Below are 55,801 nucleotides of genomic sequence, written 5' to 3'. Positions count from 1 at the left end.
TCCAGATCAGCAGCGCGACCGGGTGGCCGATGAACATGGGCACTTGGCCTTCCGGCAGGAAGGGGTCCGGGCTGTGGCCTTCGGGGAAGGCGATGCCGTCGCGCGCCAGATCGGCGGCGGTCACCACGCGATCCGGTTTCAGCTCTTCGCCCAGCATCGACAGGTCGAAACCTTGATAGAGGTGATCGGCACGGGTGGCCTTGAGCAGCAGCGCGTGGCCTTGCTGCTGCGGCCAGCCCGGCATGTCCTTGGCGCGGATATCACGGGCGAACACCTTGCCGCCGCAGACCTTGCTGACACCGTCAATTCGCCCACGGGCCTGGCCACCCGCGGTGTACCAGGGCTCGGGCGTGCGGGTGACCTGTTCTTCGAACAGAGCGGCGAAGGCCTTGCTGCCCAAGGGTGCAAGGGTGATGCCGATGCCGGCGACGACGCTGCCTTGCAGGAAGGCGCGACGGGATAACTCAGGAGTGGACATGCCCGTTCCTCATCGACCGGCGTTGGCCGGCGCTTTTCTTTGTGCAAACACGGTTGTCGGCCCTTTCGGGGAGAAGGGTCGTAGATATGAGAGTAGTCGGAGGGATTAACCTGACTTGAAAGTCAAATTCTAACGAAATCACTGACAGAGACAAAGGGTAAATCTGTCTCTTTGGTCAGAAATTTCCGAAGAGCAGGCGCTGATCGAACGCTCTGTTCGGCAAATGCAACCGCATGTTTCCGCCGCCGTGCTAGGCTGCGCCATCGATAGCAGCCTAAGCTTTTTCCGGATATGTCTCAGGCCCTCCTCCTACGCCACCATCGTCCTTTCCTGGCTTTCTGGTTCGCCCGCGTCTGCACGGCAAGCGGTTTCCAGATGATCACAGTCGCCATCGGCTGGCATATCTACGAACTCACCGGCAACGTGCTCGACCTGGGCCTGGTGGGTCTGGTGGAGTTCCTGCCGCGCGTGCTGTTCATGCTGCACACCGGGCATGTGGCCGACCGCTTCGACCGTCGCCGCGTCGCCGCGATCTGCCAGGTTCTCCAGGCCCTGGTGGCAGGCGTGCTGGTATTCGCCAGCGCCACCGACAGCGCCAGCCGCGAACTGATCTTCCTGATGGCCTTCGTCCTCGGCGCCGCCCGGGCGTTCGAGATGCCGGCTACCCAGGCGTTGCTGCCGAACGTAGTGCCCAAGGAACTCTTCCCCCGCGCGGTGGCGGCCTCGGCTTCGGCCATGCAGGCGGCCACCATCGTCGCGCCGGCCCTTGGTGGCCTGCTCTACGCCTTCGGCAGCCTGTGGGTCTACGGTCCCACGGCGGTCCTCTATATAGCCGCCTGCGTCCTGATGCTGGGCCTCTCCAGCAGGCAGCAGCCGGCCAACAAGGCTCCGGCCAACCTGGAAAACCTGCTGGCGGGCATCCGTTTCATCCGCAGCCGCCCGGACATCCTCGGCGCCATTTCCCTGGACCTCTTCGCCGTGCTGCTGGGTGGTGCCACCGCCCTGCTCCCGGTGTTCGCCAAGGACATCCTGCTCACCGGCCCCTGGGGCCTGGGCCTGCTGCGTTCGGCACCGGCGGTCGGTGCATTGCTGATGTCCTTCTGGCTGGCGCGATTCCCCATCGAACGCAACGTGGGCCGGATCATGTTCACCTCGGTCGGGATCTTCGGCGTAGCGACCATCGCCTTCGGGCTATCCACCTCCTTCTGGTTCTCCCTGGCGGTGCTGGCGGTGCTCGGCGCGGCGGACATGATCAGCATGGTGATTCGCGGCGCCTTCGTGCAGCTGCATACCCCGGACGAGATGCGCGGCCGCGTCAGTGCGGTGAACGGGCTGTTCATCGGCGCTTCCAACCAGTTGGGTGAGTTCGAGTCCGGCGTTACCGCCGCCTGGTTCGGCACCGTTCCGGCGGTGGTCATGGGCGGCGTTGGCACACTGATCGTGACCGGGCTGTGGATGAAGCTGTTCCCCGGCCTGGCCAAGCGGGACAAGCTGCACTGACACCCCGAGTTCCGTAAACGGGCTGGGCGGTGCTCCGTCCCAGCTCACCAACGCATGCATGGATTAACGTCTGGAGAAGGTGAGTTTTCCGCCTTCCGGCTCCAGCAATCGCTTTAGTTGACACCGCAACGCACTCCCACGCTTCCGACACGACGACGCTTGTTTTCCAGCAATCATTCCGAACCGGTCTGATAGCGGGGGGGCCGGTGTGAGCGGCAACCTTCGGCGTTTGTTTCTGACGACGGAAGGTTCAACCGCATGCTCGCTGCAATCCGCCCCTTCTTCGATCACAGCCGCCACCAGCTCAAGGCCCGCAACCTCGACGCCACGCTCGACGTGCTCGCCTTCCAGGGCGAGGAAGCGCTCAGCGAGCCGTTCCGCTACCGCATCGAGTTCACCTCCAGCCAGCGCGATCTGCCGGTTGACCAGCTCCTGGGGCAGGACGCCGCGTTCAGCCTCTACCCGTCGCCCATGCCGCTCCCCATCATCGGCCTCAGCCCGCCGGTGAACCGGCCGCTGCGCACCTTGCATGGCGTCCTCACCGGCTTTCGGCGCCTGTCCGGCTCCAACGACGAAGCCCGCTACGAAGTGACGCTGCAGCCGCGCCTGGCGTTGCTCGGCCTGGGCCGGCAATACCGCATCTACCAGCACCAGAGCGTGCCGGAAATCGTCGAGGGCATCCTGCGCGGCCGGCATCTGCTTGAAGGGCAGGACTTCTTCTTCGACCTCAAGCGCGACTACCCCAAGCGCGAGCAAGTGCTGCAATACGCCGAGAGCGACCTGGCCTTCGTCGAGCGCCTGCTCGCCGACGTCGGCATCTGGTACCGCTTCACCACCGACGAGCGCCTGCACATCGACGTGGTGGAATTCCACGACGACCCGCGCAACTACCAGTTCGACGTCCGCCTGCCGTACCGGCCGCCCTCCGGTACCAGCAGCGGCGAGGGCGCCGTGTGGCAGCTGCAGGCCAGCCATGGCCTGGTCGAGCAGCAGGTCAACATCCGTGCCTACGACCCGCGCGATGCCGGCGCCTAGGCGTGCAGGTGCGCCTCCTGGGGTGGGAAATGGCGTTCAACGCAACTGGGGCCCTCGGTGAAGCCAACCTGCCCGGCAAAGGCGGTATCGCCGACCGGGCCGGACAGACCTCCAGCGATGAACAGTACGCCTATGACCGCCAGTGGTTTGCCGAGTACGCGGTTGCCGCCAGTAAAGCCGGTAGCCTGGCGAACGCCGGTATCCCGCTGTTCGTCAGTCGTGGTTTCAGCCTCTCCGAACGCGCGGAAATCGCTCACCAGTTGAAACTGAAACGCCTTGACCCGGATCTTGCCAAACGCGCCATCGGCGCTATGGCGGGCTCGGTCACGCACCACCAGAAGTCCGTGCTTGTCGACTTCGAATTGCCGGAGCGGGCCATCGGTTTCGTCATGGGCCACAACATGCTCGACGAGTACTGGGACACCGACCACCACTCGGCCCTCTGGCGGCCGGATCCCAAACGGCCCGACGCGAAGACCCACGCCCCCAATCGCGGCCCTCGCGGCGCCTTGCCGCGCCAGGACATTTCCTGCCAGATCACCGGCCGGATCCTCAGGGACCTGCACCACAACTTCGCCACCGCCTGGGCCAAGGAAACCGGTGAGGACCTGCTGCATGCGCGCAATGCCAATGAACTGGCCAAGCAGTTACAACCGCGCCCGGAGCACGGCAACACGCTGATGGCCCAGCTCCTGCGCACCCAGGCGCAAGAAACGGAGGCCGTGCGCGACATCCAGGCCGGCTACCTGAAGGCCATCAACAACGCCACCCAGTTCATCTACATCGAGAACCAGTACTTCCGCTGGCCGCCACTGGCCGAGGCGATCAAACAGGCGGCCCAGGACCAGACCCGCGCCGGGCGGGACCCGGGCAAACACGGCGCCCTGCACCTGTTCGTGATCACCAATGTCACGAAGGAGGGCAGCCGCCTCTGCCCCCCATGTAGGCTGCGCCATATGAGCAGCCGGTGACTCCGAGCTACGAGCGCCCAACCTGGGCCTGAATCCTTGTAGGGGCGATTTCAATCGCCAAGCAGGCCGAAGGTCTGCTCTTCGAGGTCACGGGCAGAAGACCATCGTTGGGCTTCGCTGCGCTCTGCACCAACCTACGGGGCAGCTGCGCTGCCCTTGGCGAATGAATTCGCCCCTACAGATCCGCCACTCGGAGGCCTACATGGCGACGATGGTGGATGGAAGAGCGCCACCCACCCTACAAGGCGATCGGCCCTCGTAGGACGGGTTGAGCGAAGCGATACCCATCGGTCCGCCATCGCGAATGAATTCGCTCCCACAGGAAAAGTGCCAACTAGCCCGCCGTCAGGACACCAGCATCGCCTTGGCAATTTCATTGCGCTTGGCCTTGCCGCATAGCTGCTCCACCAACGTCAGGGCGAAGGCCAGGGCGCTACCGGGGCCTTGTGCGGTGATGCAATTGCCGTCCACCACCACCGGCTGGTCGACGAAGGTGCAGCCGGAAAGGCGGTCGCTGAAGCTCGGGTAACAGGTCATGCGCCGCTGGCGCAGGACGCCGAAGGTCTGCAGGGCCATCGCAGGAGAAGCACAGATGGCGGCGAAGAAGCGGCCGGCCTTCGCCTGCTCGCGGACCTTCTCGCCCAATGGTTCGTGTTCGCCAAGACGCTGCGCGCCCGGCATACCACCGGGCAGCACGATCAGGTCGTAATCCTGAGCCAGTACGTCGAGGAGCATGGTATCGGCGGTCAGACGCGTGCCACGGGCCAGCGTGATCATGCGGCGGGTTTCGATGCTGGCCACCACCGTCTTGATTTCGGCGCGCCGCAGCACGTCGATGAGAGTCACGGTCTCCAGGTCTTCTACGCCTTCGGCGACGGCGATCAGGGCCTGGAGTTGGGGTTGGGTATGCATGGCAATCTCCTGTTCCTGGAAACCGAAGCTGTCCGTCCGGTCATAAATTCACCGCTCACGGGTGAGCTGGTATGATGCGCGCCTTTTTTCAGACTGGCAGAGAAAAGTCCATGGCGCCCGCGTGTGCCGTGCATTTGTGCTTTGCTTTTCGCCAGCTGAATGACAACGACGCAGTGCGTCACGGGGAGCCCACACATGCTGGAAAAGCTGTTCCAACTCAAGGCGCACGACACCAACGTGCGCACCGAGATCCTGGCCGGTCTGACGACCTTCCTGACGATGGCCTACATCCTCTTCGTCAACCCGGCCATCCTCGGCGAGACCGGCATGGACAAGGGCGCGGTGTTCGTCGCCACTTGCCTGGCAGCAGCCATCGGCTCGACGGTCATGGGACTGATCGCCAACTATCCGATTGCCCTGGCTCCCGGCATGGGGCTGAACGCTTTCTTCACCTACACCGTGGTCCTGCACATGGGCCACACCTGGCAGGTAGCCCTGGGCGCGGTGTTCATTTCGGCGTGCATGTTCTTCCTGCTGTCGATCTTCCGAATCCGTGAATGGATCATCAACAGCATTCCGCTGGAACTGCGCTCGGCCATCGCTGCGGGGATCGGCCTGTTCCTGGCGCTGATCGCCCTGCAAAAGGCCGGCATCGTCGCGGCCCATCCGGTGACCATGCTGACCCTGGGTGACCTGACCAAGCCCGAGCCGATCCTCGCCGTGCTCGGCTTCTTCCTGATCGTTGCCCTGGAAGCCCGCAAGGTGACCGGCGCCGTGCTGATCGGCATCCTCGTGGTGACCATCGCCGGTATCGCCCTTGGCGTGTCCCAGTTCGGTGGCATCTTCTCCATGCCGCCGTCGCTGGCGCCTACCTTCCTCCAGCTGGACATCAAGGGCGCGCTGGAAATCGGTCTGGTGAGCGTGATCTTCGCCTTCCTCTTCGTCGATCTGTTCGACAACTCCGGTACCCTCATCGCCGTGGCCAAGAAAGCCGGCCTGATGCGGGCCGATGGCTACATGCCGAAGATGGGCCGCGCGCTGATCGCCGACTCCACCGCAGCCATGGGCGGTTCCCTGCTGGGTACCTCCACCACCACCAGCTACATCGAATCCGCTGCAGGCGTCAGTGCCGGCGGTCGTACCGGTCTCACCGCCCTGACGGTGGCGGTACTCTTCCTGCTGGCACTGTTCCTCTCGCCGTTGGCGGGCAGCGTGCCGGCCTTCGCCACCGCCCCGGCTCTGTTCTTCGTTGCCGTGCTGATGGCCTCGGGCCTGGCTGAAATCGACTGGGACGACCTGACCACCGCCGCGCCGGTACTGATCACCACCCTGGCGATGCCGTTCACCTATTCCATTGCCGACGGCATCGCCTTCGGCTTCATTGCCTGGGCCGCGATCAAGACCCTGGCCGGCCGCTACAAGGAACTCAGCCCAGCGCTGGTGATCCTCGCCGTGCTCTTCGTTATCAAGATGGGTTTCTTCCACTGATGAGTCGTCCCCAGTTCGATCCGGCGGCCTACGCCGCCCAACTCACCGAGAAGACACAGCGCCTGAAGGCGCTGCTGGCGCCCTTCGACGCGCCGGAGCCGGAAGTCTTCGAATCCCCCCGCGAACACTACCGCCTGCGCGCCGAGTTCCGCCTTTGGCGCGAAACCGGCAACGAAACCCGCCATTACGCGATGTTCGAGGCCGGCGACAAGTTCACCCCGATACTGATCGAGGACTTCCCTATCGCCAGCCGCCGCATCAATGAGCTGATGCCGCGCCTCAAGGCGGGCTGGCAGGCGAGCCAGGTGCTGTCGTTCAAGCTGTTCCAGGTTGAGTTCCTCACCACCCTGGCCGGCGATGCGCTGATTACCCTCTGCTACCACCGTCCGCTGGACGAGGCCTGGCAAGCCGAGGCCGAGAAGTTCGCGGCCGATTTGGGCGTAAGCCTGGTGGGCCGCTCCAAGGGCAAGCGCATCGTCATCGGCCGCGACTATGTCGAGGAAGAACTGACCGTCGCCGGCCGGGCATTCCGCTATCGCCAACCGGAGGGTGCCTTCACCCAGCCGAACGGCGAGGTGAACCAGAAGATGCTCGGCTGGGCTTTCGATGTGCTGGGCGAGCGCCAGGACGACCTGCTGGAGCTGTACTGCGGCAACGGCAACTTCACGCTCCCGCTGGCCACTCGCGTGCGCAAGGTTCTGGCCACCGAGATCAGCAAGACCTCGGTGAACGCAGCCCTGGCCAATCTGGCCGATAACGCTGTGGATAACGTCACCCTGGTACGCCTGTCCGCCGAGGAATTGACCGAAGCATTGAACGAGGTCCGTCCATTCCGCCGTCTGGCCGGCATCGACCTCAAGGGCTATGAGTTCGGCAACGTCTTCGTCGATCCGCCCCGTGCCGGCATGGACCCGGACACTTGCGAACTGACCCGCCGCTTCGACCGCATCCTCTACATTTCCTGCAATCCGGAAACCCTGGCCGCGAACATCCAGCAGCTCAGCGACACCCACAAGGTGGTGCGTTGCGCGCTGTTCGACCAGTTCCCCTACACCCACCACATGGAATCGGGCGTGTTGCTGGAGCGGCGCTGAGTTTCCTGCCCACCCTCACCCCCTTACCCCCGCCCCTCTCCCAGAGGGAGAGGGGCGGGGGTAAGGGCAGCAGAGCGCAACTTGGTGTTCCCGGAATCGTTGGGCTTCGCGGCGCTCTACACCAACCAACAAGAGTGCTTACCTACGAGAAGGCACGCGCCAGATCGATCACCAGCGCCCGGTAGCCCACACTGCCCGGCTGGCGGCTGCTGACCTTGAGTTCCACCTGAACATCCTGGGTGCCGTACTTCACTTCGTTGAGCACGGTGGTGGTGAGTTTCTCCGGGGTCAGGAAGCCGACCGAGGCCGAGTAGATAAACTGGGTGTCCTTGTCAGCGCGGTATTCGACTACCGAGGTCACCGGGCTGTACCACTCGTCCCCGCGTTCCTTGCCGTACTCCCAGAGCTGCTCGACAGTGCCCTTCGCCTCGTCGATGCGGTACTCCACCGCGCGACTGTAGTTGCCGGCAAGCTTCGTTGGCGAAAAGTTGCGCCCCCAGCCGTTGTCGAACACGCTCAGCGTGCCTTTGCCGGTGAGCCAGGCCGTGTGCTGGGTCCAGGACCAGTCGAAGCCTTCGGCGTAGAGCCCGCCCTCCTCTGCGAGCGCTTCACCCTTGGCGTTCACCGGGGTCAGCACCTTGGCCTTGAGGCGCTCCGGCCAGCCCTGGGGCGAGGCGAGAATCCATTTCACCTCCTTGTTGCGACCGATCTTCACCACGCCCTGATGGCGGGCGGAAATGATGATGCTGTCATCGCTGGCGTCGTAGTCGATGGCGTTGACGTGAGCCCAGTTGCGGCCAGTGCCGACACCGGGGGTATCGCCAAAAGGCAGGTCGCCTTCTAGCAGTTCGTTCGCGGCAGTACTCTCCTGCTTCTGAACGCCTTCGGGGAGCTGGATCGCGGCCTTGCCCAGGGTTTCCAGCAGCTCGCCACGATAGGGATCGAGGATCTGGTTAAGGTCCCAGAAGTCCAGCACGTCGCCGGCTTCGTTGACTTCGATGATGTGGTCGCGGATGGAGCGCACGCGCTTGTTGTCCGGACGGCGGTAGTCGCTGGTGCCGACGCGCAGCAGGTAGGTGCCGTTGGGGGTCTCACGGATTTCGTGGGAGAAGTCGGCGAACTTGTCCGGTAGAGCGCGTTGCCACACGCGACGCCCAAGCAGGTCGTACTTGGAATAGGTCTGGCCCTGCCCCCAGATCAGTTTGCCGTCGCGGGTCTGCTGGAAGCCCATGGTGCCGCCCAGACCTTCCCTGCGACCGGAATCGTGGATCTGCTCGATGTCCAGGTACCAGCGCACGTCGCCGTTACTGTCGGCGATCCAGTTGTTGCCCACCTGGTCCCACTCGGCGGCACCGCCCAGGGCATTCCACTTGAAGGCACGTCCGCCGGGAATCTCCCCCAGCAGGTGGTTGAACAGGTACAGGCGGTGTTCGAAGCCGGGCGCCACCTTGATCGGTTCCACCAGCGGCAGTGCGGCGGTCTGGTTGGCCACCACCGGTAGGCGCACGGCCGGCGCGTATACCTGATAGCGCTCGCGGATGCGTTCGCCATCCAGCTTGTAGGTCACTTCCACCTGGTTGACGTGGTCCGGGTAGAGGCCAAAGACCGGGATTCCGCCATAGGTCCACAGCGAGCGCTCGGAGACCTCATAGGCGATGTCTACGCCACGCTCGCCATGACCCAGCACGCGCACATGGGCCGCGCTGATGGCCTGGCCACCGTCGCGGATGATGGCGGTCAGCGGCGCCAGCTTGTAGGGGTTGACCACCACGTCGCCGAGAAGCGCGGTGCCACGCTCGGGGACCTTGGCGGTGATGCAGGCGCCTTCGGGGATGGCAGGGGTTTCGGTTTTGGCGTTCATCTTGTGTGTCCTTCAATGAGATCCTGCGGGGCGATTCGCGAATGAATTCGCTCCCACAGGAAGCAATGGCAATCAGGGGTTGGTAGATACGCGGAACTGGTCGATGGCGGGCGGCGTGACGGCCTGCTCGGAACGTGGCGTGCCCTCGGGTACCCAGTCGTAGGGCACCGGTAGCGCGCGGTAGATCCAGTTACTGCGCGCGTTGCCCACAGGGGCCTTGCCGAAGTACGGGCTGACGTACTCCCAGACGATCTCGCCTGCGGGGGTGACCTGGAACACCCGGCCGAACTTGCCTTCGTCGATCAGGGTGTTGCCGTTGGGCAGGCGCCGGGCGCTGCTGATGAAGGCGCTGAAGAAGGCCCAGCCCGGCTGGCCGCTGTCCGCGGCGCTGTACTGCCAGACGATCCGGCCCTTCACCGGGTCGATCTCCAGAACCCGCGAACCGCCTAGCAGGCTCAACGGTACGCGCGGGTAGCCGGCCTCGCCCTGGTTGTCGAACACCAGCAGGTTGCCGGCACCGGGCAGGCCTTCGGGAATGATGTGGGCGTCGTGCTGGCCGGAGAACTGGTCCACCGGGCGCGGCACCGTGGCCGGTGCGTAGGCATTGAGCTTCGGCAGGTTCGGGCCGAGGTGCCAGGCGACCTTGCCGGTGGCCTTGTCGATGATGGCGATGAAGTTGCCTTCGCGCGAATCGATCAGCAGGTTGTCCGGGTGGAAGCGCTTGTCGCCGGCGTCGAACCACTTGTTCGGCCCGACCACGCTGAGGTTGTTGATGTGCAGCACGTCAGGATTCTTGCTGGCGCGTACCAGCTTGAGCTGCTCAGCGGAGAAGCCGAACTCATCCAGGTGCCGCGAGGCCATCCAGCTCCAGGCCACCTTGCCGGCCGGCGTGACCTCGTAGATCACGTCGTCGATCACCTGCGGCACGGTAAAGCCCTTCACCGCATGCAGCTGGTTGGCCAGCACCAGGGTGTTGCCGTTGGCCAACCGGCGCTGGTCATGGTGTTGATGGGCCGCCCCACCCGGCGCCTTGTCACCCCACTGCCAGACCACCTCGCCACTCCAGTCCAGCTCACCCACCGTCTTGTTGCGCAGGCCATTGCCGGCGGAAGCCAACTTGCTCGGTTCCTTCACCTCTTCGAGCTGCACGAAGAGGTGGCCGCGCTTGCCGCCATTGTTCTTCGGGTCGATCAGCGCGGCGGGAAAGCCGGCGTTGTTCCAGTGCCGCACCTCGTTGCCATTCATGTCGATCAGGCGAGTCTGCTTATCCGGCGAGCTGAAGATCACATAGCCGTTCCAGGCCTTGGCCGGGTCATAAAGGGTCACGCCGGTGGGGTAGACGCTGGGGGCGCCGACAGCTTGGCCGGCGACCAGGGTGGCCGCGAGGCCGAGGGTCTTGAGTTTCATTGCAGTTTCCTTGTGCTCAGAAGTCGTAGCGGGCGGTGGCGCCCACGGTCCTAGGCGTACCCAATACGCCGGCGTAGCCACCGTTGGCGGAGTTCCACAGGCTGGTGAAGTAGGTCTTGTCACCGGCGTTCTTCACCCAGAGGGACAGGTCGAGGACGCCATCGCCCTGGTCCAGGCGCACGCCGCCGGAGAGGTTGACCACGGCGTAGCTGGGGATCTGGCCGAAGTCGGAGTCGTCGATGGTGCCCACGGCCTTGGAGCGGAAGGCGTAGCTCGCGGTGACATAAGGCTCGACGCGATCGGCCAGTTGCCACTTGTATTCGCCGTTCAGGTTGGCGATGTACTTGGAGGCTCCCACCACCTGGTGCCCGGTCAGGTCGCAAGTGGCGACAGGGTTGGCCAGACTCACTTCCGGCGGGCACGGCGCGTCCTTGTAGTCGGTGTAGCGAACGTCGTTCCAGGAGCCGTTGAAGTTCAGGGTCAGGCCACGGACCGGCAGCGCGGTGGCCTCGAACTCCAGGCCACGGGAGCGTACGGAGCCGGCGTTGGCGAGGAATTGCACGCGGTTGACCTGGTCGTAGACATTGGCCTGGTAGCCATGTACCTCAGCCCAGAACAGGTTGGCGTTGAGCAGCAGGCGGTGGTCAAGCAGGGTGCTCTTGATGCCGAGTTCGGCGTTATTGACCCGCTCGGTGCCCACCAGCAGCGAGTCGGTGCCCAGGCGCGGTGCGGCTCCCACCGCCAGGTTGATGCCGCCGGACTTCTCACCGTGGGACAGCGAGGCGTAGCCCAGCACGTCGGGATTGAACTGATAGCTCAGGGACAGCAGGCCCGACGGACTGAAGCTGTACTGGTTGAGGTCACCGGAATCGAAGGCGCCGACGCGGCCCTGGCGCGCGGCTGCGGCGGCACCGGTAACGGCGGCGCCACCGTCTGGCGCGTCGCGATCGACCCAGGCGCTCTTTTCTTCGTAGGTACCGCGGATACCGGCGGTGAAGTCCAGTCGCTCGGTCAGGTGCCAGGTGCCTTGGGCGAAGAGCGCGTAGCTGTCGGTGTCGATGTGGCCATCGCCCTCGCTGGTGACATTGGCCAGGGCGCCGGCGGGCGTGGAGTTCCAGATGTCCGCCTGGGGGCCGTAGAAGTTGAAGGAGTGGTTATCCAGATCCTGCTTGAAGTAGTAGGCGCCCAGTACATAGTCGAAGGCACCGCCGGTGGGCGAGGCCAGGCGGAATTCCTGGGAGTACTGCTTGTCACGCACCGAGACGCCGGCGTTGATCGACGCGGAGACGTTGAGACCGTCGTCATTGCGCGGGGTGAAATCCCACCAGCGGTAGGCAGTGATCGAAGTCAGGGTGAAGTCGTTCGGCAGGGTCCAGTTGACCTCCACCGAAGTGCCACCCTGGAACACCGTCACCTGCTGGTCGGAGTCGAAGTTGACCTTGCGGTCCTTGCCGGACACCAGTGTGGCGCCGGCCTGCGCGGCAAGGCGTTCGTAACGGTTGACCCCGTTGACGGTCGGGCCGGTGCTGTAGAGGGTAAGGATGCCGTTGTTGGAATCCTCCTCGTTGTACTCGCCAATCCAGCGCAAGTTGAAGGTTTCGCTCGGTTCGAACAGCAGCTGGCTGCGGAAGCCCTGGCGCTTGCCGCCGTTGAGGTCTTCACCGTTGAAGACGTTCTTCACATAGCCATCGTCTTCGGTGTGATAGGCGGTCAGACGGCCGGCCAGGGTTTCGGTCAAACCACCGGAAACACTGCCCAGGGTCTGCCAGTAACCGTCCTCGCCCACCGAGGCCTGGAGGCTGCGCTCGGTGGTGAAAGTGGGCTTGCGGGTGCTGATGTTGATTACCCCGGCGGTGGTGTTCTTGCCGAACAGGGTGCCTTGGGGGCCGCGCAGGACCTCGAGCTGCTCCACATCGAGCAAGTCGAATACCGCCATGCCGGGGCGGCCGAGATAGACGTTGTCCAGATAGACACCGACGCTGCCCTCCAGACCATCGCTGGCCGGGTTGTTGCCCAGGCCTCGGATAGAAATGCTCGACTGGCGGGCATGCACGTAGGAGACGTTGGTGCTGGGCACCAGTTGCTGCAGGTCCTGCACACGGTAGACACGCTGGTGCTCCAGGGTCTCGCCACCGAGCACGCTGATGGGCGTGGGCACGCTCTGGGCGGTTTCCTCGCGGCGGCGGGCATTGACGGTGACGGTGCCGAGCTGGGTGTCCTGCTCGGCTTTCGCCCGGGTGCTGGTGGTTTCTTCGGCCTGGGCAGTCAGGGCCAGGCCGCCGCCGGCGAGCAATACCGCCAGGGCGAGGGGTTTCAGGGGGTGCGTCGACGTTCGCGTCGGACTCTGGATAAGTCGGGACATGCAGTGCTCCTAAGGTCGATGGCCTTGGCGAGCACTTCCGTTGTCGGAACCGAATCGCGATCGGGCGGCAAATCACATATATCTTTTAAGAATATAAATAGTTTTATTTATTAGTTTTAGAAATAAGTAATTGCCTTTATAAGGATCGGGACCCCAAGCAGCAATTGCATTTCACCGAATCTTTCCATGTAGAAAATGCATATCGACCTTCGCCAACTCCGCCACTTCATCGCGCTAGCCGAGCACCGCAGCTTCATCGCTGCCGCGGCTGCGGTGAACCTGTCGCAATCTGCCTTCAGCCGCAGCATCCAGACGCTGGAACACAACGTCGGTTGCCGCCTGGTGGACCGCGCCAGCAAGGACCTGGACCCGACCCGGCAGGGTCTGCTGGTACTGGAACACGCTCGCCGCCTGGTGCATGGCGCGCACAATCTGGTCAACGAGATCAGCCAGTTCAATGGCCTTGCCGCAGGGCTGGTGCGCTTCGGCTGCGGCCCGGCACCGGCCGCCCAATTGATCCCTCGCGCCGTAGGGCGTTTCGTCAACGACTACCCCGGCGTTCGGGTGAAGTTCCAGGTGGATAGCTGGCAGGAGCTGAACCGCCGGCTGATCAGCGAAGAAATCGAATTTTTCGTTGCCGATACCCGCCATTTCGAGGCAGATCCTGATTACCGGGTACACAAGCTCAAACCCCAGCGCTGGCACTTCTGCTGCCGCGCCGGCCACCCCCTGACCGAGCACGAGGAGGTTCGCGTCGCGGATGTATTTCAGTACCCGCTGGCCACGACCTTCCGCCCGCCGAACATCCGCAAGGTGCTGGTGGACTACAGCGGCCGCCAGGATTTCACGCCCAATGTGGAATGCGAGCATGGCTACGCCCTGCTCAACGTAGTGCTGAACTCCAATGCCATCGGCATCGCCGGCCAGGGCAACCTGGCCCCGTACCTGGACGCCGCGGCACTGGTGCGACTGGACGTGGTCGACCTGCCCGAGGACCTGGAGGAATGCCACACGCGCTATGGCATCGTCAGCCGTGTGGGCTACGACCTGTCCGCCCATGCGCGGGCACTGGTAGAGCGGGTGATCGAATGCGACGAAATCCCAGGCGCAACACAGGGGCTTGTGTAGGAGCGAGCTTGCTCGCGAAAGATCGGGTTAAGGAGGTTCGCGAGCAAGCTCGCAACGCCAGGTCCCTAAGCGCCATCCAGCTTGCGCAGGGCGGCGAAGGCGAGCCCCGCGGACACCACCTCGAATAGCAGCGCGTACAGGTTGAAGGTCTGCCCGAGGCTACCGTCGAGCCAGAGTCCGCTGACCCGCCCCAACGCCAGGGCGACGTAGACCAGCACCAGCAGGTCCAGCGCGGCCCGCGCCAGTTGCAGGCGCAACTGCGCCAGCAGGAGGAACGCGGCAATGCCCAGCGGCAGGCAACCGTACCAGGCACGCACGTCGGTGACCGCCGACGGGTCCATCAGCAGCATGCCACTGAGGCTGGCCATTTCCTCCGGACGAATGAAGTAGGCCAGGCCGAAGACGGCAAGGATCAGGGCCTGCAGGCCCAACAGGATGCGGGTGAAGAGCATCGACGGGTCTCGCAACGCGGTCAGGAAAAAGCATAGGCGCTTGGGAATAGTCTGATACAGAGCTGTGCTTGGGAGCGGGAAGTCGCGGCGCTATCCTGCCTTTCTTTGTCTCCGGCCTGCCTGGCCGCAAGGAGTCCACATGCGTTCCCTTCTCCTGCTCACCACCCTGTTCGCTGGTATCGCCCAGGCCGCCGAGCCCATCGCCATGGACGTCTACCGCGACCCGAACTGCGGTTGCTGCAAGGCCTGGATCAGCCACCTGCGGGATAACGGCATCCAGGTCCGCGACCACGAAGAAACCAACATGGCTTCCGTGAAGATGCGCCTGGGCGTGCCCTACCAACTCGGTTCGTGTCACACCGGGGTGGTGGACGGCAAGTTCGTCGAAGGCCATGTGCCGGCCAGCGATGTGCTCAAGCTGCGCGAGCGGCCCGACCTGCTGGGCGCCGCCGTGCCCGGCATGCCCGTCGGTTCGCCCGGTATGGAAATGGGCGACCGGCAGGACGCCTACCAGGTGGTGGGTGTCTCCCAGGGCGGTAAGCTCAGCGTACTCAGCGAGTATCCTGCACACTGAAGCGCAGCATCTCGTCGACGGCCGCCTGATGCGGCCGTTTTCATTTTCTGGAGCCTGAAATGGAATATTGGCAAGTCGATGTGTTCGCCGAACGTGTATTGGCCGGCAACGGCCTGGCGGTTTTCCCTGATGCCAGCGAGCTCACCGCCACAGCGATGCAGGAGCTGACCCGCGAACTGCGGCAATTCGAATCCATCTTCCTCGCACCGCTGGATGCCCCCAATGCCTTCTCCGCCCGGGTGTTCACCGTGGAAGAGGAACTGCCATTCGCCGGCCACCCGATCCTCGGCGCCGCCGCCCTGTTGCACCACCTGCATGGCGGCAAGTCCGACGCCAGCTGGTTGCTGCACCTGCCGGAGAAGCAGGTGCGTATTGCCACGCGCCGCCAGAACAAGGGCTTCTACGCCGAGATGGACCAGGGGCCCGCAGTGTTCGGCAAGGTGCTGGATGAGGCCGCCGCCGATACCTTCGCGGCGGCTTTCAGCAGCGAGCGTGACCGCCGCTATCCCGCTCAGGTGGTCAGCAACGGGTTGCCCTATCTGCTGCTGCCGGTGACCTCCGCGGGGTTGGCCGCCGCGAAACAGCGCGAATCCCTGGACGACGCCCTGGCCGGCATTGGTGCCGCATTCGCCTTCCTGATGGACGTGGACGCCCGCGAAGGCCGCACCTGGGACCCGCTTGGCGTGGTGGAGGACATCGCCACCGGCAGCGCCGCTGGTCCGGTGGCGGCCTGGCGTGTAGCACAGGGGCTGGACCCCGCTGACAAGCCGTTCGCCCTGGCCCAGGGCCGCTTCCTTGGCCGCCCGAGCCGGCTCGACGTCTGCGTCACAGCGGCCGGTAACGTATTGGTGGGTGGCGAGGTCCAGTTGCTGGCCCATGCCCGTCTGCTGCCCACTCCGGCGGATCTGGGCTGACGACCGGGCTGGCGGTGACTGGCGCCAGCGTCAACACTGATTAACTCGCATACGAACGGAGAGCGATCATGCGCTGGCAACGTGCGCGACGCAGCGACAACGTGCAAGACGGCGGAAGCGCAGGTGGCGGCGGCATGCGCCTGGGCGGAGGCAGGGGCCTGGGCCTGGGCGGGATCGCCATCGTCGTCGTCGTGGCGCTGCTGATGGGTGAGGACCCGTTGCAGATCCTGGGTCAGATCACCCAGCAGAACGCCTCGGTCAATCCCCAGCAGCAGTCGGCCAACCCTACCGGCACACCGGAGGAGCGCGAGTTCGTCCGTGCCATCCTCGGCGATACCGAAGACACCTGGCGCGCCATCTTCCAATCCGCCGGCCGCCAGTATCAGGATCCGACCCTCGTGCTGTTCAACGGCGGCGTGCAATCGGCCTGCGGCTTCGCCTCGTCGGCGGTTGGCCCGTTCTATTGTCCAGGGGACCGCAAGGTGTACCTGGACCTGGACTTCTTCGAGGAAATGGCCAGCCGCTTCAAGGCCGCCGGCGACTTCGCCCAGGCCTACGTCATCGCCCATGAAGTGGGCCACCACGTGCAGACCCTGTTGGGTGTGTCCGCCAAGGTCAACGCCGCCCGCCAACGCGGCGAGCGGGTGGAAGGCGACAACGGCCTGCTGGTGCGCCAGGAACTCCAGGCCGACTGCCTGGCCGGCGTCTGGGCCTTCCATGCCCAGCAACGCCTGAACTGGCTGGAGCCCGGCGACCTGGAAGAAGCCCTCAATGCCGCCAACGCCATCGGCGACGACCGCCTGCAACGCCAGGCTCGCGGCCAGGTGGTCCCCGACTCCTTCACCCACGGCACGTCGGAACAGCGGGTGCGCTGGTTCAAGATGGGATTCGAGAAGGGTGAAGTGGGCAAGTGCGATACGTTTTCGACGGCGAGGCTTTAGCGGATTGTCACTTACCCTCTCCCCCCGCCCTCTCCCGCAGGCGGGAGAGGGCGCCTGATCGGCGCGATCTGGTCATGACGAGCACGGACCGCCCCCCTCCCACTGTTGGGAGAGGGCCGGGGAGAGGGTCAGAGCTTACCGAACGCACGTGCTATCGCCTCAAGCACAGCTTCCGTATCCCCCAGCACTTCATGATTCCAGAATCGCAACACCTGATGGCCCTGCTCTGACAGCCAGCGATCGCGTTCGCCATCTCGGCCAGCCTGTTCCTGATGCTGGCCACCATCCAGTTCGATCACCAGCCGCTGCTCCAGGCAAACGAAGTCGACTATGTAGCGCCCCATTGGCATCGGTCGTTTGAACTCAGTCCGAACAACCGATGTCCACGCAGGTAGTACCAAAGGTGACGCTCGGCATCCGTCATGTTGCAGCGCAATTCCCTGGCAAGTTTCTTGAGTTCCATTGAGCCTCCTTGCTCGCAATCACCTGCCCCTTACCCCCTCACCATCCCCAGCAACTCCCCACAATCCCGCGCAAACCAGTCCGCCAGTTCCGGCCATGGGTTATCCGGCAGGTTCACCAGCACGGTGCTCGTCCCCGCAGCGCGGCCGCTGTCGAGGTCGAAGCGGTAGTCGCCCACCATCACCAGTTCGCGCGGTTCGACCTGCCAGCGCTCGGCCAGGTGCAGCAGCCCGCCCGGGTGCGGCTTGGGCGGTGCCTCGCCGCGGCCGAGGATGTCGTCGGTGGCGAAACAATCGCCCAGCCCTATCGCCTGCAAGGTGAGGAGCGCCAGTTCGTGAGCGTTGCGGGTGAGGATGCCGAGCCGGCAGTCACGCCGGTGCAGTTCACGCACCAGTTCGACGGCGCCTGTAGCGGGTTTGGCGTTCAGCGCCAGTTCCCGCTCGTGCTCCAGCAACCAGGCGTGCTTGGCGGCGGCTTCGTCTTCGGGCAAGGCGGCCAGGTGGTGGAGGATGTCGTCCTCCGGGGGGATGTCCAGGGCCACGCGAATGGCAGCGAAGTCATGCACGGCGATAGTCAGGGTGCCGTCCATGTCGAACACCCAGTGGCGGTAGTGCGCCAGGCTCATCTGTCTCTCCAACGGCGGGTTTCACAGGGCCGAAGGGTACACCGGTCGGGACGTTCAGTAGTTGATGATCAGCGTGACGTTGTCGTTGTAGGTGCCGGCGGGAACGTTGGGCTGCGTGGGGTCGAGGGTGGTATCGAACTGGTAGTTCTGTTGCGCGCCGCTACCGGTCGCGGACTGGGTCTGCGAGGTGGTCCAGACCGTACTGGTTGAGGGGAAGTAGAGGTTGTAGTTGATCCGGTCGGTTCCGCTGGCCAGTCGCCGCCAGGGGGCCTGGTAGTTCTGCCCGCTGTCGAAACCGATGGTGTAGCCCTCGGTGTTGGTGCAGGTGACGCCGACGGTCGTCGTCGTCGTGCCGAACTGGCTGATCAGCGCATGATTGCCGAGGCTCACAGGTGGGGTGCTGTTGATGATGCAGGCCTTGCTGACCACCAGGGTCAGTTGGATGGACGCCACGGAACCGGTGCCCCAGTTGGTGGGTGCGGTGCAGATGTTCGCCGGGCAGTTCTGGGTGAGGCCCGGGCTACGCTGCCAGCCGCAGAGCACGAGGACGCCGTTCTCGCAGATCGCGTACTGCCAGTTCAGGTTCACTGTGGCCGTATAGGTGCCGGCGGGGACGTTGGGGCCAGCCGGCACCTGGAAGTACAGCGGCAGCCCTGTGGCGCCGGCCAGCAGGCCGAGGATGGTGAGGTCGCTTAGCTCCAGGGCGACATTGGGCTGCAGCTCGGTACCGCCGTTACGGGTGAACACCTTGAAGGGAATGCCATGGCCGGCGCCGTCGCTCAGCACCAGCGGCGTGGTCTGCAGGGTCACACGGATGTAGTTGTTGGCCAGCAGCACGATCACACTGGCGCACTTGAGCCCGGCGCCACCGATATTGCCCTGGGCGGTGGTGATCAGCGCCAGCGAGCTGACGTTGCCCAGACTGACTGCTGGGGCGGCCGTCACGGCACAGGTGGCGGCTGCCCGCCCCGCCCCCAACAGGCAGATCGACAACAGTATCCAGCGCAGCAGCTTCCGGCCCATTCCCTCTCCTTCTCAGCGACAGGTCAGCGGACCGACCAGCGCCAGCTCCTGGTTGGCATTCTCGAGTTCGAAGGCCACCTCGCAGTCCCCGCCGTCCGGCCGTACCACCCGCAACCGGTTGAACTCGCCGAGCCCCTCGAAATACACCAGACCGTCCCAACCCACATAGCTGCTGATGTCGCTGCCGATGAGTTCGGCCTTGCTGCCACGGGGCAACACCTCACCGCGACTGTCGATCAGCACGATGCTGGCCGCCGCTACCCGCTGCATCCCGAACTCCAGCAAGGCGCCACTACCCTGGTGCACGGCAATGTTCCGCGCCACTTCAGGCACCCGCACATTGGCCGGAAGGTTCAGCGGATCGATCTCGTACTGGCCCCGGTAATACGAAGGCACCCAGGGCACCAACAGGTGGCCGTCACCATCGGTGCGGCCGATGGGCTGATGCTCGAAGCTCACAGGCACGTCGGAGAAACCGCTGGTGCTGACCAGCACGAACGCATCATTGATGCGATTGGCGGCGAACAGTCCGTCATCCATGGCCACTACCGAACCACTCAGGTCGCCCCAGTGGGTGGTGCGGCCTTCATCCTCGTAGACCCCGGCCTGGAGCTGGTTGTAGCGATTGCGCCAGGTCAGGTCGGCCTGGCGGTACTGGCCGTTGCCCGTGGCATAGGCCAGGTTGTAGCCGACGCCGCCATCGGTGGGCGGCGTGCGCCCGAAGTTGACGCGCTGGCGATAGTCGCCCTGATTGTCCCGCTCGAGGGAGGCGCTGAAGGTGGAGTTGAGGTCGAACGGCACGATGAGTTGCAACAGCGCCGAATAGCCGGAATCACCGATTTCCCTATTGAGCGAGAGGTAGAGGCTGCTGTTGCCCCAGAGGCTGCGCGACCACGACAGGTTGAGCAGTCGGGTGCGCTCGCCGTCCATGCTCTCACTGGCGAAGTAGCCGATGCCAAAGCTGCCCAGCGCGGGTGGGTTGACGGAGAAGGTGAGCTGGTCGACCCGCCGTGCCAATGCGCTGTCCAGAAGGTCGTCTTCCAGTGCCCCTACGCGCCCGAGGTCGGCGTAGCCGGACGTGCGCTGCAGCCGCTGCATGCCAATGCCGAACAACGGCGAGTAGTAGCTGTAGCCCAGGCTGTACTGATGCCCGCGCTCACTGTCGTACTCACTTTGCGACCAGGAGGTGCCGAGGGTGCCCCAGCGCCCCACCGCGAAGGTTCCGCCCAGACCGCCGAGGCGCAGCTTTTCGCCGAACTCAGCGTGGCTCTCCAGGGTGAAGGCGTTGCTGACGCCGTAGCGGAAGGTGCCGCTGGTGGCGTGGCTGCCGTAGGAGAAATTCTTCAGTCCGTAGTCTTCGCGCAAGCGGCCGATGGACAGCGAGTAGTCGTAGAGCCCCTTCTGCAACAGGCTGTTGGTCACGTAGAAGGGCACGATGGTGGCGACCTGGCGGCCAAGGGCGTCAGTGGTGATCACGGTGGCGGTACCGGCACCACTGATATAGGGCACGTTGCTCAGGGTGAAGGGGCCGGGGTTGATCTGGTCGCTGCTGACCCGCGCGTTGTTGATGAACAGGTCCACCGAGGTGGGCACCTGGGCATCGCCGCTGAAGCGCGGCAACGGGTAGGTGACCAGGTCCGGACGCAGGCCGAAGTTGCGCGATACCTGCACACCGCCTAGTCGAACCGCGCTGTTCCAGGTCAGGGCGCCGGTGACCAGGTCGCCGGCCTGGTAGCTGGTCATGCGGGGCTGGTCGTTGTAGCGCCAGAAGCTGTCGAAGCGGCGGTAACCGTCGTCCTCGGTCGCAAAGTCATCGAAGGAATGGCGGTAGACCCCGGTATTGTCGAGCACGCCGAAACCGCCAAATGCGCGCTGCTCGAGGAGGCCGCTGAGGTAGTGCGCGCCGTCTTCGCTGTGGTTGTAGAAGAGGTCGTAGTTGAACAGCAGACCGAGGTCGCTCTGTGCCGGGGTCATGTCGTAGACGCTGGTCTGCCCCAGCTGCTGGCGCGGCAGCCAGTCACTGGGCAGGGTCAGTTCCAGTTGCTGCTGCGCTTCGTTGTAATGGCTGCCCAGGCCGGGAATCCCGTCCAGCGCAGTAGGCCCTTGGACGCCATCCGGAACTCGCACGCCGACGCTGCGCAAATCCTCCGCATCGACCAGGTAGCGGCCGCCTTGCACGGTCACCGGGATGATCCTCTGGGTCGGCATCTGGTTGACCTGAAGTTGCAGGTAGAGCTGATAGGACTGCTCCTGCGCCAGCACGAGTTCGGTCCCCAGCAGCAGCGCCAGCGCCGGAGCGCGCAAGCACCCGCCGCCGCTCCTGACGGACTGTCGCCTGCGCCGGATTGCCATGCTCCCACCCTGCCCCGGCCGGGGTCACAGGCCAGGAATCGGTTGGAGCTCGCGCCGCTCATTGATTCTCGCCTGCAGACCAAGGCCGTTGTCCGCCACACTTGCCGGAAGTTCCCAACGCATCCGCGCGCCCGGCAGTACATAACCGAGCAGGCCCTCGGCCAGGGTGGTGGTACGACCGCCCTGGCTGAGGCTCACCTCGGACAATCGCGCGTGGGCCGGCCCCTGGTTGTGCAGCAGCAGAAAGCGCTGCCCGCCCTCGCGCTGCACAGTGAAGCTCAGCCTCGGTTCCAGCGGCTGGATGCCGGCCCTGGGCTTGTCAGCGCTGGCCGGCCCGGCGCCACTGCCGAACACGAACAGCGGCACCGAGTAACGCATCTGGAATTTCACCCCCAGGCGCACATCCGGCTCGGCGTCCGGCTGAAGCATCTCGTCCACCAGCACCCGGTAGGCCTGCTCGGTACCCGCTGGCGCCGGTTGCAGGCCTATCAGGCGAATCAGCTGGCGCTTGCCGGGGGCGATGTTGGCCACCGGCGGACTGCCCACCACGGTTTTCTGCGGGGTCAGTTGATCGTCATAGCCGGTCTGGCTCCAGGCCATCACCCGTACCTGCATGCTCACGGGTGCCTGTCCGCGATTCTCCAGCCAGAGCGCGGTCGCCTTCTGATCAGCCTCGATCACCGGATTGATCGGCCAGATCAAGATGGAACTGGCTGCCCGCGCCTCAGGAATGCCCGTCAGCAGACCGAGCAGCCCGAACACGACCAGAGCGCGGCCACCACGCTTCGCTGCTTGTCGAACCTCCATGTTGTCCCCCCTCGTTCCGTCTAGTAGGTGATGGTCACCGTAACCGTGTCGGTGTAGATCCCGGCCGACGGCATCACTGCCGTGCTGAACAAGCGCGCATAGACCGGAAAGGTCTGGCTGGTGCCGCCTACGGGAAAGGTCAGGCTCATCGCGGTGGCGCCGTTACTGCCGTCACCCCAGACGGCGCTGTAGCCGGCGTCCTTGTACAACTGGTAGCGCAGGGTCTCGGCGCCCTTGGCCAGCAGGCGCCCGCTGCTGACATTGCTGGTGTTGGCCCCGGCGCTGAGGGCGATGGTCAACGCCAAACCCGGCGTGCATTGCAGGATGATCGAGCCGCCGCCCGGCGTGGTCACCTGGTTGACGTCGGCGGGCAGTGTGGCGAACTGGCCGAAGGACAACGAGCCGAAGCTGGTGGCATCGCTGGCACCGCTCCCCAGGAGGCAACCCGAGCTGATCACGGCCTGGATCTGGAAGCTCTGCTGCACGGTAAGTTCATTGGTACCGGTATCCGCCGCCAAGGGTGGTGCCAGCGCCAGCAGGGCGAACAGGAAAATGCCACGCATCACCAGCTCACCGTGACGATGACAGTGTCGCTGTAGACACCGGCAGCGGGTGTCGCCTGGGCCGGCACCCGGCCATAGACGGGCAGGTACTGGTCGCTGCCGTTGCCGACACCGGTCACGCCGACGCTGTTGTCCCAGACGGTCAGGTAGTTGGCAGCGGTGTACAGGTTGTAGGCGACCTGCTCGGTGCCTGGCCCGGTCATGCGTCGGGCGCTGACGTTGCCGCTGCCACCGGCGCTGATCAGCACCCGGTAAGGCGTGCTGCTCAGGCAGTTCACCCGCAGCGCTCCGTTGCCGACAGTGCCGGCCATGTTGATCACGCTACTGAGAGAGAAATGGGTGCCGAAGTCCAGGGTGCCGAACTGCCCCAGGTTTCCGGGGTTGGTGCTACCGACGCTGCAGGCCGACAGTACCTCCGCGGCGAATCCGATGGTGGCGCTCTTGGTGGCGCCAAGGCCGCTGGCCGGCTCGGCCAACAGGACCATCAGCACCAGTTGGCTCAATCTGCTGTAGCGGGGGCAAACCATGGCTCGTTCCTGGCTTCTGGCTGGTCTTCCTTGATTGCCCGCAGGCAGGCGAAAGCGGTTTACCAGGTAACGGTGACCAGCACGGTATCGGTGTAAGTGCCGGACGTCGGCGTCGTCTGCGCGGGGACGCGGCCATAGACCACGATGTCCTGGTTGTTGCCGTTGCCGGTGCCCGAATAGGCGTTTGCACCGTTACTGCCATTCCCCCAGGGCGTGGTGCGGGCGGCGTCCTGGTAGAGGTTGTAAGTGATGAACTCGCTGGCGCCGCCGCTCATCCGCCGTTGATTGCCGGAGGGTGCGAGGCCGCTATTCAACGCAACGGTGTAGGCGGTGTTGTTGGCGCACTGGATGCCGAACGAGCTGCCGGCGCCGGCCCCCACGGACTGGCCTTCGACGATATTGGCCAGGCTTGGGTAGGTACCGAAGCTGATGCTGCCGAAGCTGTTGGTACTGCCGTTGTTGGAGCTGTTGTTCACCGTGCACCCGGCACCGATGGTGATCTGGATGCCCAGGTTGCCCTGGAGAGTCCCGGCGGCCTGGGCCTGGTGTATCGGAGTGAGCAGCAGCAGGAAGGGAAGCAGCCAGCGCAAGACTTTCATCGGACGACTCCTACGGTTCCTTGTCTTTACATGCACCTCTGTCTGGACCGTAGTTCAAAAACGATGTGGAGCAAAAAACCTCTACAAACGGTTCATAAGTGGCATTTGGCCGCCATGCTGCATAGTTCGTCTAAACGTCTGAATTCTCGGAATGTGCAGCGAAGGAGTAAGCAGGTGCCCCTCTACAGGTAGGCAAAACGCTTACAAAAAAATGAGATTTCCGCCATTAACTGGCTATAGAGCCATAGTTTGTGGAATTCGTACGGTTCTAGTTCGAGCAGAGATAAGGGCGGCCAGGTGACCGCCCGGAGACATCAGCGCCAGTCTTCGCGCAGGCGGGTCAGACCCTCCTGGGCCACCGAGGCAACCAGCTGGCCGGCGCGATTGAAGATGCTGCCACGGGAGAAGCCACGGGCATTGCCGGCCCAGGGGCTGTCCATGGAGTAGAGCAGCCAGTCATCTGCGCGCAGGTCGCGATGGAACCACAGGGCGTGGTCGAGGCTGGCCACCTGCATGAACTTCTGCCAAACCGACACGCCATGGGGGAGCATGGAAGTGGTCAGCAGGCCGAAGTCCGACGCGTAGGCGAGGATGTACTTGTGGATCGCAGGAATGTCCGGGAGGCTGCCATCGGCGCGGAACCAGACGTGCTTGACCGGCTCGCCACGACGCGGATTGAAGGGGTTTTCCGCGGTGACCGGGCGGATCTCGATGGGCTTGGCGCAGAGGAACTTGTCGCGCACGCGCTCGGACAGCAGGTGGGTGCTCTGGCGGGCAAGTTCCAGCTCGCTGGGCAGGTTCTCCGGCCCTGGCACGTCGGGCATGGTGAGCTGGTGGTCGAAGCCGCCCTCGTCCTGCTGGAAGGAAGCGCTGCAGGTGAAGATCTGCTGGCCCTTCTGGATGGCGGTCACGCGGCGGGTGCTGAAGCTACCACCATCGCGCACCCGCTCTACCGAGTAGACCACCGGCAGGGAGGCGTCCCCCGGACGCAGGAAGTAACCGTGCAGGGAATGTACATGGCGCTCGGACTCAACCGTCTGGCTGGCGGCAGAAAGCGACTGGCCGAGTACCTGGCCACCGAACAGCTGGCGGAAACCCAGGTCCTGGCTGACGCCACGGAACAGGTTTTCTTCGATGGATTCGAGGCTCAGCAGCGCGACCAGCTCGTCGAGCACCTGGGTCATGGAATTCTCCTCTGCAAGGCTGCCGCCCCGGTCATTGCCGAGGCGGTCTTCGTAGTTCGGGATAGGCCGGCAACGTCGTCAGGCGCTCGTCCCACTGCGCGCGGCCAATGGTGAAATGGTAAAGGCTTTGCCAACGACTGTCGGCCATTTCCAGCAATTCATGTACCGAATCATCGAAGTAGCAGCCGATGCCGGTTCCCGATAACCCGGCGGCCTCGGCTTCCAGGTAGAGCAACTGGCCGATCTGCCCGCACTCCCAGTAAAGCCGCGGGTACAGCCAGGCGCCCTCTTCCAGGGCGGCGTCGAAGCGGGCGAGCATGGCCAGTGCAACGCATCCGTCGGCGGCGATGTCCTGGCCGCAGGAGAGGAAGCCTGCCAGGCCGCGGGCATCGCCTTCAAGCAGGCGGTACAGCGGCAGTTCGTCATCGGCCCGTTCCCAGACGAAATCTTCGCGCATGCCAGCCGCCAGTTCCGCCTCGGGCACTGCGCCGCGTGCCAGCCAATAGAGACCGGGCGCCATGCCTTGTACGCGATGCACGAACAGCAGCAGGTCCACCCGAACCTCACCGAGGCTGGCGAAGGGAACCGGCGAGTTCGCGGGCATCAGCCGGTGCAGCCAGGCCAGCAGCAGTTCCGCCTGGACACCGCTGCGGCCGTCCAGGGATTGGGCGCTGCGCCGCCGGTGCAGCAGCGGACGCAGCGGCAGGCCAGGGTTATCCACAACAGCACGGGCCTCGACCTTGGGCCATTCCGCCAACGGCTGACGCGGTGCGCGGCACAGGCCGTGGACCCGCTCCAGCTCAGGCCAATGGCGCTGCTCGCGAGACAGTCGATTGGGCGAGCCACGCAGCTCCAGCGCGGCGAGGCCGTCCTGCAGCGATTGCCCCAAGGCGAATTCGCACGCTTGGGCCGGGCCGATCCACAGCAGCACATCGGAGCATTCACGTTCGACAAAGCCGGGACGATCCAGCCCCAGCATGCCGTCAAGCGACTCTTCGGCAACGCCGCCCATGACCCGCACCTGCCAGCCCAAGGCCGACGCGGCGATCGCCAGAGCTGCCAGTGCGTGTCCCAGGTCGTGCTGGCAATAGCGGTAGGCGCGCTCGCCATACTTCCAGGCTTCGCGCCACGGAATGCTGGAAAGTCCCAGCAGGAAGCCACCTGAAGGCAACGCCGCTGACAGTTGTGTGGCCAGGGGTGCCGGCAGTTCGGCGCGGACTTCCAGTACATGAACGTCCGGTGCGTAGTGAGCAAGCAACCCAGCCTCCTCCACTGCGCCGGGTGGCAGCAGCAAGTAGGCCTCGGTGGGATGCAGGTTGCCCGAGGAGGGATTGACCCGCAGCGCCCACTTGCTGGCCCCAGCTTGCTTCCAGGCGGAAATCGCCAGGCTGTCGTAGAGCAGCTGGGAAATGCTGTCGAGGTTCAACGGTGCAGGCTCGCCGACCGGAGCTGCGAACACCACGTCGTAGGGCGGCGTTTCTTCCAGCGGGCGGTGAAACAGTTCGACCAGGCGCGCCCCACTGTAGCGACGGAAGGGAGCCGGCTGGGTCGCCCAATCGAGCTGCCCCGGACCGGGAGCGAAGCCATCCGGTCGATGCTTGCTGAGTGCGTGATAGCCGCGCACGGCGTCGTTCATCGCAACGCTTCCCACTCGGCGCGCCCCAGCCGGTAGAGCACATGACGGCGCAACGGGTGCCCCTCGGGCAAGAGCGGGTGCTCGAAGTCGCCATCCGGATCGTGCTGCATGCCGATGCGCTGCATCACCGCTTGCGAACGCAGGTTGCCGGGTACGGTGAAGGCCACGACCTCAGCCAGTTGCAAGGGCTCGAAAGCGAATGCCAGCGTCGCTTGCGCTGCCTCGCTGGCCAGGCCCTGCCTCCAGTAGCGATGCATCAGTCGCCAGCCAATCTCCACAGCCGGGGTGAAGTGTTCCTCGAAGTTCACGTTCTGCAGCCCCAGGACACCCACAAAGCCGCCGTCGCCACGATGCTCGATTACCCACTGGCCAAAGTTGTACCGCTGGAAATGCTGACGAATGCGCGCCGCCAGGGCATCGCTTTCTGCTCGATCCAGGCAGGCAGGGAAGTGACGCATCACCTCCGGGTCGGCGTTGAGCTCGGCGAAAGCCGGCAGGTCGTCGTCGCGCCAGCTACGCAAGCGCAGTCGTGGAGTGATGAGTTCGATCGGATGCACGGGCGCGTCTCTTGAGGTGGGCTCGAAGGCCCAATCATACTGCCGTACGTACCACCCCGAGTGCCTATCGATGTTCCTGCCGCTGGTCTACCACGACGACTACAGCCCGCCCTTCCCGGCGGAGCACCGCTTCCCCATGGAGAAGTTCCGCTTGCTCTATGAGCATCTGCTGGAAAGCGGCCTGACCACCGACGAGCGCCTGCACCGACCGGAGACCTGCCCGCCCGAAGTGCTGGCGCTGGCCCATTGCCCGTCGTACATCCAGCGGTTCCTCAATGGTGACCTGGGCCGCGAGGAACAACGTCGCCTCGGCCTGCCCTGGAGCGAACCGCTGGCGCGACGCACCGTGCGCGCGGTGGGCGGTTCGCTGCTGGCCGCCGACCTGGCCCTGAAGCATGGCCTTGCCTGTCACCTGGCCGGAGGCACCCATCACGCTCACTTCGACCATGCGGCGGGCTTCTGCATCTTCAACGACCTCGCGGTGATCAGCCGCTACCTGCTGGAGGCCGGCAAGGTGCAGCGAGTACTGATCTTCGACTGCGACGTACACCAGGGCGACGGCACCGCCCGGCTGCTGGCCGATACTCCGGAGGCCATTACCGTTTCCCTGCATTGCGAAAAGAACTTCCCGGCCCGCAAGGCCGATAGCGACTGGGACATTCCCCTGCCGATGGGCATGGGAGATGCTGACTATCTCCGGGTGGTGGAGGATGCGCTGAACTATCTGCTGCCGCTCTACCAGCCGGACATCGTGCTCTACGACGCGGGCGTGGACGTGCACAAGGACGATGCCCTCGGCTATCTGCAACTCACTGACGCTGGTGTGGCTCAGCGCGACGAGAAGGTGATCCGTCATTGCCTCGGCCGGGATATCCCCGTGGTGGGCTTGATCGGTGGCGGTTACAGCAAGGACCGCGCGGCGCTGGCAAGGCGGCATGGCATCCTGCACCACAGCGCGGATCGGGTGTGGCGGGAGATGGGCTTGGGAGGCTCGCCATCCTTGTTGTAGGAGCGAATTCATTCGCGAACGCAGGTCACCGGCCTGCCCGGTTGAACGTATCGGGGCAGTTCCACACCCATCGCGAATGAATTCGCCCCCACAACATGCCGTGTCCGCCCAGCCTTGTGCAGTAGAATGCGCCCCTTCCCAACTCCTTCTCTTCTATTCCCATGAACGACTCCTCCCCCTTCGTCGCCGTCATCGGCGGTGGCCCCGCTGGCCTGATGGCCGCCGAAGTGCTCGCCCAGGGTGGTGCGCGGGTGGAGCTGTTCGATGCCATGCCGTCGGTGGGGCGCAAGTTCCTGCTGGCCGGCGTGGGCGGGATGAACATCACCCATTCCGAACCCAGGGCGCCTTTCATCGGCCGTTACGGTGCGCGTCGAGAAGAGTTGGCGGCGCTGCTGGAAGAATTTGGCGCCGACGAGCTGCGCGCATGGATTCATGACCTGGGCATCGAGACCTTCGTCGGCAGTTCCGGGCGGGTCTTCCCCACTGACATGAAGGCCGCTCCACTGTTGCGCGCCTGGCTCAAGCGCCTGCGCGAGCAGGGTGTGGTCATCCACACACGCAGCCGTTGGCTGGGTTGGAACGCCGACGGCGCCCTGCGCATTGCCACGCCCGATGGCGAGAAAACCCTCAATGCCGATGGCTGCCTGCTCGCTCTGGGTGGCGGCAGCTGGGCGCGGCTGGGCTCGGACGGCGCGTGGGTTCCACTGCTGGAACAGCGGGGCGTGTCCGTTGCGCCGTTGCAGCCCTCCAATTGCGGCTTCGAAGTGGAAGGCTGGAGCCCGCTGCTCGAGGAGAAGTTCGCCGGGGCGCCGGTAAAGCCGGTGGCCATTCGCCTGGACGACGAGCCTCCGCGCCAAGGCGAATTCGTACTCACCAGCTACGGCGTCGAAGGCAGCCTGATCTATGCCTACTCTGCCGCCATCCGTGAGCGGATAAACGCGAGTGGCAGCGCCACCATTCATCTGGATCTGCTGCCCGGCCAGCCTGTGGACAAAGTCGCCAAGGCCCTCGCCCGTCCGCGCGGGTCGCGTTCCATGGCCAAGCACCTGCACAGCCAGTTGGGCATCGATGGCGCCCGCGCCGGCTTGCTGCGCGAGCTGGCGACCAAGGACGACTTCCTCGATACCGCGCAGCTGGCGACGGTCATCAAAGCCCTGCCGCTGACGCTGGTGCGTCCGCGTCCGCTGGACGAAGCCATCAGCACCGCCGGCGGCATTCCCTTCGAGGCAATGGACAAGGGGTTGATGCTCAAACAGTTGCCGGGGGTCTTCTGCGCCGGGGAGATGCTCGATTGGGAAGCACCTACCGGCGGCTATCTGCTCACCGCCTGCTTCGCCAGCGGGCGGGTCGCTGCACAAGGCGTATTGCACTGGCTTTCACGCCCTGTCGCGCTGGAGTAGCATCGCTCGCCAGGCCCCGCCAGAGGGCCGCCTGCCACCGTGATGGCTCGTTTTCCAGCCACTGTCATGGAACGCCCAATGAGCACACTGGACACCATCGAGATCAAAGCCTTCGTTCCAGCGAAGGATTACGCACAGAGCAAGGATTTCTACCGTGAACTCGGCTTCGAAATGTGCAGCACTTCGGACGAGGTCAGCTACTTCCGATACGGCCACAGTGCCTTCCTCCTGCAGAACTTCTATAGCAAGGAGTTTGCGGAGAACCTGATGATGCATTTGCAAGTGAAGGACGTTGAATCCTGGTGGCAGCACGTGCAGACCTCGGGTGTGATCGAGCGCTACGGCCTGCGGGTGGTGCCACCCCAGGACCAGCCCTGGCGGATGCGCGATTTTGTCCTCATCGATCCCAGTGGCGTCCTTTGGCGCATCGGACAGAACATCTGATCGGAAGCTGGCCGCGAGGTGTCGGCTGGCACGCGGCCAGCGTCTATTCTTGCCCTGAGCCCAGCTTTCTTCATGCGGTGCCCCCAAGGTGATTCCCCTCCTCGTCTGCGACGACTCGATGATGGCGCGCAAGCAGTTGATTCGCGCGCTACCGCTGGACTGGCCGGTGCATATCACCCAGGCCAGTAACGGTGAAGAAGCTCTTGAGGCCATACGCCAGGGTCATGGCCAGATCGTCCTATTGGACCTGACCATGCCGGTGATGGATGGCTATCAGGTCCTCAGCCGGATTCGCGCTGAAGGTTTGAAAGCCAGGGTGGTGGTGGTCTCCGGCGACATCCAGGAAGAAGCCCAGCGCCGAGTCCACGAACTCGGTGCCCTGGCCTTCATCCGCAAGCCTGCCGATCCGGACGAACTGCGGGAAACCCTGATCCGCCTCGGCCTGCTGCGCCCGGCGCCATCCACGAGCCCGGTCACCGGCGTACCCGGACGCCACGATCCGGACCTGCGGGTGAACTTCCGCGACGCCCTGCGCGAGGTCAGCAACGTCGCCATGGGCCGCGCGGCCGCCTTGCTGGCGCGCGTGCTCGGGGTGTTCGTGCAACTGCCGGTGCCCAACGTCAACCTGTTCGAAGTCAGCGAACTGCACATGGCCCTGGCCGATGCCCAGCGCGGCGAGCGGCTGTCGGCGGTGTGCCAGGGCTTCATCGGCGAATCCATCGCCGGCGAGGCGCTGCTGTTGTTCCATGACGCCGAGAGCGCCGAGGTGGCGCGCCTGCTCGGCTGGCAGCCACAGGGCGAAAACGATGAGGCAGAGATGCAACTCGACCTCGCGAGCATCCTGATCGGCGCTTGCCTGGCCGGCATCGCCGAGCAGATCGACGTGCGTTTCTCCCAGGGCCATCCGCAACTGCTCGGCCGGCACAGCTCCATAGAACGCCTGTTCCAGCTCAACAACCGGCGCTGGCGCAAGACGCTGGCAGTGGAGATCAGCTACGCCATCGAAGATCACAACCTGCACTTCGATCTGCTGCTGCTCTTCACCGAAACCTCCATCGCGCGCCTGACCCAGAAGATCCACTACCTGATGGACTGATCCATGCCGGCACAAATCGATTTCAAGGAACTCCACTGGCTGCTGGACATCGTCCAGTGCCTGGATGTCGGCGTGGTGGTCCTGGACCGCCAGTACCGCATCGAGGTGTGGAACAGCTTCATGGAGAACCACTCCGGCCTCGGTCCCGACCGGGTACACGGCAAGAACATCTTCGAGCTGTTCCCGGAGATCGAGCGCAACTGGCTGCGCCGCAAGGTGGACAGCGTGCTGCAACTCGGTACGCGCGCCTTCAGCCTGTGGGAGCAGCGACCCTACCTGATCCGCTTCGAGAACTACCGGCCGATCACCGGCGAAGAAGATTTCATGTACCAGAACCTCACCATCCTGCCGCTGGCCGCTGCTGGCGGAAAGGTGGAGCGCGTTTGCCTGGTGATCACCGACATGACCGAGGTGGCGCGGTTGAAGCGGCAATTGGCGGAAAAGTGACGACGCGCCTGTGGGAGCGATTTCAATCGCGAAGCAGGCCACAGGCCTGCCAATCAGACTTGTAGGGACCGCTGCGTCCCTTTCGCGAATAAATTCGCTCCCACAATGATCTCCCGTCGCCCTATTTGATGTACCACCCCCACGGCTCGGTACTTCTGTACTCGGTGACCTGTTTTACCTCCAGGTAGTTGTCCAGGCCCCAGCGGCCCAGCTCGCGGCCGATGCCACTCTGTTTCATGCCGCCCCAGGGTGCCTGGGTGAAGGTCGGCTGCGAGCAGTTGACCCAGACAATGCCGGCGCGCAGGCCATTGGCCACCCGCGCGGCGCGGTCGAGGTCGGCGCTCATCACGGCGGCGGCCAGGCCGAAGCGGCTGTCATTGGCCATGCGCAGGGCGTCGGCCTCGGTCTTGAAGCGCTTCACGCAAAGCACCGGACCGAAGATTTCCTCGCGCCAGATGCGGCTGTTGTCCGCCGGCTCGTCGAACACCGCCGGCTCGACGAAGTAGCCATGGGACAGATGCGCCGGGCGCTTGCCCCCGGTGAGCAGACTGGCCTCCTGCCGGCCCTGTTCGATCATGCCCATGACCTTCTGGTACTGCCCGGCGCTGACCAGAGGCCCAAGCAGCACGCCACGTTCCAGGCCGGGGCCGATGGTGATGCGCCGCGTCTCTTCCACCAGGCGTTCGATCAGACGGTTGGCGACGCCCTCCTGCACCAGCAGCCGCGAGGTGGCACTGCACACCTGCCCCTGGTTCCAGAAGATGCCGAACATGATCCATTCCACGGCGGCTTCCACATCGGCGTCATCGAAGACGATGAACGCCGACTTTCCGCCCAGTTCGAGGCTGATGTTCTTGATGTCGGCTGCCGCCGCCGACATGATCTTCGCCCCCGTCGGTACGCTGCCGGTAAAGGCCAGCTTGTCCACGCCGGGGTGCTGGCTGAGCGGGCCACCAGCCTCTCCGCCCAGTCCCGTCACCACGTTGAGCACACCGGAAGGCAGGCCTATGCGCTCGGCGGCGCCAGCCAGTTCCAGCGCGGTCAGCGGCGTCAGCTCGGACGGTTTGAGTACGCAGGTGGCGCCCGCTGCGAGAGCCGGGGCGACCTTCCAGGAGGCCATCAGCAGCGGGTAATTCCAGGGGATGATCTGCCCCGCAACCCCCACCGGCTCATGGCGGATACGGCAACTGAAGCGATCATCCGGCAGCGCCAACGGCTCGTCCTGGCGGGCGTCCAGCTCCCGCGCCAGTTCGGCGTAGTAGCGGAAGCAGCCGATGGCGTCGGCGATGTCCCATTGCGCTTCCGGCAGGGGCTTGCCGTTGTCGCGCACCTCCAGTACTGCCAAGGCGTCCTGGCGACCTTCCAGCTCGCTGGCCAGGGCATCAAGCCAATCGGCGCGCTCGGCCCCGCTGCTTTGGCCCCAGCCACGGTTGAAGGCCTGGCGGGCGGCGTGCACGGCGTGGTCGACATCTTCCTCGGTGGCCGCCGGCACCCGCTGGATCAGGTCGCCGCTGCTGGGGTCCAGCACTTCGAAATATCCGCCCAGGTCGGGACGGACCCATTGCCCGTTGATGTACAACTGGTCACGCATGGCTCTGCTCCATGGGCGCTCAGGCGCCGCTGTGGCGGTTCTGCAGGTAGCGGGAGGTGAACAGCAGCGCCAGGGAGACGCAGATGATCACCGTCGAAATGGCATTGATCTCCGGTGTGATGCCCCGGCGGATCGACGAGAAGATGTAGATCGGCAAGGTGGTTTCCGACCCGGCGACGAAGAAGGCGACGATGAAGTCGTCAAAGCTGAAGGTGAACGCGAGCAGGAAGCCGGCCAGGATGGCCGGGGCGATCTGCGGCAAGGTCACCCGGCGGAAGGTTTCCAGGGGCGGTGCATAGAGGTCGGCGGAGGCTTCCAGCAAAGCCCTGTCCAGAGACTCCACGCGGGTGCGGACGATCACGATCACCAGCGCCATGGTGAATAGTGAGTGCGCGGCGATCACCGTGAAAAACCCCATGCGCAAGCGCGGCAGCCCGGCGCCCAGCAGCAGGTCGAGCAGCGGGTTGACCACTTCGAACAGGCTGATGAACGCAATCAGGGTGGCGATGCCGATGACGATGCCGGGAATGATGATCGCGCAGTAGGTCATGGCGTCGAAGAACAGCCGCACGCGTTTGCCCGCCCGCTCCAGGCCGAATACCGCAAGGGTGCCGAACAGCGTGGCGATCAGCGCCGAGCAGAAGGCGATCAGCGCGCTGGTGCCGAGGGCTTCCATGATGAAGGGGTTACTGAACGCGCGGCCGAACCACTGTACCGAGCAGCACTCGAAGGACAGCCCACTGCGCCCGGCATTGAAGGAGAACAACACGATCAGCGCGATGGGCGCGTAGAGGAACAGGTAGAGCGAGGTGGAATAGCTGCGCAGCCACATCAGAGCATCCCCTCAGTGCCGCGCTTGCCGTAGCGCGCCACCAGTTTCAGGTAGAGGGCGATGATCACCAGCATCATCGCCACCAGGGTCATGGCCACCGCACTGCCGAACGGCCAGTTGCGTGATTGCAGGAAGAGATCCACCAGGGCGTTGCCGACGAAGAACACCTTGCCGCCGCCGAGGATCGCCGGGATCAGGAACTCGCCCATGAGCAGGATGAACACCAGCATGCTGCCGGTAATGACACCGGGCGCCGAGAGCGGCAGGGTTATCCGGCGGAACGTCTCGAAGGCCCCCGCGCCGAGGTCCGACGACGCCTCCAGCAGGCGCTTGTCCAGCTTCTCCAGGCTGACGTAGATGGGGAACACCATCAGCGGCAGGTAGCCGTAGACGATGCCGATCAGCACCGCGGTCGGGGTGTTGATCAGCCGCACATCCTCCAGCCCGACCATCGCCAGCAGCGCCGGGATGCCCTTGCCGCCGAGAATGAAGATCCAGGCGTAGGTACGGATCAGGAAGCTGGTCCAGAACGGTACGATCACCAGGGTCAGCAACAACGACCGGCTGCGCTGCACCTTCACCGCCAGGAAATAGGCCAGCGGGTAGGCCGCCACCAGGCACACCAGGGTACCCAGGGGCGCCAGCACCAGCGTGTTGTAGAAAGCCTTCGCCCGCGAGCCAAGGTTCAGGTAGTTCTCCAGGGTCAGGGCCGCGCTGTAGCCCCCCACGGGGCTGCGTTCACCGAGGCTGAAGACCAGGATGATCACCAGTGGCATCAGAAGCAGCAGCAGGAACCACAGCGTGGACGGCAACAGCAGGAGCAGCGTGACACGCCGGCCGAGGCTGCGGCTTTCCACCGGCGCGGCCTGGCCCGCATCGGCCAGCGCGGGGGCGCTGAGAGCGACGTTCATGGAAGATTCCTTGCGATTCATTACTGCGGTTTTCGTAGGAGCGAGCTTGCTCGCGAATGCTCGCAGCGAGGTTCGCGGGCAAGCTCGCTCCTACCAGTCAGGCTGCCTTGAAGCGCGCCATCAGTTCCGCCCGCGCCGGGCTGGTCAGGGTGGCTGCGGCGCCGAACTCCAGCGCGCTGAGCAGATCGGCTGCCGGATACATGATCGGGTCGTCGAGCATGTCCTTGGGCAGCAGCGCATCTACACGCTTGTCACCGGTGGGATAACCGTGGGCCTCGACTTCCAGCTTGTTCACCCGCGGGTCGAGCAGGAAGTTGATCAACGCGTAGGCCGCATCCGGCCGCTCGGCACTCTTCGGAATGGCGAAGAAATCGCTCCACAGCTCGCCACCCTCGCGACCCAGTACGTAGGTCATCTGCGGCATGTCGCGATGCAGTTGCGAGGCGTCGCCGGTCCAGCACATGGACATCCAGGCATCGCCATTGCGCATGGACGGCTGGTAGTCGGAGTTGATCGCGAAGAGGTGCGGCTTGACCTCCAGCAGCAACTTCTCGGCTTCGGCCAGCTCCTTCGGATCCAGCGAATTGAAGCTGTAGCCGAAGGACTTCAACGCATTGCCGATCACCGTGAGCTGGTAGTCGTGGACCATCACCCGGCCAGTGGCGTCCCCTTTTGTCAGCTCCCAGAACTCCTTCCAGGTCGTGGGCCTGGCCTTGATCTTGTCGCCGTCATAGACGAAGCCGGTGGTGCCCCAGTTCTTCGGTACCGCGTAGGTCTTGCCGTTGATGACGCCCTGTTCCATGAAGCGCTTTTCATACGAAGCCGGATCGAAATTGGGCAGGCGCGACAGGTCCAGCGGCTCGATCAGGCCCAATTCAGCGTAGGTGCTGATGGTGTAGTTGGTGGGCACGAAGACGTCCCAGCCGCTGCCGCCCGCCTGGAGCTTGGCGAGCATCTCTTCGTTAGAGCCGAACACGTTCATCTGTACCTGGGCGCCGGTCTGTTCGGCGAAGGCGGCGAAGTTGTTGGCGTTGTGATAGTTCGGCCAGGTGGCCAGGACCACGCGGTCGCCAAGGGCGCCCTTTTCGGCGGCGAAGGCGCGGTTGCTGGTGAGCAGACCCGGCATATTGGCGGCCATCACCGCCATGGCTACGCCAAGCCCCGTACGGCCGAGGAACTCGCGACGGCTGATGGAACCGTTCTGCCAACTACGCAGTTGCTTGATGAAGTCTTTCCGATCCATTGCTGCTACCTGCCTGTAAGGGTTGGTTGTTCTTGTCCGTACCGTACTGCGTTATCACAACGTCATGGCCAGGCCACTGGCCTGGTCCCAGCCGATCCGCACTGGCGATCCGTGCTCGAAGGCCGAGCGCTCGTGCTGGCCATGGCGCTGCACGCGCACGCAGACGATGCCGAAAGGCTCGGTGCGCACGCGGTATTCAGTGAGGTTGCCGAGGTAGATGCGGTCCACCACCTGGCCCGGCAGGCTGATCTCGCGGGGTAGCGCGACCTCGCTGGCGCCAATGGCGATCAACTCCGGGCGCACCGCGATGCAGCCGGGCTCGGCCGCCTTGAGGGCGGGGCCAGTGGGCGTCTGCGGGCTGGCCAGTTGCAGGCCGTGGGTGGTTTCCAGAAGCACGCGGCCATTGTCGATGCGCCGCACCGTGCCATCGAACAGGTTGGATTCGCCGATGAAGTCCGCTACGTAGCGACTCGCCGGGGTTTCATAGAGTTGCTCGGGGCTGGCGCTCTGGAGGATCTGGCCGTCCTGCATGACGCTGATGCTGTCGCTCATGGACAACGCCTCTTCCTGGTCGTGGGTGACCAGCACGAAGGTAATGCCCACTTCGCGCTGCAGGCGCAGCAGTTCGGACTGCATTTCCTTGCGCAGCTTGCGATCGAGCGCGGCCAGAGGTTCGTCCAGCAACAGCACGGTGGGCTTGTTCACCAGCGCACGGGCCAAGGCCACCCGCTGCTGCTGGCCGCCGGAAAGCTCGTGCGGCTTGCGCTGGCCAAAGCCGGACAGCCGCACCATTTCCAAGGCTTCGTCCGCCAGGCGGCGTTGCTCGGCACGGCCTGGGCGTGGCTGGTGGTAGCGCAGGCCATAGGCGATGTTCTCCGCCACCGACAGGTGCGGGAACAGCGCATAACTCTGGAACACCATGTTCACCGGCCGCTGGTGCGCCGGTACTCCCGCAACCGAATGCCCGGCCAGCAGTACCTCGCCCTCGCTGGGTTGTTCGAAGCCGGCGATCATCCGCAGGGTGGTGGTCTTGCCGCAGCCAGAGCTGCCGAGGAAAGAATGGAAAGCACCACGCCGCACCTTGAAGTTCAGGCCGTTGACCGCCGTGACCGCGCCATAGCGCTTGACCACATTGCGGAACTCGATATCGCAGAACTCGCTTGCATCGCTCACGACCGGCCCCTTTTTGCAGGTGTTCTTGGCATATGGCCACACGCTAGCAATGGCGATTCCGGGCTGTATATATCCCTCGGGGGATAGACGCTCATTCCACAGAAACTGTGGAATCCATTGTGGATAAGTTATGGATGGTGGGCTGCAGGCCACAGGGGGCTAGGCCTTGAGCCTTGCGATCTTTTTTTGATCAGCCTCTCTTTGTCGGGGCGATTTCAAGCGCCAAGCAGGCCGAAGGCTTGCCCTATGGATTCCAACGGGGCAACAGCGTTGCCCTTGGCGAATGAATTCGCCCCCACAGGGGCAGCTTCATCGTCCCCCGCTGCTCACAATTTCTGTGCAAATCGTTGTGGATAACTCGTGGGCATCCGCGTCGGATGCCGATGTCTGCTGGGCCAGACCAGACTGGCTGGTTATTGATCAGTCGCTTGTTAATCACCAATGGCGATAAGGCTAGACCGCCTTCTGTAACGGCTCGGGCTCATCACGCTGGCCACCCAACTCCCGCACAAACAAGCCCAGCAACTCCGACTGGCTGCCTATACCGAGCTTGGCGTAGATGTTCTTGCGGTGGATTTTCACCGTGCCGGGGCTGATTGCCAGGTGCTCGGCTACCGATGCACTGGAGTGGCCACGCAAAAGCATCTGCACCACTTCCTGCTCCCGCGCCGTCAGCACATGGGCGCCGAACTGATCGAAGGCTTCGCGGATCTTGTAGTCCAGGTCCTGGACCGGGCGCGGCGCGTGGGCACGGGCCTGCTCCCAGGCTTCGTTCACCACCTGTTCCACCACTGGCTGGGCGCAATCCAGCAACTGCATTTCATCGCGGCTGTAGGCCGGGCTGCAGGTGCTGCGCATCAGCGAGAATACCGCCTTGGCACCATCGGCCAGGTCGATGAAGAAGGCGATCTCTTCGGTCAGGCCGGTCTGCTGGTAATAGGTGACGTAGTACTCACCGAGGTAGAAGTGGTCCGGGGCGAACTGGCGCAAGCGCCAGAGGCCGGGGGCCTGGTTTCGGGTGCAGGCGAGATAGAAGGGGTCGAGCAGGTAGGGACCGACCTGGTAATCCTCGACGTACACATGGCGCTTGTCCGGCGGAAAGGTATCGAACAGGGCCAGCGGCCTGTGGTTGCCTTCATAGACGAAGAGCACGAAATGGTCGACATGGCAGACCTGCTGCAGCCACTGGCTGAGGCCAAGCAGACGGGCCCGCCCGGCGGGCTGGGCAAGCAGATGGGCAACACCGGTGGTCCAGTGTTTGAGTTCCTTGTGGCGCATGTGGGAAATGCCTGAGGTTGGGCTGCGCTTCAATCACTATAGGCGTTCAGCATTTCGCACAGAAATGCAGGAAGTGCGCCAATATCCTGAAAGCTCGCCAGCCCCTCTGGCACGGGGGTGTCGGTCACCTGCCCTGCCCCGTTCCGGTTCCCGTTGCCCCATCAGGCGTCACCCATCACCACAGTACGGTGACGCCTGGAGCCGGATTCAGCCCTTCTTCGCCTTACCGAATCCCGGCGCCTTGCGCACGGATTTCACCTTGGGCTTCTCGCTGTCGACCCAGCGGCCCAGTGCTGCACCCTTGCCCGGCTTGCCGGCGACGGCCTGGGATTCCTTCGGCTTCTTGGGTTTCTTCGGCTTCTTGATCACCTGGCCAGTAGCGTCAGTCATGGGCACCCGGTGATCAGGGTAGAAGTCTGGTTCGTCACGACGCTGGATGGTCTGGCGGATCAGCACCTCGATAGCCGCCAGCAGTTGCACCTCATCGGCGCAGACCAGCGAAACCGCCTCACCAGTGGCACCGGCGCGGCCGGTACGGCCGATACGGTGTACGTAATCCTCAGCAACGATGGGCAGGTCGAAATTGACCACCAGCGGCAAGTCGTCGATATCCAGGCCACGAGCAGCCACATCGGTGGCGACCAGGATTTGTACTTCACCGGCCTTGAAGCGCTGCAGCGCGCGCAGGCGCGACGGCTGTGGCTTGTCGCCGTGGATGGAATCGGCACTGACGCCACTGGCCTGGAGTTCGTCCACCAGTTGGTCGACACCCTTGCGGGTCTTGACGAAGACCAGCACCTGGCCCCAGCCGCGATCTGCCAGCAGGTGCAGGAACAGCTCGCTCTTGCGCTTCTTGTCCACCGGGATCAGCCACTGGCGCACGCTTTTCGCAGCCGCATTGCGCGGACTGACCTCGATGGACAGCGGGTCACGCAGCAGTTCGCGGGCCATCTGGCGAATGGCATCGGAGAAAGTGGCGGAGAACAGCAGGGTTTGCCGGCGTTTCGGCAGCGCAGTGAAGAGCTCGTCCAGTTCACGGGCGAAACCCAGGTCAAGCATGCGGTCGGCCTCGTCCAGCACCAGCACCTGGAGCTGGTTGAACTTCACGGCGTTCTGCCGATAAAGGTCAAGCAACCGGCCAGGGGTGGCGACCAGGACGTCGATACCCTTGCGCAGCTTCATCATCTGCGGATTGATGCTCACGCCACCGTAGACCGCGTAGTTGCGCAGCGGCAGGTGCTGGCCGTAGACGTGGAAGCTTTCGTTGACCTGCTCGGCCAGCTCACGGGTGGGCACCAGCACCAGGGCGCGAACCGAGTTGCTGGCCACTTCCGGGCCTTCCAGGGTCAACTTCTGCAACAGCGGCAGGGCGAAGCCGGCAGTCTTGCCAGTGCCGGTCTGGGCCGCGGCCATCAGGTCACGACCTTTGAGGACGGCGGGAATCGCCTCGGCCTGCACCGGCGACGGGGTCTGGTAGCCAAGCGCCTCGGTGGCGCGCAGCAGGGGTTCGATCAGGCCGAGGGAAGCGAAGGTCATTGGGGCAGCCATAGTGTGCGGAAAAGGCGCAATTCTATCAGGCTGCCCACGATTTCCGGGATCAACTGGTCTGCTGTTCCAGCCCTTCTGCCTTCTGCGCCTTCATGTCCTTGCGCTCACGCCATTGCGGCAGGCCGATCAGCACCACGGCGCCGATGATCACCAGCATGGCCAGGCCCTCTTCCGCACCGATGGTCTCGCCCGCAAAGCCGATTCCCAGCAGCACCGCCACCACCGGGTTGACGTAGGCGTAGCTGGTGGCCGCGGCCGGGCGCACGTTCTTCAGCAGGTAGAGGTAGGAACTGAAGGCGATGATGGAGCCGAACACGATCAGGTAGGCCAATGCCCCCCAACCGGCGAGCGTCGGCGCGGCGGCCATGCGCTCACCGCTCAGCAGGCTGCCGGCCAGCAACGCGACGCCACCGGCGAGCATTTCCGCCGCGCTGGCCATGGGGCCGGCAGGCAACTTGAGGTTCTTGCTCCACATGGAGCCGAAGGACCAGGCCGCCGCCGCGAAGATGATCAAGACTGCGCCCAGAGGACTTGCCTGAAGGTTGGAGCCGAGATTGAGCAGGCCGATACCGATCAACCCGAGGAGGATGCCAGCCCATTCCAGGCGGGTGGTGCGTTGTCCCCAGATCAACCCGAACAGCAGGGCGAACAACGGCACCGTGGCCACTGCCAGGGCCGCGACACCGGATGCCACGCCAAGGTCTTCGGCCAGGGTGACTCCACCGTTGCCGCAACTGAGCAGCAGGAAACCGATGGCGGCAGCGGACTTCCACTCCTGCCAGGTCGGGTTGGGCACGCCGCGCCAGCGCAGGAAGCCGTACATCAGCGCGCCTGCGACCACGAAGCGGACACCGGCCATCAGCATGGGCGGCCAGGATTCCACGCCGATCCGAATCGCCAGGTAAGTGGAACCCCAGATCAGGTAGAGAGCGATGAAGGCTCCTATGAGCAGGAGCGGAAAGCGGCGCGCAGGCATGATCGGAACTCGACACAGGCGGGGATGAGGTGTCTATTCTAAGTAAGGTAAGGATGGCGAAATAAGGACGAAAACCTTATTCATGGCGCCATACTCCTTGGAAAGAACTGTTTTCATCAGCTTCTACCGTTGATTCGACAGAAGCAGATTTCGGAGGTCCCTGTGGACAAGTACGACCGCTTGCTGATTGCAGCGCTTATCGAGAATGGCCGTGCGTCGTTCGCCGACCTCGCACGCCGGGTCAACCTTTCACCACCCGCAGTGGCCGACCGAGTGGCCAAGCTGGAAGCCGGTGGGCTGATTACCGGTTACCACGCCAGCGTGGACCTGGCGAAGTTGGGCCTGCCCATCGAGTGCGTGATCGAATTGCGCATCACCGACCGTGACTACAAGCGAACCCAGGAAGCTCTGGAGAATATCCCGCAGCTGAACCTCTGCCACCGCGTCACCGGCGATGCCTGTCTGCTGATCAAGGCTGCCGTGGCATCGATGCCGGAATTGCAGGATCTGATCGACCAGATCGGCAAGTTCGGCGCGACCAAGACTTCGCTGATCCTCTCGACGCCCTTCGAACAGCGGATTCCAGGCGTGCTTCAGGAGCGCGGCAAGGTGGAAACCCTGCGCACGGTAAAAGGCTGAGTCGTGCTTGTAGGTTGGTCCGAGCTCCGCGAGGCCCAACGATTCCGGGTCGACCCAGCCGTTGGGCTTCGCTCTGCACCAACCTACGGGATGCTTACCCCTCCCGATGCCGCTTGAGCGCCTCGGGAATCTTTGCCGCGGGCACCTTCTGCAGGCTGCAGAACAGCTGGTGCGATACCGCGCTTATCCCGTGTCTTTCCCGTAGACGCCCGGCCAGGTGCAAGGTGAGGTTCGCGGCCATTTCGGCGTCGGCCAATGCCCGGTGGGCCTTGCCGGTGTCAGGCAGATTCGCCCAGGCGTTCAAGGTGCCGAGCTTGTGGTTGGGCGCCTCGGGCAACAGGCGGCGAGCGAGCAGCAAGGAACAGGCGAACGCCTGGCGACGGGAGCGACCAATGCGCGCCAGTTCGAAGTCCCAGAACTTCTGATCGAAAGACGCGTTGTGCGCCAGCAGTGGCAGGTCGCCGATGAAGTCGGCTGCCTCGCCCATCACCTGCTCCGCCGGTGGCGCTTCGCGCACCATGGCGTTGGTGATGCCGGTGAGGCCCTGGATGAACGGAGGAATCGGTACGCCTGCGTTCATCAGGCTCTGGTAGCGATCGACGATGCGACCGCCCTCAAGGATGACGACGCCAATCTCGGTGGCGCGGCAGTCGTTGCCCGGCGTGATGCCGGTGGTTTCGAAGTCGATGACAGCTATGGGGTCCACAAGATGTTCCAGGTTGGAGGCGGTTCAGTTGCGCTTCAGCAGGGGGTCTTCGATGGGCTGGTAGCGGCTGGCTGCACGAATCAGCGATTGCGCGGTCAGGCCGGGCACCCCATACACCAGGGTTTCCACACCATGGGCCTGGGCCACCCGCTCCAGTAGCAGGTCGAAGTCGCCGTCCCCCGAGGCCAGCACTATCAGGTCAACCCGAGGCGCGGCGTCGAGCACATCGATGGTGATGCCGACGTCCCAGTCCCCCTTGGCCGATCCGTCGCTGCGCTGGATGAACGGTTTGAGCTTCACGTTGAAGCCCAGATTGCGAAGGATCTGCTGGAACTGCTGCTGCTTCGGGTCCCCGCGGTCGATGGCGTAAGCGTTGGCTTCGACGATATCGCCTTCGGCACTGACACTCTGCCAGAAGGCGCCATAGTGGAAGTGGCAACCATAGGCATGGCGCACCGTGTAATAGAGGTTCTGCACGTCGGCGAATACGGCGATTTTCTTCAATGCAGCTCCTCGCCGCTGGCTGGCGGCGACTCGATGGGGGTAGATTGCGGCCAGTATGCCAGCCTCAGGGAACGGAAAGTGGATACGACCTTGCAGAACACTCCCGGTGCCCTGCTGATCATCGATCAGCAGCAAGGTATCCGCAGCCTGGACAAGCCGCGCAACAACCCCGATGCCGAAGTCCGCATCGCCGCCCTGCTGGCACGCTGGCGTGACGCCGGGTGGCCGCTGGTACATATCCGCCATATATCGAGAGAGGCGGCTTCGGTGTTTGCTCCCGGGCAATCCGGCGCCCTGTTCCAGCCGGAATTCATGCCTCGGGAGCGCGAGCAGGTGCTGGAGAAGAATGTTCCCGATGCCTTCATCAACAGCGGCCTGGAGCACTGGCTGCGAGTGCGCGGCATCGATGGGCTGGTGATTGTCGGTGTAGCCAGCGAGAACTCGGTGGAAGCTACGGCTCGCAGCGCCGGCAACCTGGGCTTTGCCACTACCGTGGTAGCGGACGCCTGCTACACCTTCGCCAAGACCGACTTTGCCGGCCGCCCGCGCAGCGCCGACGAAGTCCACGACATGGCCATGGCCAATCTGCAAGGCGAGTACGCCCGGGTGCTGTACACGGACGAACTACTCGCGAACTCGCCAACACCCTGAGGACGGACGTCTATAGTTTCAACTAACCCCGCAAGCATCGAGAACGGGGAAGACGCCGCGACCCACCGCATGGGTCTGTTGCAGGGAGCAAGGCGCTCGCCATGGCAGGCGGCGCTGTCTGGCAGTCACTCCAGCCGCAGGCCGTGTTCCAGGGCTATTGTGCAATGCGAGTTCATGGATGCTGCCTGCTTGCCCTGCTGCTCCTGTCCACCCCCAGCCATGCCGAGGCGCGCCTGGTATTCAGTGCGTTTCCCGATCAAGGCCTGCCGCTGTTCCAGATCTGCAAGCGCATCCTCGTGGAAGCCTACGGCGAACTCGGCATCAGCATCGAGACCCGCGCCGCCCCGGCCGCACGCGCCCTGCAGTATGCCGAGCGTGGACTGAACGACGGCGAGTTGTGCCGTACCAGACTGGTAGCCGAACAGCGTAGTGACCTGCTGCTGATCCGCACGCCCCTGTTCGAGTCCTATGCGGTCGCCTTCGCCAATCGCCCGTTACAGCTGCGCGGCTGGTCCAGTCTCAAGCCCTACCTCGTGGGTTTCGAGCGCGGCAAGGCGGCCCTGGAACTGCGACTCAAGGGGGTGCGGATGTCACCCTCCAACGGGGTGGAGAACGGCATGCGCAAGCTGGCCGGTGGTCGGGTGGACGTGCATGTGGAGGACTACTACTCAGGCATGTGCATCCTGCGCCAGAGCGGCATGCGCGGTATCCAGCCGTTGCATCCGGTGCTGGAGCGTTTCTCCATGCACCACTACCTGAACCCACGCCATCGCGATCTGGCGCCACGGCTGGAGGAAGTGCTGCGGCACATGGCGCAGAGGGGTCGCCTGCAGGAGATCGAGCGACAGGTCCTGCATGAAGCAGGATTGGATGACCTCAGCCCACCCTGAGCGATTATCATGGCGCTCCCGTTTCTCGCCTCCCGGATTTCCGATGTCGCTCCACGCCCGCAATCTGGCCCTGCTCGACGAACATGCCATCCGTTACCGAGAAGTCGTTCACGAACCCGTACTCGACTATCCGACCGCGCATGCGGTGCGCGAACGCTTCGGCCTCCTCGGGGTGGAAAGCAAGAGCCTGTTCCTGCGCCTGAAGAATGGCGGCTACGCAATGCTGGTGACCCTGGAAGGTGCGCGCGCCGATTGGGCCCAGCTCAAGACGCTGCTGGGCGCTCGGCCGAGCGTCGCCAGCGACGACGAGTTGGTGGCGATGACTGGCTGCGTGCCCCAGTGCGCTTGCCCCCTGGGCCACGCCGGGGAAATCGCGCTGGTGTTCGACGAGGCGATCTTCCGGCACGACTACCTGATCTATTCGCCCGGCCCACCGGAGTACACCCTGGAAGTGCCCACCGCCGACCTCGCCCGTCTGTTGCCGCAATTACCGAACCGGGTGCTGCGCTATCGTTCTGAGTGAGACGGCCTTTGGAGGCTGCCCTGGCTTGGGCTAAAGTGCCCAAGACCAACTGCCGCAAGATGTGAATGCCCGCTGATGAATCCGTTCGAGCTGCTGCGCGCCTCCTGGTATTTCTTCTCCCGAAACGTCGGCGAAATCGCCTTGCTCTGCCTGCCTGCCATCCTCACCGAGGCGATTGCGCAGCAGGGTCTGATCGCGTGGCTCGGCCCGGATAAGTCCCAGGGTGCCTCGATCATCGTCAGCATGCTGTTCTATCCGCTGTACGTCGGTGCGCTGATCATCTTCGTCGACAGCCGCAGCCACCGCATCCGCCTGAAACCCCGGCAGGTTCTGGAGATGGCCATTTTCCGCTGGCCGTCCTTCGCGGTACTGGCTGCCATCAGCACCCTGCTGATCATGGTCGGCGCCTGGATGCTGATCATTCCCGGACTCTACGTGATGATCAAACTGGCCTTTGCCGAGTACCTGTTGGTGCTCGAGGGCAAGTCCCCGCTGGATGCCATCAAGGAGAGCTTCACCCTGACCGGTGGGCATTTCTGGACCATCCTCGCCTGCGTGCTGCTGGTGATGGGGCCGATCTGGCTGGTGGACTGGTTCGCCTATCGTGAGCTCGGAGAAAATCCCGACCCGGTCGGCACGGTGATCCTGGAAACCTTCAATAGCTTCTTCCAGCTTTTCGTCAGCGTTGCCCTGTACCGGATGTTCACCCTCGTGACGGAACGAGCGGTCGAGCAGTGATTCCCTATAGGGAAATCTTCTGAAAACACCCCACACGCATCGCGCAGAGTAGTTTTTCAACGGACTGCTAGGCTTTTCAGGCCACTCAAGGAGGATCCCTTCATGGCTGAGAATCCCAGCATCCTGTCCCACATCTCGGTGGGCACCAACGACTTCGACCGCGCTGTCGCCTTCTACGACAAGGTGCTGCCCACCCTGGGCTGCAAGCGCATCATGGAACACCCCGGCGCCGTGGCGTACGGTCGCGAGTACCCGGAGTTCTGGGTGCAGTCACCCATCGACGGCCGACCGGCCAGTGTCGGCAACGGCACCCACATCGGCTTCTTCGCTCCCAGTAAGGAAGCGGTGCTGGCCTTCTTCGAAGCGGCACTGGATGCCGGCGCCACGGGCGACGGCCAGCCCGGACCGCGCCCGGAGTATGGCGAGCCCTACTACGGCTGCTTCGTCCGCGACCTGGACGGCCACAAGATCGAAGCGGCGTTCTGGGACATGGAGCTGGATCCGGGCTACGAGATTTACGTCGAGCCCCACGCTCACTGAGCGCCGGGGCGATAGCGTCGCGCGGCGTCCAGCACCCAACCCTCGTCGATCATCTGCCCAAGTGCCTGGGCAATGGCCGCGCGCTGGGCCTGCAGCGGACGCTGGCGCGAGAAACCGAGAAAGAGTTCGGTCCGGGCCGGAGGCCGATAGGCGAGTTTGACGATACGTCCGGCCAGTGCCGGATCCCGCAGTAATTCGTAGTCCACCTGGCAGTCGGTGCCAATCACCAGCGGCAACCGCTTGTGGCGCAGCATGTCCAGTAATTGCCCTTCATTACCGACCCCGACCTTGCGCAGTGCCTGGTCGGAGTCGAAGGGTTCGAAATAGGCCGAGCCCCGCACGAAACCGATGTCGTACTGCCCCAACTGCGGATAGCCGGAGACCCGCTGGGCCAGCTCGGGGCGGCTGTAGAAGCGCGGCGCGCAGGTGAAGTAGGGGCGCTCCAGGTAGTCGATATAGCGCACGCGCTCGGCCGTACGGGCGAGCCCGGTCATCAGGTCCGCCGAGCCCTTTTCCAGCGCGGCCAGCCCTCGCGACCAGGGCGCACGCTGCACCTCGAAGCGCAGCCCGGTGCGGCGCTCGAGTTCGGCCAACAGGTCCATATCCAGGCCACGCAGCTGACCCCCTTCGCTGGCGATGCGAAAGGGCGGCCAGACGTCGGTCATCACACGCAGCGGGGGATGGTCGTCGGCAGCGACCAGGCCAGGCAGCAACAGCAAGCTTGCGAGCCAGAAGCGAAAACGCCCCGCTTTGTAAATCAAGGCCAGGAATGACCAGAGGACTGCGCCCAGCTGCATGCCGGCTCCCGGATCAGTCTTGAAGTTCGTTATGGGTGCCATCACAGCAAGGTGGCGATTGGCTATGTTTGCAGCCACAGAAATACAGGGTTTCGCTGACATCTGCATGGAATTTGAGTGGCGCCAGGCCTGTGCCTTTGTGAGACCCGTCACAGAATGGCTGTTGCTGGCTGCGGCCGCAGCGACACCAGAAGTAGTCCTTGCCTGCCACCACCTCGACCTCATAGGGGCCCTTCTGGGCGATCCTCACTTCGCTGCTCATGGCATTTCTCCGGGGCGCGCCTCGGCTTGGGCCGCAGCGGCGGCTCGGTTATGCTCGCCCTCTTCCAGCATAGATGCCAGCCCCCGACGATGCCCCGAGTCCTGCGTTTCGCCCTGCTCAGCCTGTCGATCTTCGCCATCGGCTTGGTCGCCCTGATCTATGCGCTGACCTGGCATCCCGCAGCCCGCGAACCGGCCATCCTGGCCTGCCAGGCCGAAGCACCACAACTGCAACCCGGGCAGGCGCTCAAGGTGATGACCTGGAACCTGCAGTACCTGGCCGGCAAGCGCTATGTCTTCTACTACGACCTGCCCGATGGCAATGGCCCGGACGAGCGCCCCACTCCGGAAGACCTCGCATACAGCCTTGACGAGGTCGTCCGGGTGATACGCGAAGAGCAGCCGGATATCGTCAATCTCCAGGAGCTGCACGAAGGCGCTCGCGCCACCGACTACCAGGACCAACTGACCCTGCTCCAGGAGCGCCTGACCGACCTCTACCCGTGTGCCAGCCAGGCCTTCTACTGGAAAGCGGCATTCGTGCCTCACCCGCATATCCTCGGCAGCGTCGGCATGAAGCTGGCCACCCTCAGCCGCTTCCGCATCGAGAGCGCCGAACGCCTGCAACTGCCGCTGGAAGAAAACGACCCGGTCAGTCGCCAGTTCGACAAGAAACGAGCGCTGCTGGTGAGCTATCTACCAATTCGTGGTGGTGGACGCCTGGCCGCGATCAACACCCACCTGGATGCATTGGCCGCGGACCAGGAAACCCTCAAGCGCCAGGTAGCCATGACCCGCGGTCTGCTCGATCAACTGCAGAGCGAAGGAATGCCCTGGGTATTGGCGGGCGACTTCAACCAGCTACCACCCGGGCAGTACGAGCAGCTGTCCGCAGCCCAACGTAGCCGTTACGCCCACGACAGCGAGCTGAAAGCGCTGTGGAGCCGCTACCCGATGATCCCCAGCATCGAAGAAACCAGCAGCGCGCAGCAGGCCCAGTGGTTCACGCACTACCCCAACGATCCACGGGTGAAAGGACCGGACCGCACGCTGGATTACGTGTTCCACAGTGCCAACCTGACCCGCATCGAAGCGCGGGTGCGCCAGCAAGACACCCTGCGCATCTCCGATCACCTGCCGCTGACGGCGAGGTTCTTCCTTCCATCGGGGCATTGAGGATCGACTCGGCATGACGCTGCACGCGTTGGAGCGCGCTTGCTCGCGAACCTCCTGTGCAAATCTTCACGAGCAAGCTCGCTCCTACTCAAAGCCTCGATTCGTATCCGCTTCGAGTGCCCCAACCAGCCAATCGCAGAAACTGCGGGTGAGCGGGTCGCCTTCGCTATCGCGATGCACCAGCCAGCTCCAGTTCGGTCCACGTACCGTCTGCTCCACCAACGGCACCAGCAGGTCCTGATCTCGCGCGCGTCCGGCCAGCAGCTGGCTGACCAGAGCAATTCCCAATCCTTGGCTGGCTGCGTCCAGAAGCAGGCCAGGATCGGAGAAGTTAAGTCCCTGGCTTTGCTGGCCGACTTCAGCGCCGCCCTGCACTTCCCAGTGGCTCCAGTCCATCTCGCGCTCGCCGTGCAGGGTGGTGCGTTCAGCCACTGCCAGATCCAGAAGTCCAGGGTGGCAGGCGGGATACAGGCGATCCTCCAGCAGCACGCGAAAACTGCACTCGGCCTGTGCGCTCAGGTCGTCACGTACGGCAATGTCGATGGTCTGGGTCGCCATGTCCGGTGTTTCATCGGTGGTCAGCAGCCAGAGGTCGACTTGCGGATGGCGCTGGTGGAAGTCCGCCAGCCTCGGTACCAGCCAGTGGCGGGCGAACGCCGGTGTGGTGTTGACCACCAGTTGATTGGGCTTGCGGTACTGGTCCAGGCGGCGAATACCCACGGCCAACTGCTGCAGCAGCGACTGGGTAGTGCTCAGCAGGTCGAAGCCGGCGTCGGTCAGTGCGACGCTGCGGCCGCTGCGGAAGAACAGCGGCTGTTCGAGAAAACTTTCCAGGCTGCGAATCTGTTGGCTGATGGCGGACTGGGTGAGGTGCAGTTCTTCGGCTGCCTTATGGAAGCTGCCCAGGCGGGCGGCCGCCTCAAAGCCACGCAGGGCATTCAGGGGGGGCCAGTGTTTGAGCATCATCAATAAGCCTTGCTAATCAGTAATCAGCAAAATCTATCGTTTGTTCGCGCGTTTTTACAGGCCTAGCATGCAAGCCATCACCGCATTCGCGGTTAATCAGTGATAACAAAATCTTAACTGAAGGCTCTTGTATGCAATTCACCGATTTGCAGAACGGCTGGGTCATGCCCGCCGAATGGGTACCGCACGCCGCCACCTGGATGGCCTTTCCCCATAACCAGGCACTGTGGGAGAACGGCTGGGGCGTAACCCTCGCCGAAGTCCAGGTCGACTTCGCCCGTGTGGCTAACGCAATTGCCCGCTTCGAACCTGTGCGGATGGTGGTGGACCCTTCCGCCGTGGCGCGGGCGAAGGAGCTCTGCGGGCCGAACGTCGAACTGATCGAGCTGGCGATCAACGACAGCTGGTGCCGTGATTCCGGCCCCAGCTTCGTCTGCCATCCGCGACTGGGCACGGCCGGCGTCAACTGGCGCTTCAACGCCTGGGGCGGCAAGTCCGCCTTCGATCTGGACGAAAGCCTCGCCCGACGCATCCTCGGCCACCTGGGCCTGGAATGCTTCGATACCATTCTGACCAACGAAGGCGGTGCCATCCACGTCGACGGCCAGGGCACGCTGATCACCACCGAATCCGTGCTGCTCAATGGCAACCGCAACCCAGGCATGAGCAAGGTGGAGATGGAAGAAATCTTCGCTCGCCTGCTGGGCGTGAAGAAAACCATCTGGCTGCCGGGCGACCCCGAGTACATCACTGGTGACATGACCGATGGCCATGTCGATGGTGTGTGCGCCTTCGCTCGTCCGGGTGCGCTACTGGTAGATGCCACCCGCGATCAGTCCTCGGACTACGCCCGGGTGGCACGCGAAAACCGCCGTGCCCTGGAGCTTTCCACTGACGCTCAGGGGCGTCGCTTCGAAATGCTCGAACTCTTTGAAGCCAGCGAGGCGGTGGACCAGGACGCCGAGGTGTTCTGCGCCTCCTACACCAACTTCTACATCGCCAATGGCGCGATCATCATGCCCGCCTATGGCATTGCCGCCGACGACGAAGCAGCCGCGACCCTGCGCCTGGCCTTCCCGGGACACGAAGTGGTTCCGGTGCAGATCAACCAACTGGCCCATGGCGGTGGCGGCGTGCACTGCATCACCCAACAACAGCCGGCCTGGCCGCTGAAGGGGTAATGCGATGACCATGCTCACCGTCGCCACCACCCAGTTCGCCTGTAGCTGGGACCTGGAAAGCAATCTCGACCAGGCCGAGAAACTCGTGCGGGAAGCTGCTGCCAAGGGGGCGCAGCTGATCCTCCTGCAGGAGCTGTTCGCCACTCCGTACTTCTGCATCGAGCAGGACCACAAGCACCTCGCCCTGGCACAGGAATATGGCCACAGCCCCGTGCTCGAGCGCTTCGCCGACCTCGCTCGCGAACTGGGAGTGGTGCTGCCGCTGAGCTGGTTCGAGCGCGCCGGCAACGCCTGTTTCAATTCCCTGGCGGTGGCCGATGCCGACGGCCAACTGCTCGGCGTGTACCGCAAGACCCACATCCCCAACGCCATCGGCTACCAGGAGAAGGAGTACTTCAGCCCCGGCGATACCGGCTTCCGCGTCTGGGATACCGCGTTCGGCCGCATCGGCGTCGGCATCTGCTGGGACCAGTGGTTCCCCGAGACCGCGCGCTGCCTGGCGCTGATGGGTGCCGAAGTGCTGCTCTATCCCACTGCCATCGGCTCGGAGCCGGGAGCTGCCGGACTGGACTCCCGCGACCACTGGCAACTGGCCCAGCGCGGTCATGCCGCTGCCAACATCCTCCCGGTGATCGCCGCCAACCGCGTTGGCGAAGAAGTGGCGACGACTGATCCGGAACTGCGGATGCGTTTCTATGGTTCGTCCTTCATTACCGATCACAAGGGCAAGCTGCTGGCAGAGGCCGACCGCGACAGCAGTGGTGTGCTGCTGCAGCGGCTGGACCTCGCCGCCATGCGCGAGGAGCGCCTGAACTGGGGCATCTACCGGGATCGCCGCCCGGAAATGTACGGCCCGCTGCTGGGGCTGGACGGTCGTCAAACCCACGAACGCTGGCAGCGCCAGGGAGCCTGAAGATGAACGTCATCAAGAAGCTGTTGATCGTCTCGCTGGGCCTTGGCCTGGGCTGCGCGCAACTTTCCGCCCAAGCGGAGGAGAAGGTCTTGCGTCTGTACAACTGGGCGGACTATTTCGCCCCGGACACCATCAGCGACTTCACCCGGGAGACTGGTATCCAGGTCATCTACGACGTGATGGACAGCAGCGAAACGCTGGAAGCCAAGATGATGTCCGGCAACAGCGGCTACGACCTGATCTTCCCCGGTGACACCGTGGCCGAGCGCCTGATGCGCGCCGGAGCCCTGCAGAAGCTGGACAAGAGCAAGCTCGAGCACCTGGATGACGTCGAGCCCGGCCTGCGCACGCTGCAGACCCGCTACCCGTACTCGCGCCACGCGACGGTTCCCTACACCTGGGGCACCATCGGCATTACCTACAACCAGGAGATGATCGACAAGCGCCTGGCCGGTGCACCGGTCAACAGCCTGGACCTGATCTTCAAGCCCGAGCTTGCAGCGAAGTTCGCAGACTGCGGCATTTCGATGATCGACTCGCCCGACGAGGTGCTGGCCGTGGTGCTCAACTACCTCGGCCACGACCCCCGCAGCGCAAGACCGAACGAACTGGCCGACGCGGTCGCGCTGCTCAAGGGCATCAAACCCTACATCCGCAAGTTCCAGTCGCAGCCGGTCACCCAGCTGGTCAACGGCGATATCTGCCTGTCGCTCGGCTACAGCGGCGACATGACCCAAGCCCAGCGCACGGCGGACGAAGCCCGCAAGCCGACCCACTTCCAGTACCGCATCCCGCAGGAAGGCACCACGGTCTGGATGGACACCATGGCTATCCCCGCCGACGCCCGCCACCCGGAATACGCCTATGCGCTGATCAACTTCATCATGCGTCCCGAGAACATGGCAGCGATCAGCAATGCCACCGGGTACCCGACCTCCAGTGCCAAGACCAGGCCGATGGTGGCTGCCGACATGCGCAACAACCCGGACATTTATGTCGATGAAGCCACCTACGCTCGACTGATCCCCGGCAAGGACATCCCGCAGCGCGACATGCGGGCACGAATGCGCGCCTGGACCACGTTCAAGACCGCCATTCACGACTGATCCAACACGCACCGCGGCGACAACGGGCCCACCCCATCCAACAGAGGAAAATCCATGTCTACACGTCGTGACTTCATCAAGCAGCTGATGACTGCCAGCGGAATCGGCGCAGTTGCTTCCCTAGGCCTAGGATTCAGCGCGGCCCGTGTGCCCGCGGCACTGGCCGGCAGCTGGTACATGCCCGACGAACAAGGCCCGCAGGAGCGGGTGATCGTGGCGTTCGCCGCTTCTTCCCGCGTCTGGGAGGGCTGGGAGACCGCAGTCAACAACACCATCGCCCTGTTGGCCAAGACCATCGCCAGGTACCAGCCGGTGACAGTGCTGTGCCGCGCCAATCAGCTGTCGCAGGCCAAGAGCAAATGCGGCACCACCAACATCGAATTCCTGACCATGCCGCTGGATGATGTCTGGGTGCGCGATTACGGCGGCTGCTTCGTGGTCGATGGAGCCGGCGGCCTGGGCCTGGTGGACTTCAACTTCAACGGCTGGGGCGCCAAGCAGACTGCGGCCAACGACACCCGCGTGGCCGACACCCTCAGCTATGAGATGGAAGCCAGCTACATCCGCAGCGCACTGGTCGGCGAAGGCGGCGGCATCGAGGTGGACGGCCATGGCACCGCAATCATGACCGAAAGCTGCTGGGTCAACAGCAACCGCAACCCGGGGATGAGCCGGGGGCAGATCGAAGCCGAGCTGAAGGCCAACCTCGGCCTGCGCAAGATCATCTGGCTGCCAGGCATCAAGGACAAGGACATCACCGACGCCCACGTCGACTTCTATGCGCGCTTCGTCAAACCCGGCGTGGTGATTGCCAACCTGGACAACGACCCCAAGTCCTACGACTACGCGGTGACCCGCAAGCACCTGGAAATCCTCAACGCTGCCACGGATGCCGATGGCCGCAAGCTGGTGATCCATACCCTGCCGCCGCCCCTGAAGGTGCGCAGCAACCAGTACACCAGCAACAACCCGGATTTCGCGCCGGGCTACATCAACTTCCTGCCCGTCAACGGCGCAGTAATCGCCCCGCAGTTCGGTGACGCGGCGGCGGACAAGTACTGCAAGGACCTGCTAACCAAGCTCTATCCGGGCCGCGTCGTGGAGCAGATCAACATCGACCCGATCGCCGCCGGCGGTGGCGGCATTCATTGCGTGACCAAGAACCTTCCACTCATTTGAGCTCAGGTCGAGATCCTATAGGGCGGCACCCTGCCGCCCTTCTCCTCTGCCTCGGATAAGGACAGGTCGTAGCGCTACGACTTGCGCGGCTTGGCCCGAGCGGTTGGCTCTGCCACAAGGGGGTCATCCGGCCAGTAGTGTTTCGGGTACCGCCCTTTCAGGTCTTTTTTCACATCCGCATAGGTATTGCGCCAGAAGCTGCCCAGGTCCTGGGTGACCTGTACCGGCCGCTGGGCCGGTGAGAGCAGGTGCAGCTTCACCGCCAGACGCCCCCCGGCGATTCGAGGGGTGTCAGCCAGCCCGAACAGTTCCTGCAGGCGCACCGCCAACACGGGCGGGAACTCGTGATAGTCCAGGCGAATGCTCGACTGCGAGGGCACTTGCAGGGTGCGCGGCGCCAGCTCATCCAGGCGCTGCGGCAGCGGCCAGGGCAACAGCCCCTGGAGGATGCCGGACAGTTCCAGGTTGGCGAAATGCGATAGCCGCGAGACCTTGCCCAAATAGGGCAGCAGCCAGTTTTCCAGTGTCGCCAGTAGCGCCGCGTCACTGACATCCGGCCACTCGCTCTTACCCTTGTCTTCCAGGTCAAGCCGACGCAGCAGGTTCACCCGCGCCTGCCATTGGCGGAGCTCAGGCGTCCACGGCAGGAGCTCCAGACCCTTGCGACGCACCAGCCCGAGCAGGGCGCGCGAACGCGCCTCGCCGTCAAGTTCGGTCAGTGCTTCACGGGCCAGCACCAGCTCGCCGACCCGGACCTGCCGTTCGGCACGCAACACACCTTCGCGCTCGTCCCAGTCCAGCAGGTCCTGGCGGCTCACTTGTTCGCTCAGGGCTCCGTCAAACAGTGCCGGGTCGAGGTCGGCCGCCAGGTAAATGCGTTCTTCGCGCTGCCCCTGGCGACTGCCTAGGTCGGCAATCACCAACCACGGCTCCTTCATCAAGGCGTCCGGCTCGCCGAAGGTGGCAGCACGCCCATTGGCGAGACGGTAATCAGCGCCCCCCGAACGGCGTTGCTGGGCGATCCGGTCCGGATAGGCGAATGCCAGCAGGCAGCCGAGCCAACGCGAATGCTCCGGGTCGTTCACCGGCTCGCTGGCCGGGCCACGCAGGTAGGAGCGGAATTGCCGCGCCAGCTGACGGGCGCGCTGGACGCCGCCGCGAGAGCCGCGAGCCGTGCGCTCTTCGCCTGCCAGCAGCGCGAGGCGGCTATGCAGGTCGGCACCGCCGCCGCGCAGGATGTCGCGCTCCCCTAGTAGCGCGGCGAGGTCGCAGGCCAAAGCACCAAGCCCCAGCGCCTGTCCACGCAACAGCAAGTGGGCAATGCGCGGATGGGCCGGCAGCTCGGCCATGGCCTGGCCGTGCCGGGTCAGGCCACCGCCTTCGTCCAGGGCGCCCAGGCGTTGCAGCAGGTCGCGACCTTGGGCGTAAGCGGCAGCGGGAGGTGGATCGAGCCAGGCCAATTCGTTGGGATCAGCAATGCCCCAGCGCGCCAATTGCAGAGCCAGACCCGCGAGGTCGGCCTGGAGGATTTCCGCACTGCCGTGGGCAGCCAGCTGTTCATGCTGAGCCTCGGACCAGAGCCTGTAACAGGCACCCGCTTGCAAACGGCCCGCCCGGCCGGCGCGCTGGGT

Annotated in this window: 54 protein-coding genes and 2 pseudogenes (2 of these 56 only partly in view); 25 read left to right on the top strand and 31 right to left on the bottom strand. The window is 64.2% G+C overall.

Annotation, left to right across the window (positions count from 1 at the left end; genetic code table 11):
* On the bottom strand, window positions 1-478 hold the start of the coding sequence (locus SA496_RS01975; protein ID WP_330114971.1) for a xanthine dehydrogenase family protein molybdopterin-binding subunit. 2,351 nt of this gene lie to the left of the window's left edge; the window shows 478 of its 2,829 coding nt (coding positions 1-478); the start codon lies at window positions 476-478; the stop codon falls past the left edge of the window.
* Window positions 479-769: 291 nt separating this feature from the next.
* Between SA496_RS01975 and SA496_RS01970 the strand changes: the two genes are divergently transcribed.
* The 3 genes and pseudogenes from SA496_RS01970 (at window position 770) to SA496_RS01960 (ending at window position 3,984) form a co-directional block, all read left to right on the top strand.
* Window positions 770-1,978, top strand: a complete 1,209-nt coding sequence (locus SA496_RS01970; protein ID WP_120653041.1) for an MFS transporter — start codon at window positions 770-772, stop codon at window positions 1,976-1,978.
* A 258-nt stretch (window positions 1,979-2,236) separates the two neighbouring features.
* Window positions 2,237-3,010, top strand: a pseudogene (locus SA496_RS01965) (type VI secretion system Vgr family protein); the annotation flags it as partial.
* A 32-nt stretch (window positions 3,011-3,042) separates the two neighbouring features.
* Window positions 3,043-3,984 (top strand): hypothetical protein, encoded by a 942-nt coding sequence (locus SA496_RS01960; RefSeq protein WP_330114970.1) that lies wholly within the window; start codon window positions 3,043-3,045, stop codon window positions 3,982-3,984.
* Window positions 3,985-4,329: 345 nt separating this feature from the next.
* Here the strand turns inward: SA496_RS01960 and SA496_RS01955 are convergent, their stop codons facing one another.
* Window positions 4,330-4,896, bottom strand: coding sequence for a DJ-1 family glyoxalase III (locus SA496_RS01955; RefSeq protein WP_330114969.1), 567 nt, complete (start codon window positions 4,894-4,896; stop codon window positions 4,330-4,332).
* Between the two features lie 195 nt (window positions 4,897-5,091).
* On the opposite strand from SA496_RS01955, the gene SA496_RS01950 reads away from it, so the two are divergent.
* The gene (locus tag SA496_RS01950) at window positions 5,092-6,384 is read left to right on the top strand and encodes an NCS2 family permease (RefSeq protein ID WP_120653046.1); all 1,293 of its coding nucleotides are present in this window, start codon (window positions 5,092-5,094) and stop codon (window positions 6,382-6,384) included.
* On the top strand, window positions 6,384-7,478 hold the full coding sequence (trmA, locus tag SA496_RS01945; RefSeq protein ID WP_330114968.1) for a tRNA (uridine(54)-C5)-methyltransferase TrmA: 1,095 nt from the start codon (window positions 6,384-6,386) through the stop codon (window positions 7,476-7,478). The genes SA496_RS01950 and trmA overlap by 1 nt, the downstream gene beginning before the upstream one ends.
* A gap of 142 nt (window positions 7,479-7,620) precedes the next feature.
* On the opposite strand, the gene SA496_RS01940 is transcribed toward trmA, so the two are convergent.
* The 3 genes from SA496_RS01940 to SA496_RS01930 all read right to left on the bottom strand — a co-directional run bounded on the left by SA496_RS01940 (window position 7,621) and on the right by SA496_RS01930 (window position 13,108).
* A complete protein-coding gene (locus tag SA496_RS01940; RefSeq protein ID WP_330114967.1) occupies window positions 7,621-9,339 on the bottom strand; it encodes an aryl-sulfate sulfotransferase in 1,719 nt (572 codons plus the stop codon).
* Between the two features lie 72 nt (window positions 9,340-9,411).
* Entirely contained in the window at window positions 9,412-10,746 is a 1,335-nt protein-coding gene (locus SA496_RS01935; RefSeq protein WP_330114966.1) for an aryl-sulfate sulfotransferase, read from the bottom strand.
* A 16-nt stretch (window positions 10,747-10,762) separates the two neighbouring features.
* A complete protein-coding gene (locus SA496_RS01930) occupies window positions 10,763-13,108 on the bottom strand; it encodes a TonB-dependent receptor (protein WP_330114965.1) in 2,346 nt (781 codons plus the stop codon).
* A 195-nt stretch (window positions 13,109-13,303) separates the two neighbouring features.
* Between SA496_RS01930 and SA496_RS01925 the strand changes: the two genes are divergently transcribed.
* On the top strand, window positions 13,304-14,236 hold the full coding sequence (locus SA496_RS01925) for a LysR family transcriptional regulator (protein ID WP_120653051.1): 933 nt from the start codon (window positions 13,304-13,306) through the stop codon (window positions 14,234-14,236).
* 65 nt (window positions 14,237-14,301) lie between these two features.
* Here SA496_RS01925 and SA496_RS01920 read toward each other — a convergent pair whose 3' ends face one another.
* The gene (locus SA496_RS01920) at window positions 14,302-14,688 is read right to left on the bottom strand and encodes a DUF4345 domain-containing protein (RefSeq protein WP_120653052.1); all 387 of its coding nucleotides are present in this window, start codon (window positions 14,686-14,688) and stop codon (window positions 14,302-14,304) included.
* 139 nt (window positions 14,689-14,827) lie between these two features.
* On the opposite strand from SA496_RS01920, the gene SA496_RS01915 reads away from it, so the two are divergent.
* From SA496_RS01915 to ypfJ, 3 genes are all read left to right on the top strand, one after another.
* Complete coding sequence (locus tag SA496_RS01915; RefSeq protein ID WP_120653053.1) at window positions 14,828-15,262, top strand: DUF411 domain-containing protein; 435 nt, start codon at window positions 14,828-14,830, stop codon at window positions 15,260-15,262.
* Window positions 15,263-15,321: 59 nt separating this feature from the next.
* Complete coding sequence (locus SA496_RS01910) at window positions 15,322-16,176, top strand: PhzF family phenazine biosynthesis protein (RefSeq protein WP_330114964.1); 855 nt, start codon at window positions 15,322-15,324, stop codon at window positions 16,174-16,176.
* A gap of 68 nt (window positions 16,177-16,244) precedes the next feature.
* Complete coding sequence (ypfJ, locus tag SA496_RS01905; protein WP_120653055.1) at window positions 16,245-17,117, top strand: KPN_02809 family neutral zinc metallopeptidase; 873 nt, start codon at window positions 16,245-16,247, stop codon at window positions 17,115-17,117.
* Between the two features lie 128 nt (window positions 17,118-17,245).
* Here ypfJ and SA496_RS01900 read toward each other — a convergent pair.
* The 11 genes and pseudogenes from SA496_RS01900 to SA496_RS01850 all read right to left on the bottom strand — a co-directional run bounded on the left by SA496_RS01900 (window position 17,246) and on the right by SA496_RS01850 (window position 27,452).
* Window positions 17,246-17,541: pseudogene (locus SA496_RS01900) on the bottom strand (endonuclease domain-containing protein).
* Window positions 17,542-17,610: 69 nt separating this feature from the next.
* Window positions 17,611-18,204, bottom strand: a complete 594-nt coding sequence (locus tag SA496_RS01895) for an HAD family hydrolase (RefSeq protein WP_120653056.1) — start codon at window positions 18,202-18,204, stop codon at window positions 17,611-17,613.
* 54 nt (window positions 18,205-18,258) lie between these two features.
* Window positions 18,259-19,227, bottom strand: coding sequence for a Csu type fimbrial protein (locus SA496_RS01890; protein WP_120653057.1), 969 nt, complete (start codon window positions 19,225-19,227; stop codon window positions 18,259-18,261).
* 12 nt (window positions 19,228-19,239) lie between these two features.
* A complete protein-coding gene (locus SA496_RS01885; protein ID WP_330114963.1) occupies window positions 19,240-21,531 on the bottom strand; it encodes a fimbria/pilus outer membrane usher protein in 2,292 nt (763 codons plus the stop codon).
* 72 nt (window positions 21,532-21,603) lie between these two features.
* Entirely contained in the window at window positions 21,604-22,386 is a 783-nt protein-coding gene (locus SA496_RS01880) for a fimbrial biogenesis chaperone (protein WP_330114962.1), read from the bottom strand.
* Window positions 22,387-22,406: 20 nt separating this feature from the next.
* Entirely contained in the window at window positions 22,407-22,949 is a 543-nt protein-coding gene (locus SA496_RS01875; protein WP_330114961.1) for a Csu type fimbrial protein, read from the bottom strand.
* Window positions 22,949-23,476 carry a Csu type fimbrial protein gene (locus tag SA496_RS01870; RefSeq protein ID WP_256660866.1) on the bottom strand — a complete coding sequence of 176 codons (528 nt, stop codon included), beginning with the start codon at window positions 23,474-23,476 and terminating at the stop codon, window positions 22,949-22,951. The genes SA496_RS01875 and SA496_RS01870 overlap by 1 nt, the downstream gene beginning before the upstream one ends.
* Window positions 23,477-23,535: 59 nt before the next feature.
* Complete coding sequence (locus tag SA496_RS01865) at window positions 23,536-24,075, bottom strand: Csu type fimbrial protein (RefSeq protein WP_120653061.1); 540 nt, start codon at window positions 24,073-24,075, stop codon at window positions 23,536-23,538.
* Between the two features lie 314 nt (window positions 24,076-24,389).
* Entirely contained in the window at window positions 24,390-25,259 is an 870-nt protein-coding gene (gene tesB / locus SA496_RS01860) for an acyl-CoA thioesterase II (protein ID WP_120653062.1), read from the bottom strand.
* Window positions 25,260-25,290: 31 nt separating this feature from the next.
* A complete protein-coding gene (locus SA496_RS01855) occupies window positions 25,291-26,895 on the bottom strand; it encodes a nitroreductase family protein (RefSeq protein ID WP_330114960.1) in 1,605 nt (534 codons plus the stop codon).
* Window positions 26,892-27,452 carry a GNAT family N-acetyltransferase gene (locus SA496_RS01850; RefSeq protein WP_120653064.1) on the bottom strand — a complete coding sequence of 187 codons (561 nt, stop codon included), beginning with the start codon at window positions 27,450-27,452 and terminating at the stop codon, window positions 26,892-26,894. Before SA496_RS01850 ends, SA496_RS01855 begins: the two co-directional genes overlap by 4 nt.
* Window positions 27,453-27,522: 70 nt before the next feature.
* Here SA496_RS01850 and SA496_RS01845 point away from each other — a divergent pair, with 70 nt between their 5' ends.
* From SA496_RS01845 to SA496_RS01825, 5 genes are all read left to right on the top strand, one after another.
* Window positions 27,523-28,461: a histone deacetylase family protein gene (locus SA496_RS01845; RefSeq protein ID WP_330114959.1), complete on the top strand. Its 939-nt coding sequence runs from the start codon at window positions 27,523-27,525 to the stop codon at window positions 28,459-28,461.
* A gap of 161 nt (window positions 28,462-28,622) precedes the next feature.
* Complete coding sequence (locus tag SA496_RS01840; RefSeq protein ID WP_330114958.1) at window positions 28,623-29,861, top strand: TIGR03862 family flavoprotein; 1,239 nt, start codon at window positions 28,623-28,625, stop codon at window positions 29,859-29,861.
* Between the two features lie 78 nt (window positions 29,862-29,939).
* Window positions 29,940-30,305, top strand: a complete 366-nt coding sequence (locus SA496_RS01835; protein WP_120653067.1) for a VOC family protein — start codon at window positions 29,940-29,942, stop codon at window positions 30,303-30,305.
* Between the two features lie 121 nt (window positions 30,306-30,426).
* On the top strand, window positions 30,427-31,401 hold the full coding sequence (locus SA496_RS01830; RefSeq protein ID WP_371924424.1) for a response regulator: 975 nt from the start codon (window positions 30,427-30,429) through the stop codon (window positions 31,399-31,401).
* 3 nt (window positions 31,402-31,404) lie between these two features.
* A complete protein-coding gene (locus tag SA496_RS01825; RefSeq protein ID WP_120653069.1) occupies window positions 31,405-31,848 on the top strand; it encodes a PAS domain-containing protein in 444 nt (147 codons plus the stop codon).
* A 121-nt stretch (window positions 31,849-31,969) separates the two neighbouring features.
* Here SA496_RS01825 and SA496_RS01820 read toward each other — a convergent pair whose 3' ends face one another.
* The 8 genes from SA496_RS01820 to yedA form a co-directional block, all read right to left on the bottom strand.
* Window positions 31,970-33,439 carry an aldehyde dehydrogenase family protein gene (locus SA496_RS01820; RefSeq protein ID WP_120653070.1) on the bottom strand — a complete coding sequence of 490 codons (1,470 nt, stop codon included), beginning with the start codon at window positions 33,437-33,439 and terminating at the stop codon, window positions 31,970-31,972.
* 19 nt (window positions 33,440-33,458) lie between these two features.
* The gene (locus tag SA496_RS01815; protein WP_120653071.1) at window positions 33,459-34,271 is read right to left on the bottom strand and encodes an ABC transporter permease; all 813 of its coding nucleotides are present in this window, start codon (window positions 34,269-34,271) and stop codon (window positions 33,459-33,461) included.
* Window positions 34,271-35,182, bottom strand: a complete 912-nt coding sequence (locus SA496_RS01810; RefSeq protein WP_120653072.1) for an ABC transporter permease — start codon at window positions 35,180-35,182, stop codon at window positions 34,271-34,273. The genes SA496_RS01815 and SA496_RS01810 overlap by 1 nt, the downstream gene beginning before the upstream one ends.
* Before the next feature lie 97 nt (window positions 35,183-35,279).
* On the bottom strand, window positions 35,280-36,425 hold the full coding sequence (locus SA496_RS01805) for an ABC transporter substrate-binding protein (RefSeq protein ID WP_153921444.1): 1,146 nt from the start codon (window positions 36,423-36,425) through the stop codon (window positions 35,280-35,282).
* Window positions 36,426-36,479: 54 nt separating this feature from the next.
* Window positions 36,480-37,598 (bottom strand): ABC transporter ATP-binding protein, encoded by a 1,119-nt coding sequence (locus SA496_RS01800; protein ID WP_120655280.1) that lies wholly within the window; start codon window positions 37,596-37,598, stop codon window positions 36,480-36,482.
* A gap of 453 nt (window positions 37,599-38,051) precedes the next feature.
* The gene (locus SA496_RS01795) at window positions 38,052-38,876 is read right to left on the bottom strand and encodes a response regulator transcription factor (RefSeq protein ID WP_120653074.1); all 825 of its coding nucleotides are present in this window, start codon (window positions 38,874-38,876) and stop codon (window positions 38,052-38,054) included.
* A 207-nt stretch (window positions 38,877-39,083) separates the two neighbouring features.
* The gene (locus SA496_RS01790; RefSeq protein ID WP_120653075.1) at window positions 39,084-40,412 is read right to left on the bottom strand and encodes a DEAD/DEAH box helicase; all 1,329 of its coding nucleotides are present in this window, start codon (window positions 40,410-40,412) and stop codon (window positions 39,084-39,086) included.
* A 61-nt stretch (window positions 40,413-40,473) separates the two neighbouring features.
* Window positions 40,474-41,400, bottom strand: a complete 927-nt coding sequence (yedA, locus tag SA496_RS01785; protein ID WP_330114957.1) for a drug/metabolite exporter YedA — start codon at window positions 41,398-41,400, stop codon at window positions 40,474-40,476.
* Between the two features lie 162 nt (window positions 41,401-41,562).
* Between yedA and SA496_RS01780 the strand changes: the two genes are divergently transcribed.
* Window positions 41,563-42,039 carry an Lrp/AsnC family transcriptional regulator gene (locus SA496_RS01780; protein ID WP_120653077.1) on the top strand — a complete coding sequence of 159 codons (477 nt, stop codon included), beginning with the start codon at window positions 41,563-41,565 and terminating at the stop codon, window positions 42,037-42,039.
* 94 nt (window positions 42,040-42,133) lie between these two features.
* Here the strand turns inward: SA496_RS01780 and SA496_RS01775 are convergent, their stop codons facing one another.
* Both SA496_RS01775 and SA496_RS01770 read right to left on the bottom strand, forming a co-directional pair.
* Entirely contained in the window at window positions 42,134-42,745 is a 612-nt protein-coding gene (locus tag SA496_RS01775) for a 3'-5' exonuclease (protein WP_330114956.1), read from the bottom strand.
* A gap of 24 nt (window positions 42,746-42,769) precedes the next feature.
* A complete protein-coding gene (locus SA496_RS01770) occupies window positions 42,770-43,249 on the bottom strand; it encodes an NYN domain-containing protein (RefSeq protein ID WP_153921453.1) in 480 nt (159 codons plus the stop codon).
* A 90-nt stretch (window positions 43,250-43,339) separates the two neighbouring features.
* Between SA496_RS01770 and SA496_RS01765 the strand changes: the two genes are divergently transcribed.
* From SA496_RS01765 to SA496_RS01745, 5 genes are all read left to right on the top strand, one after another.
* Window positions 43,340-43,900, top strand: coding sequence for a cysteine hydrolase family protein (locus SA496_RS01765; protein WP_256673252.1), 561 nt, complete (start codon window positions 43,340-43,342; stop codon window positions 43,898-43,900).
* Window positions 43,901-44,001: 101 nt separating this feature from the next.
* A complete protein-coding gene (locus SA496_RS01760; RefSeq protein ID WP_256660867.1) occupies window positions 44,002-44,790 on the top strand; it encodes a substrate-binding periplasmic protein in 789 nt (262 codons plus the stop codon).
* A gap of 43 nt (window positions 44,791-44,833) precedes the next feature.
* On the top strand, window positions 44,834-45,313 hold the full coding sequence (locus tag SA496_RS01755) for a YbaK/EbsC family protein (protein ID WP_153921457.1): 480 nt from the start codon (window positions 44,834-44,836) through the stop codon (window positions 45,311-45,313).
* 75 nt (window positions 45,314-45,388) lie between these two features.
* Window positions 45,389-46,051 carry a YciC family protein gene (locus SA496_RS01750; RefSeq protein WP_120653082.1) on the top strand — a complete coding sequence of 221 codons (663 nt, stop codon included), beginning with the start codon at window positions 45,389-45,391 and terminating at the stop codon, window positions 46,049-46,051.
* Between the two features lie 102 nt (window positions 46,052-46,153).
* Complete coding sequence (locus tag SA496_RS01745; RefSeq protein ID WP_153921459.1) at window positions 46,154-46,591, top strand: VOC family protein; 438 nt, start codon at window positions 46,154-46,156, stop codon at window positions 46,589-46,591.
* Here the strand turns inward: SA496_RS01745 and SA496_RS01740 are convergent.
* Together SA496_RS01740 and SA496_RS01735 are read right to left on the bottom strand one after the other, a co-directional pair.
* Window positions 46,585-47,388, bottom strand: a complete 804-nt coding sequence (locus tag SA496_RS01740; protein ID WP_120653084.1) for a substrate-binding periplasmic protein — start codon at window positions 47,386-47,388, stop codon at window positions 46,585-46,587. The genes SA496_RS01745 and SA496_RS01740 overlap by 7 nt on opposite strands.
* A gap of 13 nt (window positions 47,389-47,401) precedes the next feature.
* The gene (locus SA496_RS01735) at window positions 47,402-47,650 is read right to left on the bottom strand and encodes a CDGSH iron-sulfur domain-containing protein (RefSeq protein ID WP_120653085.1); all 249 of its coding nucleotides are present in this window, start codon (window positions 47,648-47,650) and stop codon (window positions 47,402-47,404) included.
* An 89-nt stretch (window positions 47,651-47,739) separates the two neighbouring features.
* Between SA496_RS01735 and SA496_RS01730 the strand changes: the two genes are divergently transcribed.
* Window positions 47,740-48,825, top strand: a complete 1,086-nt coding sequence (locus SA496_RS01730; RefSeq protein ID WP_120653086.1) for an endonuclease/exonuclease/phosphatase family protein — start codon at window positions 47,740-47,742, stop codon at window positions 48,823-48,825.
* 84 nt (window positions 48,826-48,909) lie between these two features.
* Here the strand turns inward: SA496_RS01730 and SA496_RS01725 are convergent, their stop codons facing one another.
* Window positions 48,910-49,788: a LysR substrate-binding domain-containing protein gene (locus tag SA496_RS01725; protein ID WP_330115611.1), complete on the bottom strand. Its 879-nt coding sequence runs from the start codon at window positions 49,786-49,788 to the stop codon at window positions 48,910-48,912.
* 134 nt (window positions 49,789-49,922) lie between these two features.
* Here SA496_RS01725 and SA496_RS01720 point away from each other — a divergent pair, with 134 nt between their 5' ends.
* Genes SA496_RS01720 through SA496_RS01705 form a run of 4 tightly spaced genes read left to right on the top strand, consistent with a single transcriptional unit; the run spans window position 49,923 to window position 54,170 of the window.
* Window positions 49,923-50,972, top strand: coding sequence for an agmatine deiminase family protein (locus SA496_RS01720; protein ID WP_330114955.1), 1,050 nt, complete (start codon window positions 49,923-49,925; stop codon window positions 50,970-50,972).
* A gap of 4 nt (window positions 50,973-50,976) precedes the next feature.
* Window positions 50,977-51,885, top strand: coding sequence for an N-carbamoylputrescine amidase (gene aguB / locus SA496_RS01715; protein WP_153921463.1), 909 nt, complete (start codon window positions 50,977-50,979; stop codon window positions 51,883-51,885).
* Between the two features lie 2 nt (window positions 51,886-51,887).
* Window positions 51,888-52,991: an extracellular solute-binding protein gene (locus SA496_RS01710; RefSeq protein WP_330114954.1), complete on the top strand. Its 1,104-nt coding sequence runs from the start codon at window positions 51,888-51,890 to the stop codon at window positions 52,989-52,991.
* A gap of 54 nt (window positions 52,992-53,045) precedes the next feature.
* Entirely contained in the window at window positions 53,046-54,170 is a 1,125-nt protein-coding gene (locus tag SA496_RS01705; RefSeq protein WP_330114953.1) for an agmatine deiminase family protein, read from the top strand.
* A gap of 74 nt (window positions 54,171-54,244) precedes the next feature.
* Here the strand turns inward: SA496_RS01705 and hrpB are convergent, their stop codons facing one another.
* Window positions 54,245-55,801, bottom strand: the 3' portion of a protein-coding gene (gene hrpB / locus SA496_RS01700) for an ATP-dependent helicase HrpB (RefSeq protein ID WP_330114952.1). Its footprint extends 969 nt past the window's final position; the window shows 1,557 of its 2,526 coding nt (coding positions 970-2,526); the start codon falls outside the window, past its right edge; its stop codon occupies window positions 54,245-54,247.

The organism is Pseudomonas sp. JS3066, from assembly GCF_036328175.1.
In the GTDB taxonomy this organism is placed as follows: Bacteria; Pseudomonadota; Gammaproteobacteria; order Pseudomonadales; family Pseudomonadaceae; genus Metapseudomonas.
Note: the sequence above shows the minus strand (reverse complement) of the source record. Positions and strands in the feature narration are given on the sequence as shown.

Excerpts from the sequence above, each read along its gene's own strand:
- SA496_RS01970 (WP_120653041.1), top strand. The coding sequence starts at position 770 with ATGTCTCAGGCCCTCCTCCTACGCCACCATCGTCCTTTCCTGGCTTTC.
- SA496_RS01960 (WP_330114970.1), top strand. The coding sequence starts at position 3,043 with ATGGCGTTCAACGCAACTGGGGCCCTCGGTGAAGCCAACCTGCCCGGC.
- SA496_RS01955 (WP_330114969.1), bottom strand. The coding sequence starts at position 4,896 with ATGCATACCCAACCCCAACTCCAGGCCCTGATCGCCGTCGCCGAAGGC.
- SA496_RS01950 (WP_120653046.1), top strand. The coding sequence starts at position 5,092 with ATGCTGGAAAAGCTGTTCCAACTCAAGGCGCACGACACCAACGTGCGC.
- trmA (WP_330114968.1), top strand. The coding sequence starts at position 6,384 with ATGAGTCGTCCCCAGTTCGATCCGGCGGCCTACGCCGCCCAACTCACC.
- SA496_RS01940 (WP_330114967.1), bottom strand. The coding sequence starts at position 9,339 with ATGAACGCCAAAACCGAAACCCCTGCCATCCCCGAAGGCGCCTGCATC.
- SA496_RS01935 (WP_330114966.1), bottom strand. The coding sequence starts at position 10,746 with ATGAAACTCAAGACCCTCGGCCTCGCGGCCACCCTGGTCGCCGGCCAA.
- SA496_RS01930 (WP_330114965.1), bottom strand. The coding sequence starts at position 13,108 with ATGTCCCGACTTATCCAGAGTCCGACGCGAACGTCGACGCACCCCCTG.
- SA496_RS01925 (WP_120653051.1), top strand. The coding sequence starts at position 13,304 with ATGCATATCGACCTTCGCCAACTCCGCCACTTCATCGCGCTAGCCGAG.
- SA496_RS01920 (WP_120653052.1), bottom strand. The coding sequence starts at position 14,688 with ATGCTCTTCACCCGCATCCTGTTGGGCCTGCAGGCCCTGATCCTTGCC.
- SA496_RS01915 (WP_120653053.1), top strand. The coding sequence starts at position 14,828 with ATGCGTTCCCTTCTCCTGCTCACCACCCTGTTCGCTGGTATCGCCCAG.
- SA496_RS01910 (WP_330114964.1), top strand. The coding sequence starts at position 15,322 with ATGGAATATTGGCAAGTCGATGTGTTCGCCGAACGTGTATTGGCCGGC.
- ypfJ (WP_120653055.1), top strand. The coding sequence starts at position 16,245 with ATGCGCTGGCAACGTGCGCGACGCAGCGACAACGTGCAAGACGGCGGA.
- SA496_RS01895 (WP_120653056.1), bottom strand. The coding sequence starts at position 18,204 with ATGAGCCTGGCGCACTACCGCCACTGGGTGTTCGACATGGACGGCACC.
- SA496_RS01890 (WP_120653057.1), bottom strand. The coding sequence starts at position 19,227 with ATGGGCCGGAAGCTGCTGCGCTGGATACTGTTGTCGATCTGCCTGTTG.
- SA496_RS01880 (WP_330114962.1), bottom strand. The coding sequence starts at position 22,386 with ATGGAGGTTCGACAAGCAGCGAAGCGTGGTGGCCGCGCTCTGGTCGTG.
- SA496_RS01875 (WP_330114961.1), bottom strand. The coding sequence starts at position 22,949 with ATGCGTGGCATTTTCCTGTTCGCCCTGCTGGCGCTGGCACCACCCTTG.
- SA496_RS01870 (WP_256660866.1), bottom strand. The coding sequence starts at position 23,476 with ATGGTTTGCCCCCGCTACAGCAGATTGAGCCAACTGGTGCTGATGGTC.
- SA496_RS01865 (WP_120653061.1), bottom strand. The coding sequence starts at position 24,075 with ATGAAAGTCTTGCGCTGGCTGCTTCCCTTCCTGCTGCTGCTCACTCCG.
- tesB (WP_120653062.1), bottom strand. The coding sequence starts at position 25,259 with ATGACCCAGGTGCTCGACGAGCTGGTCGCGCTGCTGAGCCTCGAATCC.
- SA496_RS01855 (WP_330114960.1), bottom strand. The coding sequence starts at position 26,895 with ATGAACGACGCCGTGCGCGGCTATCACGCACTCAGCAAGCATCGACCG.
- SA496_RS01845 (WP_330114959.1), top strand. The coding sequence starts at position 27,523 with ATGTTCCTGCCGCTGGTCTACCACGACGACTACAGCCCGCCCTTCCCG.
- SA496_RS01840 (WP_330114958.1), top strand. The coding sequence starts at position 28,623 with ATGAACGACTCCTCCCCCTTCGTCGCCGTCATCGGCGGTGGCCCCGCT.
- SA496_RS01835 (WP_120653067.1), top strand. The coding sequence starts at position 29,940 with ATGAGCACACTGGACACCATCGAGATCAAAGCCTTCGTTCCAGCGAAG.
- SA496_RS01830 (WP_371924424.1), top strand. The coding sequence starts at position 30,427 with ATGGCGCGCAAGCAGTTGATTCGCGCGCTACCGCTGGACTGGCCGGTG.
- SA496_RS01825 (WP_120653069.1), top strand. The coding sequence starts at position 31,405 with ATGCCGGCACAAATCGATTTCAAGGAACTCCACTGGCTGCTGGACATC.
- SA496_RS01820 (WP_120653070.1), bottom strand. The coding sequence starts at position 33,439 with ATGCGTGACCAGTTGTACATCAACGGGCAATGGGTCCGTCCCGACCTG.
- SA496_RS01815 (WP_120653071.1), bottom strand. The coding sequence starts at position 34,271 with ATGTGGCTGCGCAGCTATTCCACCTCGCTCTACCTGTTCCTCTACGCG.
- SA496_RS01810 (WP_120653072.1), bottom strand. The coding sequence starts at position 35,182 with ATGAACGTCGCTCTCAGCGCCCCCGCGCTGGCCGATGCGGGCCAGGCC.
- SA496_RS01805 (WP_153921444.1), bottom strand. The coding sequence starts at position 36,425 with ATGGATCGGAAAGACTTCATCAAGCAACTGCGTAGTTGGCAGAACGGT.
- SA496_RS01795 (WP_120653074.1), bottom strand. The coding sequence starts at position 38,876 with ATGCGCCACAAGGAACTCAAACACTGGACCACCGGTGTTGCCCATCTG.
- SA496_RS01790 (WP_120653075.1), bottom strand. The coding sequence starts at position 40,412 with ATGACCTTCGCTTCCCTCGGCCTGATCGAACCCCTGCTGCGCGCCACC.
- yedA (WP_330114957.1), bottom strand. The coding sequence starts at position 41,400 with ATGCCTGCGCGCCGCTTTCCGCTCCTGCTCATAGGAGCCTTCATCGCT.
- SA496_RS01760 (WP_256660867.1), top strand. The coding sequence starts at position 44,002 with ATGGCAGGCGGCGCTGTCTGGCAGTCACTCCAGCCGCAGGCCGTGTTC.
- SA496_RS01755 (WP_153921457.1), top strand. The coding sequence starts at position 44,834 with ATGTCGCTCCACGCCCGCAATCTGGCCCTGCTCGACGAACATGCCATC.
- SA496_RS01750 (WP_120653082.1), top strand. The coding sequence starts at position 45,389 with ATGAATCCGTTCGAGCTGCTGCGCGCCTCCTGGTATTTCTTCTCCCGA.
- SA496_RS01745 (WP_153921459.1), top strand. The coding sequence starts at position 46,154 with ATGGCTGAGAATCCCAGCATCCTGTCCCACATCTCGGTGGGCACCAAC.
- SA496_RS01740 (WP_120653084.1), bottom strand. The coding sequence starts at position 47,388 with ATGCAGCTGGGCGCAGTCCTCTGGTCATTCCTGGCCTTGATTTACAAA.
- SA496_RS01735 (WP_120653085.1), bottom strand. The coding sequence starts at position 47,650 with ATGAGCAGCGAAGTGAGGATCGCCCAGAAGGGCCCCTATGAGGTCGAG.
- SA496_RS01730 (WP_120653086.1), top strand. The coding sequence starts at position 47,740 with ATGCCCCGAGTCCTGCGTTTCGCCCTGCTCAGCCTGTCGATCTTCGCC.
- SA496_RS01725 (WP_330115611.1), bottom strand. The coding sequence starts at position 49,788 with ATGCTCAAACACTGGCCCCCCCTGAATGCCCTGCGTGGCTTTGAGGCG.
- SA496_RS01720 (WP_330114955.1), top strand. The coding sequence starts at position 49,923 with ATGCAATTCACCGATTTGCAGAACGGCTGGGTCATGCCCGCCGAATGG.
- aguB (WP_153921463.1), top strand. The coding sequence starts at position 50,977 with ATGACCATGCTCACCGTCGCCACCACCCAGTTCGCCTGTAGCTGGGAC.
- SA496_RS01710 (WP_330114954.1), top strand. The coding sequence starts at position 51,888 with ATGAACGTCATCAAGAAGCTGTTGATCGTCTCGCTGGGCCTTGGCCTG.
- SA496_RS01705 (WP_330114953.1), top strand. The coding sequence starts at position 53,046 with ATGTCTACACGTCGTGACTTCATCAAGCAGCTGATGACTGCCAGCGGA.